Genomic DNA, 57,671 nt, shown 5'->3' on the forward strand with positions numbered 1-57,671 from the left:
AGCGCGTCAGCGACCCTTGCGCTCCTGCGCGCGCCGCTCCTGACGGTTCATCGGGCCGGCGTCGCCCTCCTGTCGCTGCCCGAAGGCACCGCGTGCAGCGGGCGCCTGCGGCTGCTGCGGCTCGCCGGACTGCTGCTGCGCCACTGCGCGCCGCGCACGCTGGGTCGCGGCCTGCTGCAGCTGACCGCGCTGGTTGCGCACCTCGACGCCGCCCGAATCGCTCGGGGCCGTGTAGCTGAGCTTCTCCTCGGGCGCGGTCGGCCGCTGGAGGCCCTTGGCCTCGATCCGCGGACCGGCGACGCCGGCCTGCGGCGCGACCTCGACCTCGAGGTTGAACAGGAAGCCGATGGTCTCCTCGCGGATGGAGCCCATCATCTGCTGGAACATCGCGTAGCCCTCGCGCTGGTACTCCACGAGCGGGTCGCGCTGCGCCATCGCTCGGAGGCCGATGCCGTCCTTCAGGTAGTCCATCTCGTACAGGTGGTCGCGCCAGCGACGGTCGATGACCGAGAGCACGACGCGGCGCTCGAGTTCGCGCATCGCGGGGCTGCCGAGCTGCTGCTCGCGACGCTCGTACGCGAGCCTGGCGTCGGAGAGGATCTCGCGCCGGACGAAGTCCCGGTTCACGCGCCCCTTCTCACCCGCCTCGGCGACGACCTCGTCGATCGTGATGCCGATCGGGTAGAGCGTCTTGAGCTCGGCCCAGAGGGCGTCGAAGTCCCACTCGTCGGGGGATCCGGCCGCGGTGTGCTCGTCGAGCACCTCGTCGATGACCTGCTCGAGGAAGCTCTGCACGCGGTCGTGCAGGTCGTCGCCCTCGAGGATGTGCCGCCGGTCGGAGTAGATCGCCTCGCGCTGGCGGTTCAGGACGTCGTCGTACTTCAGGACGTTCTTGCGGATCTCGGCATTGCGGGCCTCGACCTGCGACTGCGCCGAGCGGATGGCACGCGTGACGACCTTCGACTCGATCGCGACGTCGTCGGGGACGCCGCGCGACATGAGGCTCTCGGCCGCGCCCGCGTTGAAGAGGCGCATGAGGTCGTCGGTGAGCGAGAGGTAGAAGCGGCTCTCTCCCGGGTCGCCCTGGCGACCCGATCGACCGCGCAGCTGGTTGTCGATGCGGCGCGACTCGTGGCGCTCGGTGCCGAGCACGTACAGCCCGCCGGCGTCGAGGACCTTCTGCGCCTCGCCCGAGGTCTCGGACTTGATCCGCTCGAAGACCTCGTCCCAGGCCGCCTCGTACTCCTCCGGGGTGTCGACGGGGCTGAGGCCGCGCTCGTGCATCTTCTGCACCGCGATGAACTCGGCGTTCCCGCCGAGCATGATGTCGGTGCCGCGGCCGGCCATGTTGGTCGCGACGGTGACGGCGCCGTAGCGGCCCGCCTGGGCCACGATCGCGGCCTCCCGCGCGTGGTTCTTCGCGTTCAGCACCTCGTGCCGCACGCCCTTCTTGGCGAGGAGGCGCGAGAGGTACTCGCTCTTCTCGACGCTCGTCGTGCCGACGAGGACCGGCTGGCCCTTCTTGTGGCGGTCGACGATGTCCTCGACGACCTGGGCGAACTTCGCCTCCTCGTTCTTGTAGACGAGGTCGGGCTGGTCGAGGCGGACCATCGGCTTGTTCGTCGGGATCGGGACGACGCCGAGCTTGTACGTCGACATGAACTCCGCTGCCTCGGTCTCGGCGGTGCCGGTCATGCCGGAGAGCTTGTCGTACAGGCGGAAGTAGTTCTGCAGGGTGACGGTCGCGAGGGTCTGGTTCTCGGCCTTGACCTGCACGCCCTCCTTGGCCTCGATCGCCTGGTGGATGCCCTCGTTGTAGCGACGGCCGACGAGGATGCGGCCCGTGTGCTCGTCGACGATGAGCACCTCGCCGTTCATCACGACGTAGTCCTTGTCCTTCTTGAACAGGGCCTTCGCCTTGATCGAGTTGTTCAGGAAGGAGATGAGCGGCGTGTTCGCGGATTCGTAGAGGTTGTCGATGCCGAGGTAGTCCTCGACCTTCTCGATCCCGGGCTCGAGGACGCCGACGGTGCGCTTCTTCTCGTCGACCTCGTAGTCCTCGCCGGCGACGAGTCGCTTGGCGAGGTTCGCGAACTCGGTGAACCACCGGTTCGCCTCGCCCGAGGCCGGCCCGGAGATGATGAGCGGCGTGCGGGCCTCGTCGATGAGGATCGAGTCGACCTCGTCGACGATCGCGAAGTAGTGGCCGCGCTGGACCATGTCGGCGGCCTGCCACGCCATGTTGTCGCGGAGGTAGTCGAAGCCGAACTCGTTGTTCGTGCCGTACGTGATGTCGGCCGCGTACTGCTCCCGACGCACCGCGGGGGTCTGGCCCGCCACGATGCAGCCGGTCGTCATGCCGAGCGCCCGGAAGACCCGGCCCATGAGCTCGGACTGGTAGCTCGCGAGGAAGTCGTTCACCGTGACGATGTGCACGCCCCGGCTCGTGAGCGCGTTGAGGTAGGCCGCCGTCGTCGCCACGAGCGTCTTGCCCTCGCCGGTCTTCATCTCGGCGATGTTGCCGAGGTGGAGCGCGGCGCCGCCCATGAGCTGGACGTCGAAGTGTCGCAGGCCCAGGGTGCGGCGGCTCGCTTCGCGGACCGCGGCGAACGCCTCGGGCAGCAGGTCGTCGAGCGACTCGCCGTTGCCGTAGCGCTCGCGGAGCTCCACGGTCTCGTGCTTGAGCTCCTCGTCGCTCAGCGCCCGGAAGTCGTCTTCGAGGGCGTTGATCGCGGCGGCGTAGTTCTCGAGCCGCTTGAGCGTGCGACCCTCGCCGACGCGGAGGACCTTTTCCAGAATCGAAGCCACGAACTGCTCTCCCGTTGTCGTTCAGGCGTGCGACGTCGGGGTGGGGCACCCGCGCACGCCGGAGGATCCGCCTTGCCGACGGTCATCATAGCCATGCTACTGGGCAGCGGACTGGGCGACGGCCCCGGGCCGACGCGCGATGCGTCGTGCTCCCGGGGCCGTCGACCGGTCGGCGGATGCTCGTCAGGCGCTCGTGCGCGCGAGCCCGAGCGCCTCGGCAGCCTCGGCCTGGTCGGCCTGGGCGTGCTCGTCGAGGCCGATCACGCCGTAGTCCCAGCCCTTGCGGCGGTACACGACGCTCGGCCGGTGGTTCTCCGAGTCGATGAAGAGGTAGAAGTCGTGGCCGACGAGCTCCATGTGGTACAGGGCGTCGTCGACGGTCATCGGTGTCGCCGCGAAGACCTTGCGGCGGATCACCACGGGCGAGTAGTCCTCGTCCTCCTCGGCCGCGGGCTCCTCGCCCACGATCGGGATGTTGCCGGTGCGGACCTTCTCGAGGATCTCGACGTCCGCGGCCTGCACGCCCATGTCGGCGAAGCCGGCGTCGGTGGCCTCTCGGAGCGAGGTCGGGCGGCGGTTGCCGCCTCGGTGCACCTTGCGGCGGTCCTTGGCGCGGCGGATGCGCTCGAGGAGCCGCCCGAGCGCGACGTCGAGCGCCGCGTACTTGTCGGCCCCGTCGGCCTCGGCACGGACCACCGGGCCCTTGCCGACGAGGGTGAGCTCGACCCGGTCCAGTCCGGAGGTGTTCCCGTTCTTCTCGTTGTGACGGCTGACCTTGATGTCGAGCGAAATGGCTCGTTCGGACAAGCTGGAGACCTTCTCGGCCTTCTCGGCCGCGTAGGCGCGGAATCGATCGGTGACTTCCAGGTTTCGTCCGACGATGTTCAGTTCCATGTCAACCTCCATCCACCGGCGTGTCACCCGGTTCTGAAGGGGTGGTTCGACCACGCCTGTCCTGACACCGTAGCCCCCGAGGTGACGGATGTCACGGGTCGATGCTCACGCGTCCGCATCCACTCGGCCGATTCGCAGGCGGGTCCGGGCGAGCACGGAGATCGCGTCGACCGATCCCCCAGCCGCACGGATCGCGCGCGCCGCGTCTGCGAGGGTCGAGCCGGTCGTCACGATGTCGTCCACGAGTACGAAGCGGCGTCCGGCGAGCGGGCGCCGGGCCGTGAACGACCCCTCCGAGTTCGCGCGGCGCGCCTCGCGACCGAGCGCCGCCTGGTCGGCGCGTGCGCCGGCGCGCAGCACGTCGGCCGATGCGAAGCCGGCGTGGCGGACGAGCATCCGGACCGGGTCGTACCCGCGTGCGCGCCCGGCCGCGGCGGTCGACGGCACCGCCGCGACCTCCCGCGGCCTCGCATCGAGCGCGCCGACGGCCGCGGCGAGGGACTGGCGCAGCGCCGCGCCGAGCGGCCGCGCGGCATCCGTCCTCCCCTCGTCCTTGAAGGCGCGGATGACGCGAGCCGCCGTCCCCTCGTACTCGACGGCGGCCCACACCGCGGTGCCCGCGCCCCGCGATTCGGCACGGAACGGATGCGGGGCGAGCGCCGCGCGGCATCCGTCGCAGAGCCCGCGGTCGGGTTCGCCGCAGCCGGCGCACGCGACGGGGAGGAGGAGCGCGAGCGCGTCGAGCAGCGCTGCCGGAGTACGCCTCGGCGAGGTTCGCGGGACGGAGGGAGCCATCCCGCCAGCGTCCCGCCGGCGACGGGGATGCGGCAGGTCAGGGCCCCGGTCGCGCGGCGCGTGGCACGTCCGGCGGACGTGGAGGACGGGTGCGCGGGCGGTCAGCCGGTCTGCTGCGTGGCGAGGAAGCGGAGGTCCCGCGCCTGGACCTGCCAGCCGACGCCGGCGCCTGTGGCGAGGTCGCCGTCGGCCGTGAGGATCCGGAGGTCGCGGAGGCTGTTCGCGCCGTCGAGCTGGATGCCCGCGGGCGGCCCGTCCCGGGACTCGGCGGGAGTGCCGAGCTCCTGCAGGGTCAGCCGCGTCTCCGCGTCCGCCGTCTGCGTCAGCGTCCCGATCGTCCGCGGGTCGAGCCAGGCGACATCGAGCGGCGTGCCTCCGGACACGGCCAGCTCGAGGGTCACCGGAGCGAGTTCGGTCGGGGCGCCGTCCTCGCCGCGCACGACCGATGCGGCGACCAGGCGCGTGCGCGACCCGTCGACGAGGAGAGCGGCCATTCGCGTGCCGTCGCGGGCGAGCTGCAGCGAGACGATCCGGTCCGCGGTCCACGGCACGGCGATCTGGCCGCTCGATCCGTCGGCCGCGTACCAGGCGAGCTCATCCGGCGCGTCGCCCGGCACGGACCAGACGATCCCGTCCACGTCCAGGGCGGGCGTGACGAGTCCGCCGCGAGGGTCGAGCAGCACGGTGTCGGCGTTCGCGTCGACGAGGTACACGCCACCCTCGGCCAGTACCGCCGCGGCCGTCGCCCCGGGTCCGAGCGCTGCGGCGGTCGGGCCGAGCTCCACGACCCGGTCGGAGACGCCGTCGATCGGGCTCACCTGATCGCCCGCGGAGGACAGGTACCCGAAGCTCTCGCCGTCGTAGACCACCGGGCGCGGATCGACCCGGAGCGTTCGCTCCGGGAGGTCGGACGTATCCGGCGCGCTGAGCGGCACGCCGTTCAACGTGAGGGACACGTCGTCGACGTTACGGACGCCGAGGAGGCTCTGCTCGAGCTGGTACTGCATGAGCTGGATCGTGCGGATGCTGTCGGACGCTGCGCCGCGCAGGTCGACCGTGGCGGTGCCCCCGGTGACCGGCACGGTCGACTGGCCCAGCTCGACGTCCTCGGGGAACGCGGAGGCCACACCGGGGTCGAGCCACTCGACCGGCCCCTCGAGCAGGGCCCGGACGATGCTCGTCTGCAGCGAGTCGCGACCGGCGAACCATCGTACGTCGGGCACGACGTAGCGGAACTGCGGATCGAAGAACGCGAGGCTGTAGTCGCGGTAGACCAGCCCGAAACTCGTCTCGTCGATGAGCACACCGGGGGGCGCGAGCGAGATCCGCCACTGCTCGTCGACCTGCTCGAACCGGTACTCGAGCTGCACGGGCTCGGTCGAGCCGGCGGCGATGTACTGGCCGTTCTCGGCGAGGCTCGCCTGCGGAACGACCCGCATCCGGATGAGGTCGTCGCCCAACTGCGTGAACGACCGGTCGGAGAGGACGTCGATCGACACCGCGGCATCCGATTCCCACTCGTCGGCGAAGGTCGGCGTGAGGAACTGGCGGGCGATCTCGTAGTTGCCGCTCGGGCTCGCGGCGGCGTCGATGAAGCCGTCGAGGATCTGCTGCTGGGTGGCGTCCTCGCGCGGCCCGCGCGGGAGGATGTCGACGTCGACCGCCTGCTCGGTCGCCTCCGGGTCGCCCTGGTTCACGGCTCCGCTGGTCGGGATGGCGGCGCATCCGGCGAGCGTCGCGACAACCGTCGCCGCGGCGATCGCCAGGCGGACGAGGCGCGATCGGGATGCGCGGTCAGGCATCGGAGGCCTCCTGGATCGGGGCGTCCCCGGCGACGAGTGACTCGCCGGCACCCGGTCCGGACGCGTCGGGATCGGCGGGCTCGAGCGGGAGCGGCGGGACGACCGTGCCCTCCGGGTCGTGGACACGGGGAAGGACGAGCCGGAACACGGTCCCGCGACCCTCGCGGGACCAGACGTCGAGCGTGCCGCCGTGGACGACGGCGTCCTCGAGCGCGATCGCGAGGCCGAGGCCGGTGCCGCCGATCGTGCGCCGGCGACTCGGGTCCGCTCGCCAGAACCGGTCGAACACGCGCTGCACCGCCTCCTCCGACATGCCGAGGCCGTAGTCGCGGACCGAGAGCGCGACCGCGGTGGCGTTCGAGTCGACGGAGACGACGATCGGACGTCCCTCGCCGTGCTCGATCGCGTTGCCGATGAGGTTGCGCACGATGCGGCGGATGCGGCGGGGGTCGACCTCGGCGTCGAGGTGTCCGCCAGGGGCCTCGAGACGGAGCTCGCTGCCCCGTTCGAGGGCGAGCGAGTGCATCGACTCGATGGACTCGCCCGCGAGGGTGACGAGGTTCGTCGGCTCGGTCTCGAGCTCCACCGAGCCGGCGTCGTACCGGCTGATCTCCAGGAGGTCCGCGAGCAGGGTCTCGAATCGCTCGGTCTGCGTCCTCAGGAGTTCGGCGGTGCGGGCGGTCGCGGGCGGGAACTCGTCGCGCTGGCCGTAGAGCACCTCACCGGCGAGGCGGATGGTCGTGAGCGGCGTGCGCAGCTCGTGCGAGACGTCGCTCACGAACCGCTGCTGCATGACCGACAGCTCGGCGAGGTCGCGGATCCGGGCCTGGAGCGTGTCGGCCATGCCGTTGAACGACTCCGCGAGCGCGGCGAGCTCGTCCTCGCCCTTCGCCGGGAGCCGCACGCCGAGATCCCCCGCCGCCAGCCGCCGACTGGTCGCGGAGACCGCCTGGATCGGCTCGATCACCCAGCGGACCACCACGAGCGTGATGGCGCTGAGCAGCGCGATCAGTGCGATCGCCCCGATCGCGCCGGTGAGCTGCACGAACGCGAGCGTCTGCGCGACGTCGGCCAGGTCGTATCCGATGTACAACTCGTATCGGCCGGCGCCGCCCGGCATGACCAGGTCCGTCCCGACGACGATGCCGGGAACGGCCTCGTCGCCGCCGTCCAACTCCACCGACTGCCAGTACTGGGCCTCGGGGTTCTCCTGCACGAGCTCGCGGAGTTCGGGTGAGATCTTGCCGGCCAGGTCGGGGCTCAGGAAGTCGGATGGTGCGAGCGGGACGGGCGTCGTCCCGGGTGCTCGGAAGAGCGCGATGTCCGGGCTGCCGGAGACGCCGATGACCGTCTCCATCGCGTCGTACGTCACGGCCTGAACGGTGGCCCGGTCGGCGGCGTCGGAGGCGTCGAGGATGCCCTGCGCCGCCGCCGCCGCGGTCGACGAGGACGCGAGGACTCGTTCGACCTGCTGCTGGAACAGGTTCGAGGCGACCGTGAACGAGATCGTGAAGCCGATCACGAGGATCGCGAGGCTCGACAGCCCGAGCGTGATGAGCACGGTGCGGAACTGGAGCGACCGCCGCCACAGGGTGCCGAAGCGACGCATCCGGCCGCGGAACCATCCGACGGCGCGCTGCGTCGGGGTGGCCGCGGTGGACATGGCGCGCCCCGCCTCAGGTCGTGGCGCCGGCGCGGTAGCCCACGCCGCGCACGGTCATCACGATCCGCGGGTTGTCGGGGTCGTGCTCGACCTTGGCGCGGAGGCGCTGCACGTGCACGTTCACGAGGCGCGTGTCGGCCTTGTAGTGGTAGCCCCACACCTGCTCGAGCAGCATCTCGCGCGTGAAGACCTGCTGCGGCTTCGAGGCGAGCGTGAGCAGCAGGTCGAACTCGAGCGGCGTGAGGTTGATGCGCTCGTCGCCGCGCCGGACCTCGTGCCCGGCGGCGTCGATCTCGAGGTCGCCGACCGAGATCGTGTCGACGACCGACTCGGGCGCCGGGCGGAGCCGGGTCCGGATGCGGGCGACGAGCTCCTTCGGGTTGAAGGGCTTGACCATGTAGTCGTCGGCGCCGGACTCGAGGCCCTTGACGACGTCGGCGGTGTCGCTCTTCGCGGTCAGCATGATGATCGGCGTGCCGCTCTCGGCGCGGATGCGGCCGCACACCTCGATGCCGTCCATGCCGGGCAGCATGAGGTCGAGGAGCACGAGGTCGGGCCTGGCCTCCCGGAACGCCGCGAGCGCGCCTCCGCCGTCGGCGCAGAACACCGGGTCGAACCCCTCCGTGCGCAGCACGATCCCGATCATCTCGGCGAGGGCCGTGTCGTCGTCGACGACGAGTACGCGAGGCGTCATGCGTTCGTTCTCCGTGGGTTCCGGTGCGCGGGCCGGGCGGCGGTCCGGTGGCACCAGCGTAGCCGTTCAGGGGCGCGGAACCGCCGTGGGCGGCCTGTGGCAGCATTGTGGCATCCGCCGGAAGGAGCGCGACGCACGTGTCGGATCAGCAGTGGCATCCCCCAGCTCCCCCGGCGAGCCCCGGCGAGGGGCCCCCGCCGCTGCCGTCGGGCGCGGCTGAGCCGCCGCCGCCGGCTCCGGGCGCACCGACGCCACCCCTGTACGGTCAGCCGGCCGGCGGATGGACGCCCCCGCCGAAGCCCGGCCTGCTGCCGTTGCGCCCGATGGGCTTCGGAACGCTCCTCTGGGCGCCGTTCCGGACGCTCCGGCGCAATCCCGCACCCGTGTTCGGCACGGGCCTCGTGGTGCAGCTCGCCTCGGCGATCGCGACGGCGGCCGTGTTCGTGCCGTTCCTGGTGCTCGCGATCGGGCGCATCGAGTCCGCGAGCGCCGAGGACCTCGACGCGATCATGACCGGGACGATCGGATGGCTCATCCTGCTGACGCTCGTGCCGGTCGCCGTCGGCGTGGTGGCCGGGGCGTTCCTGCAGGGCGTCATGGTCGTCGAGGTCGCGAGCGGCACGCTCGGCGAGAAGCTCGGGTTCGGCGCGCTGTGGCGACGGGCGGCGAAGCGGATCGGTCCGCTCATCGGCTGGACGCTGCTCGTCAGCGTCGTCGTGCTCGGGGTCTTCGTCCTGCTCGCCGCGATCGTCGTGATGACCGCACTGATCGCGCCCGACCCCCTGGCGATCATCGGCGTCGTGCTGGTGGTCCTGCTGCTGCTCCTGGGCCTCGCCGTGCTCGCCGCATGGCTCGGGACGAAGCTCGCGCTGGTGCCGAGCGTCATCGTGCTCGAGCGGGCGGGCATCGCCCAGTCGGTCCGACGCTCCTGGCAGCTCACGACGGGGTACTTCTGGCGCACGTTCGGGCTCATCCTGCTCGTCGGCCTCATCGTGTCCACGGTCGCGCAGACCGTCGTGCAGGTGCCCATGCTGGGCGGGACGATCCTCGCGGTCATCCTCGATCCCACGGCCGGCGCGACCTACGAGGCGGTGACGATCGCCTCCACGGTCGTCGGCACCGTCCTCTCGATCCTCGTGGGCGCGATCGTGGCGGTCGTGCAGGCCGCCCTCATCGCGGTCATCTACATCGACCTCAGGATGCGCTCCGAGGGGCTCGACCTCGAACTCGAACGGCACGTGGAGGCCCGTGAGGCGGGCCTGCCCGTGACGGACCCGTTCGAGCCGGTCACGGCGGGCGAGCCGACCCCGACGTGGGCCTGACCGCACTCGCGCGGCTCGAGCCGCCACTCGATCCCGACGCACCGGAGGCGCGCCGCTGGCTCGTCGAGGAACTCGCGAAGCCGGAGTACCGGGCAGCCGAGCCGACGCTGTTCGACCTCGCCGCGCAAGCGGTGCGCGACTGGATCGCGAGCCTGTTCAGCGGCGCGTCGGGGCTTCCGATACCGACGCTCGCACTCGTCGCGGTGCTCGTCGTGGCCGGCCTGGTGGGGCTCGGCCTCCTCGTCTTCGGACTCCCGCGCCTGCGCCGGCGCGCCCCCGGTTCCGTCGCGCTCTTCGACGACGGCGACCTGCGAGACGCCGCGACGCTCCGACGTGCGGCCGAACGAGCCGCGGCATCCGGCGACTGGGCGCTCGCGATCGAGGAGCGCTTCCGCGCCCTCGTGCGCCGCCTCGTCGAGCGCGAACTCGTGCGCGTGCATCCCGGCACCACGGCCCACGGCATGGCGCGCGCGGCATCCGTCCCCTTCCCCGCGCACGGCGACGCACTCGAGCGTGCGGCCGACGCGTTCGACGGCGTGCGGTATCTCGGTCGCTCCGGCGACGCCCGGACCCACGCAGAGGTGGCCGCGCTCGACGCCGAACTCGAGACGGCACGGCCGGCCGCCGGGACGGGCGCGACCATCGGAGCCGACGCGTGAGCGCCGTGCGCGAGGACCATGCCCTCCCGTCGTCGCCCGAGTCCGGGTCCGAGCCGGCCCGCGCGGCTCGGGCGGTCTCACCCGGCGTGCGGGCGTCGCTCCGCCGCGGGCGCACGTGGATCGTCGTCGCCGTGGCGCTCCTCGCCGGCGCACTCGTCCTCGTGGCGCTGCAGGGAGCGATCCGCGCTCCCGGACCGCCGCTCGCCGCCGACGATCCGGCACCGGGCGGCGCGCAGGCCCTGGCCCGGGTGCTCGCCGACCGCGGGGTCGAGGTGCGGCAGGTGCGCAGCCTCGACGCCGCCCTGGCCGAGGCACGGCGCGGCGCGACCGTGTTCGTCCACGACGGGCTCGGCGTACTGGATCGGGCGCGCATCGGAGAGCTCGCCGCCGTCGCCGACGCCATCGTGGTCGCGCGACCCGACTTCGCGTCGCTCGAGGTGCTCGCTCCCGGCGTCCGGCTCGCCGGCGCGGTCGACGGTGCGCCCGGGGCGGCCGGCTGCGCCGTGCCCGCCGCCGATCGGGCCGGGACGCTCTCCGACGGGCAGCGGCTGCTGACGATCGACGACGACGCCGCGGCATCCGGCTTCACGGGCTGCTTCCCGTCCGGCGACGGGTTCGCCGTGGTGGCCGGAACCGCGCCCGACGGCGCCGAGGTGGTGCTGGTCGGCGCGACGACGCCGTTCGCCAACGAGTCGATCGACGAGGCCGGCAATGCCGCCCTCGCCGTCGGCCTGCTCGGCGCACGCGACGAGGTGGTCTGGTACCTCCCGGGCCCGGGCGATGCGGATGCCGCGGAGGCGCCGACGCTCGCAGAACTCACGCCGGGATGGGTGAGCCCCGTCCTCGTGCTGCTCGTCGTCGCCACGATCGCCGCCGGCATCTGGCGGGGCCGGCGGTTCGGTCCGCTCGTGGTGGAGGACCTCCCCGTGCACGTGCCGGCGTCCGAGACGGGCGAGGGCCGGGCGCGACTCTACGCGAGGAGCTCCGCGCGTCTCCGGGCGATCGACCAGATCCGGATCGGCACGATCCGGCGCCTGTCCGCCGTGCTGCGACTGCCGCGGTCGGCCGACGTGGACGCGGTCGTCGTCTCCGCGGCGCAGGCGACCGGGCAGCCCGCGGCATCCGTCCGCGCGCTGCTCGTCGACGCCGTGCCGCAGGACGACCGCGAGCTCGTCCGCCTCGCGCGCGACCTCGACGGGCTCGAACGCGCCGTGCACGCCGCGATCGCCCCCGATCCGTCCCTCGACGCCACCGACCCGACAGGAAGGCGAACATGACCGACCCGATCCCCGACGACGCGCAGCTGCGCGGCGCACTCGACCGCGTCCGCACCGAGGTGGGCAAGGCCGTCGTCGGCCAGGACGGCGCCGTGACCGGCCTCATCATCGCGCTCCTCGCCGACGGGCACGTGCTGCTCGAGGGCGTGCCCGGCGTCGCGAAGACGCTGCTCGTGCGCACGCTCAGCCGCACGCTCCGCCTCCAGACGCGGCGGGTGCAGTTCACCCCCGACCTCATGCCCGGCGACGTCACGGGCTCGCTCGCGTACGACCCGCGATCGGGCGAGTTCGCGTTCCGCGAGGGGCCGGTGTTCACGAACCTGCTGCTCGCCGACGAGATCAACCGGACGCCGCCGAAGACGCAGTCCGCACTGCTCGAGGCCATGGAGGAGCGCCAGGTCTCGGTCGACGGCGTGACGAGGCCGTTGCCCGCTCCGTTCCTCGTGGCCGCGACGCAGAACCCGATCGAGTACGAGGGCACCTATGCGCTGCCGGAGGCGCAGCTCGACCGGTTCCTGCTGAAGCTCGTGCTCGACGTCCCGGAGCGCGACGCCGAGGTGGCGATGCTCCGTCGGCACGCCGACGGCTTCGACCCGCACGACCTGGCCGCCGCGGGCGTCGAGCCCGTCCTCGGCGCGACGGACCTGCTCGCCGCGCGTGCCGCGGCCCGCCGCGTCGGCGTCGCCGACGACGTCCTCGCGTACGTCGTCGACCTCGCCCGTGCCACGCGCCGCAGCCCGTCGATGCGGCTCGGCGTCAGCCCCCGCGCCGTCGCGGGCCTCCTCGCCGCGGCGAAGGCGTGGGCGTGGCTCAACGGCGTCGAGCGGGTCACGCCCGATCACGTCCAGGCCATGCTGCTGCCGTCGTGGCGCCACCGCGTGCAGCTCCGGCCCGAGGCCGAGCTCGAGGGCGTGTCGGTCGACCAGGTGCTGCGGTCGATCGTGCAGCAGGTCCAGGTCCCGCTCTGACGATGGCCCTCACCGGACGCTTCAGCCTGCTCGTCGCCCTCGGCGTCGTGCCCGTGGTGCTGCTCGGCGCCGACGCGGCCGTCGCGTGGGCGACGCTGCTGGGCTGGCTGCTCCTGGCCCTGGCGCTCGGCGGCATCGATCTCGCGCTCGCGGCATCCCCCCGCCGTGTCGCCGTCGAGCGCGACCTGCCGTCGCGGCTGCGCCTGGGCGAGACGGTCGGGTCGGAGCTGGTGCTGCGCAACCTCGGGCGGCGGAGGCTCCGTGCCGAGGTGCGCGACGGATGGCCGCCGTCGGCGGGCGTGCACGGTCGGAACCGCTCACGGGTCGACGTGCCGGCCGGCGAGGGGCGACGCGTGAGGCTGGCCCTGACGCCGACGCGGCGCGGCGACCGCGTCACCGAGGCGATCACCGTCCGCTCGCACGGCCCGCTCGGCCTGTGGGCCCGGCAGGCGACGCTCGCCGCACCCGGCCGGCTCCGCGTGCTGCCGCCGTTCCACTCCCGCGCGCACTTGCCGTCGCGCCTGACCCGCCTGCGCGAGCTCGACGGTCGCACGCCGATCCTCGTCCGCGGGCAGGGCACCGAGTTCGACTCGCTCCGCGAGTACGTGCGCGGCGACGACGTCCGTTCGATCGACTGGCGCGCGACGGCCCGCCGCGCCGACCCGGAGTCACCGGGGGCGGCGAAGCTCATGGTCCGCACCTGGCGGCCCGAGCGGGACCGGCGCATCGTGATCGTCGTCGACACCTCGCGCACCGCGGCGGCGCGCATCGGCGACGAGCCGCGACTCGACACGGCCTACGAGGCGGCGCTCCTCCTCGCGGCGCTCGCCAGCCACGCCGGCGATCGGGTCGACCTGCTGCTCTGGGACCGCCGTCGGCGCGGGCGCGTCCACGGCGCGAGCGGCGCCGACCTGCTGGCCCGCATGGTCGACACGATGGCCGACGTCGACGCGGAGCTCATCGAGGCCGATTGGGCGGGGGTTCCCGCGCAGGTCCGCAGCGTCACGAGCCGGCGGGCGCTCGTCGTGCTGCTCACGGCCGCGGATTCCCCCGGAAGCGCTCGGGGCCTGCTATCCGTGCTGCCTCAGCTGACCGCGCGACACCGCGTGGTCGTGGCCTCCGTCACCGATCCGACGCTCGAGGCCGCGGTGTCGCGGCGCGACGAGCTGGCCGACGTCTACGCGGCCGCGGCCGCGGAGCGCACCCGCCTCGACGGCGACCGCGTGGCCGCGGCCGTGCGGCAGCTCGGAGCGACGACCGTGGCCGCCGGTCCGGCCGAGCTCCCACCGGCGCTCGCCGATCGGTACCTGGAGCTCAAGGCCGCCGGGCAACTCTGAGCGGATGCCGCGGCGCGCCGATCGCACGACGGCTCGACGCCGACGGGACCGGCCGGACCGCGCGACCGGGGTCGGTGCTCAGCCGGCGCTCACTCGCCGAGCGCCGGCGTCGAAGGCGTCGAGGTCGCCCGTCTCGCCCGCCCTCGCCGCCCGGCGACCGAGGACGAGCATCGTGAAGAGGAGGAGCACGAGGGCGAGCGCGCCGATGCCGATCTTGACCGGCCACGGCCATGGTGCCGGCGTCACGAAGCCCTCGATGACGCCGGCGAGGAACAGGAAGAAGACGAGCCCGACCGCGACGGAGAAGAGCGCCCGAGCGTCCTCCGCGACGGCGGCGCCCCGCGTGCGGGGACCCGGCGACACCCACGCCCAGAAGATGCGCAGGCCGGCCGCGGCGGCGACGAACACGCACGTGAGCTCGAGCAGCCCGTGCGGGGCGATGTAGAGGAAGAAGGTGTCGGCCTCGTCGTACGCGAACATGATCGAGGCGGTCAGGCCGAGGTTCTGCGCGTTCTGCAGGATAACCCAGGGCACCCAGACGCCGGTGATGCCGAACGCCACGCACTGCGCCGCGATCCAGGCGTTGTTGGTCCACACGGCCCCGGCGAACGACGCGGCCGGGCTCTCCGAGTAGTACGCGACGAAGCCCTCCTCGGCGATCTGCCGGAGCTCCTCGTCGCTGCCGAGGTTCGCGAGCACACGCGGATCGGCGAGCACCCACGTCGCGTACAGGGCCGCGACCACGAACGTCGCGAGCGCGACGGCGAGCGTCAGCCAGCGCACCCGGTAGAGCGCGGCGGGCAGGCCGACGAGGGCGAAGCGCGACAACTGCCGCAGCGGGTTCTCGGCGACGCCGGTGAACCGCAGTCGCGCGCGCGCGAGCGAGAGCGAGAGCCGCTCCCCCAGCGCCGTCGAACCCGCCGTGGCCTGGACGAGGGACAGGTCGGCGGCGGCGGACTGGTACCGCTCGATGAGTTCGTCGGCCTCGACGCCGCTCGGGCGCGAGCGCCGCGAGAGCGCGTCGAGGCGCTCCCAGTCGTCGTGTCGGGCAGTCGCGAGCGCGTCGAGGTCCATCTGCTTGAATACTAGCCATGCCCGCCGACGCCGCCCCCACGCGGACCGCGATCGTGCTCGACGACGAGGCCGTGCTCACCGGTGAGGCGGTCGCCCTCGACCTCCGCCCAGCGAGCGCCGTGATGCGGGCCGGCGGCGCCGCGATCGACGTGATCCTGACGATCCTCGTCGGCATGCTCGCACTCCTCGCGATCTCGGGGCTCGAACTCGACGAGGCCGCGTTCCGCGCGGTCGGCATCGCGCTGCTCGTCTCGTGCATCGTCGTGCTGCCGACGGCCGTCGAGACGGCATCGCGCGGCCGATCGCTCGGCAAGCTGGCGATGGGCATCCGCGTGGTCCGCGACGACGGCGGATCGATCGGGTTCCGTCACGCCCTGATCCGCGCGCTCACGGGCGTGCTCGAGATCTGGCTGACCTTCGGCGGCCTCGCCGTGCTCGTCGGCTTCCTCAACCCCGACTCGAAGCGCCTCGGCGACATCCTCGCCGGTACGCACGGCCAGGTCGAGCGGGTGAAGGCCTACGTGCCCGCCGCGTTCGGCGTGCCCGAGGCGCTCTCGGCGTGGGCGGCGGTCGCCGACGTCGGCCGGATGCCGGATCCGCTCGCCCGACGCGTCGCCGCGTTCCTCCGCAACGCGCCGCATCTCGCGCCGGCCAGCCGCACGCGCGTGGCGTCCTCGCTCGCGGCCGAGGTCGCGCCGTTCGTCGCCCCCGTCCCGCAGGTCGAGCCCGAGCTGCTCCTCGCCGGCGTCGCCGCGCTCCGTCGCGAACGCGACCTCGCTGCGCTCGCCCTCGTCGATGCGCGCATGCGCACGCTCGCTCCGGTCCTCGAGTCGCGGCCGAACGGCTTCCCCGAGCGCTGAGGCGGCCGCGCGGGCGCACGGACCGAGACGACGGATGCCGCGGCGCACCCGGCGCTGCGCGGCATCCGTCGCGCGATCAGTACCGGTAGTGGTCGACCTTGTACGGACCCTCGACGGGCACGCCGATGTAGGCCGCCTGCGCGGGCGTGAGGACCGTGAGCTCGACGCCGAGCGCGTCGAGGTGGAGGCGCGCGACCTTCTCGTCGAGGTGCTTGGGCAGCACGTACACGCCGATCGGGTAGGCGTCGGGCCGCGTCCAGAGCTCGATCTGGGCGAGCACCTGGTTGGCGAACGAGTTCGACATGACGAACGACGGGTGGCCGGTCGCGTTGCCGAGGTTCATGAGCCGTCCCTCCGAGAGCACGAGGATGCTGCGGCCGGTCGGCAGGCGCCACTCGTGGACCTGCGGCTTGATCTCGACCTTCTCGGCGCCCTCGAGCGACTCGAGCGCGGCCATGTCGATCTCGTTGTCGAAGTGGCCCACGTTCGCGACGACGGCGAGGTGCTTCAGCGCGAGCAGGTGCTCGAGGCGCACGACGTCCTTGTTGCCGGTGCCCGTGACGAGGATGTCGACCTCGTCGATCACCGACTCGAGCCGGGCGACCCGGTAGCCGTCCATCGCGGCCTGCAGCGCGTTGATGGGGTCGATCTCGGAGACGATCACGCGCGCGCCCTGCCCCCGGAGCGCCTCGGCGGCACCCTTGCCGACGTCGCCGTAGCCGGCCACGAACGCGACCTTGCCGCCCATGAGCACGTCGGTGGCGCGGTTCAGACCGTCGGGCAGCGAGTGGCGGATGCCGTACTTGTTGTCGAACTTCGACTTCGTGACCGAGTCGTTGACGTTGATCGCGGGGAAGAGGAGCTCGCCGTCGGCGTGCAGCTCGTACAGGCGGTGCACGCCCGTCGTCGTCTCCTCCGTCACGCCCTTCAGCTCGGCGGCGATGCGCGTCCAGCGGTCGGGGCGCTGCTCGATCGAGCGGCGGAGCGTGTCGAGCACGACCCGGTACTCCGCGTTCGCGTCATCCGTCGCCGCCGGTACCGAGCCCGCCGCCTCGAACTCGCGCCCGCGGTGCACGAGCAGCGTGGCGTCGCCGCCGTCGTCGAGGATCATGTTCGGGCCGATCCAGTCCGCGCCCGCGGCGTCGGCCTCGGCCGACCAGTCGAAGATGCGATCGGTGCACCACCAGTACTCCTCGAGCGTCTCGCCCTTCCACGCGAAGACCGGCACGCCGGCGGGCTCGTCGACCGTGCCGTCTGGGCCGACGACGACCGCGGCGGCCGCTTCGTCCTGCGTGGAGAAGATGTTGCAGCTCGCCCAGCGCACCTCGGCGCCGAGCGCGACGAGCGTCTCGATGAGCACGGCGGTCTGCACGGTCATGTGGAGGCTCCCCGCGATGCGGGCCCCGGCGAGCGGCTTCGACTCGCCGTACTCCGCACGCAGCGCCATGAGGCCCGGCATCTCGTTCTCCGCGAGGCGGAGCTGATGCCGGCCCGACTCGGCGAGCGAGAGGTCGGCGACCTTGAAGGGCAGGGCGGATGTCGCGGAGGGCGTGACGAGTGACATGCGCCCCATTCTCGCAGCCGCGTGCGCTCGCGGCATCCGCTCGCTCGCCTGCGACTCCCGCCCGCAGATTCTGCGCGGCGGCGGGCTCAGGCGCGGATGAGCGCCAGCACCTCGTCGCGGATCGCGCTCATGGTCGCGAGGTCCTCGCCCTCGACGTTGAGCCGCAGCAGCGGTTCGGTGTTGGAGGGGCGCACGTTGAACCACCAGAACGACTCGTCCTCGGCGGTGATGCCCGTCGCCGTGAGCCCGTCGAGCTCATCGAACTCGACGCGGCCGGTGAAGGCCTCCACGATCCGCGTGTACGCCGCGGGCACGTCGTCGACGGTCGAGTTGATCTCGCCCGACAACGCGTACGGCGTGAACCGCGCGGACATCTCGGACAGCGGCGCCGCCTGCGAGCCGAACTCGGCGAGCAGGTGCATGGCCGCGAGCATGCCGTTGTCGGCGCCCCAGAAGTCGCGGAAGTAGTAGTGGGCGGAGTGCTCGCCGCCGAAGACCGCGCGCGTCTCGCTCATGCGGTCCTTGATGAGCGAGTGGCCGACGCGCGTGCGGACCGCGACCGCGCCGACGGCCTCGATCGTCTCGGGCACGAAGCGCGAGGTGATCAGGTTGTGGATCACGGTGGGCTCGGCCTCGCCGAGCGCGCGCACGCGCGCGATCTCGCGCAGGGCCACGATCGCCGCCACGGCCGAGGGGTCGACGGCCTCGCCGCGCTCGTCGACCACGAAGCACCGGTCGGCGTCGCCGTCGAACGCGAGGCCGAGGTCGGCGCCGTGCTCGCGCACCGCGCGCTGCAGGTCGACGAGGTTGGCGGGGTCGAGCGGGTTCGCCTCGTGGTTCGGGAACGTGCCGTCGAGCTCGAAGTACAGCGGCACGATCTCGAGCGGGAGCGCCGGCAGTCCGGCCGCCTCGCCGAGCACGGCCGGGACCGTCAGCCCGCCCATGCCGTTGCCGGCATCGACGACGACCTTCAGCGGGCGGATGCCGCCGAGGTCGACGAGCGTCCGGAGGTGCCGCGCGTAGTCGGCGAGCACGTCCACGTGCTCGACCCGGCCCGGCTCGGGCACGACCGGGATGCCGGCGTCGAGGTAGTCGGCCGCCCGGTCGCGGATGGCCGCGAGTCCCGTGTCGAGCGAGATGCCCTGGGCGCCCGCGCGGGAGAACTTGATGCCGTTGTACGCGGCCGGGTTGTGGCTCGCGGTGAACATCGCCGCCGGCGCGTGCAGCGAGCCCGAGGCGAAGTAGCTCTCGTCGGTCGAGCAGAGCCCGATCGCGACGACGTCGGCGCCGCGCGCGACCGCGCCGCGGGCGAACGCCTCGGCGAACCCCGGCGAGGAGTCGCGCATGTCGTGCCCCACCACGACGCGGCCGCCCGCCGCCCCGACCTCGTCGACGAACCCCGCCCCGAGCGCCTCGACGACCTCGGCCGTGAGCGCGTCGCCCACGATGCCGCGGACGTCGTAGGCCTTCACGATCGTTTCGAGGCGCGCGCGAGCGCCCGTGTTCGCGGGGGGATTCATGCCGTGAACCCTACCTCACCGAGCGTGACGTGCCGGATGATCTGCCAGCCGCGCGGGGCGGAGGTGCTCGTCGCGTGGCGCGCGCAGAGGTCGTACGAGTGCGGCTCGCGCGTGAACGACAGCGGGCCGAGCACGGCGAGCGAATCGGCGTAGTCGTACGTCAGGGTCGCGACCGCCTCTGCGGTGCATGCGGTGCGCGAACAACGTCTCATGGCGACCCCCAGCGTAGCGATCCGAGCGGCCACTACGATGGAGGTCATGCCCCGTTCCCGTCGTGTCGCCGCGACGTCGGCCTCGCGCAGGCGTCTCGCACGCGACCGTCACGGCCGCGGCATGCGCTCTCCCGTGACCGGCCCGCACCTGCCGCCGCTCCGCACGCGCATCGACGAGTTCGATGTCACGCTCGCGTCGACGGCGGCCTACCTGCGCGGGCTCTGGCCCGAGCTCGAGGGCGTCTCGTTCCAGGTCGCCGACGCGCCGGCCGAGGCGATCCACGACGACCACGTCGATCGGTGGCGGGTGCACCACGACGAGCGGCGCATCGTGTTCTTCCGGCTGCCGATCGTGCGCTTCCTGCGCACCCAGGAGGGCGAGGAGAAGGACGAGAAGCTCCTCGTCGAGAGCTGCGTGTTCCGTGCCGTCGGCGAGTTCCTCGGCCGCGACCCGTGGGAGCTCGCGCCGGGTCGGTACCGCCACCTCTGACGGGTTCGCCGGGCGGCGGACGGGAGCGCGCGGGCGCGCAGGTCTGGCGCGCGGGCGCGCAGGTCTCGCGCGCGGGCGCGCGGGACTACTGGGGGAACACCCGCACCGGGCTGTCGAGCGGACCGGGTGGGGCGATCGGGATCGAGGCGATCCCGCCGTCCCCCTCGAAGGCGACCGCGGCGTGCAGTCCCTCGACGCCGTCGAGGATCAGGCGGTCGCCGCCCTGCACGGCGACGGATGCCGCGCCGCCGGCCGGAACCGTCACCGTGCGCTCGCCGCCCCCGATCGTGACCGTCGCGGCGACCGCCTCACCGTCGGGGTTCGCCAGCACGATGCTCGCGCCCGGCCCGTCGGGGACCGCGACGGCGGCCCGGTCGAGGAGGGCGCCGGTCGCGACGGACCAGGCGAGGTCGGCGAGGATCGGATCCTCGCCCTCCCCGAGGAGCGTGGATCGGGCCGCGGCGACGACCGGCGCATCGGCGTCGACCACGACGGTGTAGGAGCCGGGGTCGAGCGTGCCGAGCGGGAGGTCCGTGACCTGGCCCGGCGCGAGCGTGACGTCGATCTCCGAGACGGCGCTGCCGGCATCGTCGCGGATCTCGACGACGGCGGACGCCTCGGCGTCGTCGGGCGCGAACAGGCGGAGTGCGGGGAAGTCGTCGCCGTCGGCGTGGTCCTCGTCGGGGGCCACGCCCCGATCGTCGGTCACGACGACGCCCGGCACGACCTGTCGCGTCGCGGGCGGCGCCACCGGCGTCGACAGTTCGACGCCGGCGGGCTCGAGCCCGAGCACGACCGAGTGCTGCAGGGCCGCGGCGATCGGCGCGCCGGTGCTCGTGACGTGGACGACGGGCGTGCGCACGCTCGGCGCGAGCCCGGCGAGCGAGACGACGCGTTGGCTCCCCGGCGGGACGACGATGCCGAGGCCCGACGGCGCGTCGACCGGCCCGGTCTCCCCGACCACGCGCAGGTCGACCGTCGAGGCGACCTCTCCGGGGTTGGCGAGCAGCACGAGGCCCGATCGCCCGACGTCGGTGGCACCCGCCAGGAGCCACGAGTCGGATGCCGGCTCCACGCACGATGCTGCGGCGAATCCGCGCAGCGACTCCGTGGCGGCCGTCTGCGACTGGGCGCCGGCGAGCATCCCGGCGAGCACGGCTCCCGGCTCGGCCGAGACGGCGACCGGGCCGCCGTCCGCGGCCGCACCCGCGTTCTCGGGCGCGTCGAGCGGGACCTGCTCGATCGTGGCGGTCTCGGGGTCGGCCGCGACGGAGAGGTCGGGCGCGCCGACCGAGCGCGCGGTCGCGGCCGACGCGGCGTCGTCCGCGAGCGACAGCAGCGGCCCCGGGCACACCCGCAGCTGCCGGCTCTCGGCGGGCTGGACGACCGCCGACGGCGGTTCGGCCGCCACCTCGGGCAGGGGGGCGACGGATGCCGCGAGCAGCGCGCCGGCGGCGAGCCCTCCGGCGACCACCACCGCGAGGCCTCGAGCGACCCACCGGATCACGTCACGCCTCGTCGGCACGGCGACCACCCCCCTCATCGCCGCGTCGCTCGGGTGCGCCGGCGTCGACGGTCGCGCGCTGCTCGGACGACGCCTCGCGCGGGTCCGCGGGCCCGTCGACGGCCGGCGACTCGACCGGCACGCCCCCGGCCGCGGTGTCGTCCGGCGCGGCGGCATCCGTCCCGGTCTCGCCGGACTCGGCCGCGACCACCGCCGGTCGGCGACGGCGACGTCGCACCGACGGGGGCCGCCGGTCGGGCTCCCGGCCGCCGCCCGTCGGGATCGACAGCAGGAGCGCGGCGCCGACGACCATGAGTTGGCCAGCCACGACCCATCCGGCGACCGGGCCCGGGTCCGGGATGCGTGCGCCGGGCGCATCCGGTTCGGCGTCGACGAATCGCCAGATCGGCCCGAAGTCGGTCTCGCCGGTCGCGACGACCTGCGGATTCCCGTCGAGTGCCGCACGAGCGCGCTCGTGGACCGCGGTCGCGGCCGGGTCGGCGGGGTCGGCGTCGCCGAGCAGGACGAACGAGAGACCGAACTCCTCGACCGCGGCCGTCGCGTCGTAGCCGCTGCGCGAGGCGAGGTTGCCGGCGAGCGTCGCGATCGACTCGGTCGTCCCGGTGAGGTCGCGCCGGGTCGACGCGAGGGTCGACTGCTCGTCGAGCGTGGCTCCGGTGCCGCGTTCGATCGTGGCGCGGATCCCCCCATCGGCGGTCGGCTGCATGCGCAGGGTCCCGACCCGTGGATCGGAACCCGCCTCGGCTTCGACGAACGCCGGCAGGGTCCGTTCCGGCGCCGGCCCGACGGCCGTCCGCCCGAGCGCGATGGCCACGACCGTGGGCGCCACGGCGACGATGCCGAACACGGCGACGAGCGTGGCGGCCGCTGCCGCCCCGCGGCGCAGGGTGCTGAGGGCCAGGATGGCGGCGGCGAGGAGCCCGAGCCACATCACGCTGATCCCGGCTCCCGTCCAGACCGGGACGGTCCGCTCGCCCGAGAATGCCACGTGCAGGAGCGTCGCGCCGACCGCGGTGGCGAAGCCGGCCGCAGCGAGGGCGAGTGCGAGCAGTCCGCCGCGCAGGCGGCGCGAGGCGACGACGGCGAGCGCGGCGAGCGCCAGCGGAGCGAGCAGCACCGCGAGGAGGATCGGCGGTGGGACGACCTCCGCGACGAGCCCGCCGAGCGCGTCCTCCCATCGTCCCCATGTGCCGTTCGCCTGCCCGAGTGCGACCTGCGCGACCGTCGGCTCGCCGGCGCCGTGCGGCAGGCCCGGGTCGGCCAGGAGCGAGAGCGGCGCGCCGCGCCCCACCTGCTGGACGATCAGGGGGAGGGCGAGTGCGAGCGCCGGCAGCGGGATTCCGACGAGCCGCACGGCGGCGCGCCCGCTGAGCGGCAGCGCGACGAGCCACGCGAGCACGAGGGCGGGCGCGAGGACCGGGGCGCACGCGACGATCGCGGCGAAGACCAGGGACGCGGCCGCAGCGGCCGCCCACGAGGTCCCCGCCGCGAACATGAGCACCGCGAGCCACGGCAGCAGGACGTGCACGAGCACCGCGGCCGGACGGCCCGCGGCGAGCGCGTCGAGCAGCGGCGGCGCCACCGCCCAGGCGAGACCGCCCAGCACGCGCAGCGACGCGCGCTCGGTGAGGCGGGACGCGGCGAACCATCCCCCGAGACCCGACAGCGGGATGGCGGCGAGCCAGAGCCCGAGCAGGGCCGCCGACGGGTTCCAGAAGGCCGCGCTCCCGAGGACCGCGAGCACGCCCGCGAACGGGTCGGCCGCGCCGACGAACCCGCCGCCGATGTCCCGCCATCCGGCCGCCGCGTTCCGCCACAGGGCGGAGACCTCGTTCGAGAGCGGCAGGAGACCGCCGCCGGAGATCCCTCCCGACGCGAGCAGCGGCGCGAAGAGGACGATCGAGAGTGCGAGGGTGGCGAGCAGGACCCAACCGCCACCGGTCTGGAGGAACTGCAGGTCGTCCGCGCGACCACGTGCCCGCTGGCGCCGCGCCTCGGCCGCCTGCTGCCGTCGCGCCCGGACCTCGTCGGGTCGGATGCGGAGCGGAGCGAGCGCCGACCACTTCGCGGTCCGGACCCGGGCGATGGCGCGTCGCGACCGGACGACGCGCTGCGGCGTGACCATGACCTCGACCGCGGCGGCGAACTCGCCCGGGATGGATCCGGGGGTCTTCACGAGCAGGTGACGGAGCGAGCGCAGCACCGCGATGGGCAGGATCGCGAGCCAGTGCAGCGGCACGAGCACCGCAGGCGCCGAGACGAGCCGCCGGTGCAGCCACGCCGTCCGCGCGATGCGGGCGCGGTGGCGAGCGGCGCGCCCTCCGGGCTCGGAACCGGGGCCGGCGACGCCCGCGTCGCCGAAGCGCAGAACGGCCCCGGGAACGGCGACCACGCGGTGCCCGGCGAGTCGGGCGCGCGTGCCCAGGTCGAGGCCGTCGTCGACCACGGGCAGCGCCGGGTCGAGCCCGCCGAGGTCGCGCCACACCGCGTGGCGCACGAGCATGCCGACCGGGTCGGCTCCGAGGACGTCGGAGAGGTCGTCGTGCTGCCCCTGGTCGAGCTCGCCCTCGACGATCGCCATGCTCCGGCCGCCCCGCGTGACCGACCGGCCGAACCGCACGATGCGACGGGGATCGTCCCAGTCGACGAGCTTCGGTGCGGCGATCGCGGCCGTGCGGGCGTTCTCGAGCGATGCCACGAGCGACTCGAGCGCGGCGGGCTCCGGAGCGGCGTCCTCCGTCAGGAGCCAGAGCGAGGAACGCTCGTCACCGGGTTCGGGCAGCGTCTGCTCGACCGCGGCGATCGCGGCGCCGAACGGCTGCGATGCGCCGAGCGAGACCACGTGCGACGGCCGCTGCGCCTCGACCAGGCGACGGGTGGCGTCGTCGGCGTCCATGAGGACGACGGCGAGATCGTCGGGCGGGCGCGTCTGCGAGCGCAGCGCGTCGAGCGTGGTGCGGAGCCGGTCGCCGCCGTGCTGCACGACGAGGACGGCGGTGACTCTGGGGAACATCGGGGACAGCCTAGGCGGCTGCCCCCGCGGCATCCGTCATCGCCGTGGGCGTGCCGTGAGCACGCCGCGACGCACCGCCTCTGCGCTCAGCCGGCCTGGCGGCGGAGCTTGCGGCGCTCGCGCTCGGAGAGGCCGCCCCAGATGCCGAACCGCTCGTCGTTGGCGAGGGCGTACTCGAGGCACTCCGACCGGACCTCGCAGCCCGTGCAGATGCGCTTGGCGTCGCGCGTGGAACCGCCCTTCTCGGGGAAGAACGCCTCCGGATCGGTCTGCGCGCACAGCGCATCGGTCTGCCACGCCAGTTGGTTGTCGTCGTCTGCGACCCCGCGAACCCCCGGAACGCCGAGCCGCACGGGGTCGACGAACCAATCCTCAGGTACCCCAGAACGATATTCAGGCTTGCCCATATCGTCTCCCACCCAGTTGTACCGACATCCCCGAGGGGTGTGTCTCACCAATTACATCGGTGTAATTCGGTGGAGTCAAGTCGCAGACGGAGAACCCTCAATACCTCCTCGAGGCTTGACAACCGCCGCGACACGCTGGATGCGTTCCCGAGTCGTGACCGGGCTCAGTCGACGGATGCCGCGCGGCGGGCCGACCAGGCGCTCGAGACCATCTCGCGCAGCGAGTGGCGCATGCGCCAATCGAGGTCGCGAGCGGCGAGTTCGCCCGACGCGACGATGCGCGCGGGGTCGCCGGCTCGGCGGGGCGCGATCTCGGGCGTGAAGTCGATGCCCGTCACGGCGGCGACCTCGCGCATGATCTCGCCGACCGAGACGCCGTCACCGGATCCGAGGTTGTAGACGGGCTCGATCGGCTCTCCGGCGTCGAGGCGGCGCGCCGCCGCCACGTGCGCGTCGGCGAGGTCGGCGACGTGGATGTAGTCCCGCACGCACGTGCCGTCCGGCGTCGGGTAGTCGTCGCCGTTGATGCGGGGCGTGCGCCTGTCGAGGAGCGCGTCGAAGACGAGCGGGAAGAGGTTGTGCGGGCTCGGGTCGAACACCTCGTCGGTGCCCGAGCCGACCACGTTGAAGTAGCGGAGCGAGGTGTGCCGCAGCGTCGTCGCGCGCGCCTGGTCGGCGAGCAGCCACTCGCCGATGAGCTTCGACTCGCCGTACGGCGACTCCGGGCGCTTGGGCGTCTCCTCGGTCACGAGGTCGACGTCGGGCGTGCCGTAGACCGCCGCGCTCGAGGAGAACACGATGCGATCGACCCCGCTCGCGGCCATCGCGCCGAGCAGCCGCGCGGTGCCGGTGACGTTCTGCTCGTAGGTGTGCAGCGGTCGCTGCACGGAGACCCCGGCGTACTTGAAGCCCGCGAGGTGGACGACGCCCTCGACGTCGTGCGCCTGCATCGTGTCCTCGAGGAGTGCCCCGTCGAGGATCGATCCGTGGACGAAGGGCGAACCCTCGGGCACGAACGTCCTCCGCCCGGAGGAGAGGTCGTCGACGACGACCGTGTCGATGCCCTGGGCGCGGAACGCCCGCACGACGTGCGCCCCGATGTAGCCCGCTCCCCCGGTGACCAGCCAGCTCATGTCCCGCCTTCCGCCGCCGGCTCCTCCGGCGTCGTGACGATGCTAGCGGCCGGGAGTCAGGCGCGGCGCAGCGGGGCCCGGTCCACGTGGCGCACTCGGTCGCGGATCTCGGGGCGGCCGTAGCCGTCCGAGTCGAGGCGGAGCAGCGTCGCGACGACGCCCCACACCGCGAGGCCGGCGAAGATCAGCAGCACGATGATGTCCATGGCAGAAATTCTGCGCCTTGCAAGATCCTGCCGACAGTGGCAGACTCGCCACTGATCGACACATTCCTGCCAGCCTGCCGATGTCCGGCCGGCACCGGCGACGAGGAGGATCCGTGCTCCAGACCATCGCGTGCATCGCCGTCCCCCAGATGGCGCCGTTCGAGTTCGGCGTGATCTGCGAGGTGTTCGGCATCGACCGGTCCGAGCAGGGCGGCCCGAGCTTCGACTTCCACGTCGTCGCCGCCGAACCCGGCCCGATCTCCACGAAGCTCGGCTTCGACGTCGTCGTGCACGAGGGCCTCGCGGCGGCCGAGACCGCCGACCTCGTCGCGGTCCCCGCCTCCCTCATCGACGAGCCCGCCCACCCCGAGGTGCTCAGGGTCATCCGCGAGGCCGTCGACCGCGGCGCCTGGGTGCTGAGCGTCTGCTCGGGCGCCTTCACGCTCGGTCGCGCCGGCGTCCTCGACGGTCGCCGCGCGACCACGCACTGGATGTACACCGACCAGCTGGCGGAGATGTTCCCCGACACCGAGGTCGATCCCGACGTGCTCTTCGTCCAGGACGGCAGGGTCGTCACGGGCGCGGGCACCGCCGCGGGCATCGACGCGGCACTGCACATCGTGCGCACCGAGCTCGGGGCGAGCGCCGCGAACATCATCGCCCGCCGCATGGTCGTGCCGCCCCAGCGCGACGGCGGCCAGTCGCAGTTCATCCAGACCCCCGTCGTCGAAGCCCGGAGCGACTCGCTCTCGCTCGTCACGGACTGGATGCTCGAGCACCTCGACGAGGACCTCACGGTCGACCGCCTCGCCCGGAAGGCGCTGATGTCGCCGCGGACCTTCGCGCGCAAGTTCCGCGCCGAGACCGGCACCACGCCGAACGCCTGGCTCAACCGTCAGCGGCTCCTCCGCGCGCAGCAGCTGCTCGAGGAGACCGACTTCACGCTCGAGGAGATCGCGCGCGAGACCGGCTTCGGCGCGGCGGCCGTCATGCGCCACCACTTCGTGAAGACACTGCAGACCACGCCCACGCAGTACCGACGGGTGTTCGGCCCGCGTCAGGCCGGTTGAGGGCGAGCGGATGCCGCGGCATCCGCCGCACGAACCCCGGCGCGATCAGCGCTCTGCCGGAGGCACCGTCGCCACCCACGCCACGCCCGCTCCGCCGAACCCGAGCGATCCCTCGTCGGGCGAGACGAACGCGGCCTCGCCGCGCGCGATCGTGACCGCCCCGTGCGCACCGGACACCTCGACCTCGCCCGCCTCGGCGAGCACGATCGCCGGGCCCGCGAGCGCGATGCGGGACGCGGCATCCGCCCCCTCGACCCGGAAGAGCGTGAAGTCCGGCACGGCCGGACGGTACTCGCGGATGCCCGGAGCCGCCTCGATCGGCGCCAGCAGCGGCGGCTCGATCGGCGTGAAGTCGAGCACCTCGAGCAGCTCGGGCACGTCGATGTGCTTCGGCGTCAGGCCGCCGCGCAGCACGTTGTCGCTCGCCGCCATGAGCTCGATGCCGAGCCCCGAGAGGTACGCGTGGATGTTGCCCGCGTCGAGGAACAGGGCCTCGCCGCGCCGGAGCGCCACGCGGTTGAGCAGCAGCGAGATCACGATGCCGGGGTCGCCCGGGTACTCCTCGGCGAGGTCGAGCACAGTCCGGAACGAGGCCGCGAACGACGAGGCGAGCGCCTCGTCGCTCGCAGCGAGTATGACCACGCGCTCGACGAGCCAGGCCGCCTCACCGCTGTCGCCGCCCCGGCCGTCGAGGAGGAGCCAGGCGACCGTCTCGCGCAGCGCATCGGGCCCGCCGAGCCGTGAGGCCAGCAGGTCGATGGCGCCGGGCTGCGGCTCGGGGGACGCGGCATCCGCTGCCCTGAGCGTCTCGACGACGCCGGCGACCTCGTCGACCGGTCGGAATCCCGAGAGCGCCTCGAAGCGCTCGCTCACCGCGACGATGAGCTCGGGCTTGGCGAAGGGGTCCTTGTAGTTGCGGTCGAACGCGTCGATGGGCACGCCCTCGGCCTCCTCGCGCCCGAAGCCGATCCGCGCCTGGTCGGGCGTCGGGTGGGCCTGCAGCGAGAGCGGCCGAGCGGCGGCCAGCACCTTGAGCAGGAACGGCAACCGGGCGCCCTCGCGTGCGTGCTCGGGCCCGAGGGCGAGGGCGGGGTTCGCGGCGATGAGCTCGGCGAGGTCGGCCGCGCCCGCGGCATCCGGACCCACCAGCTCCGCCGGCGAGCCGGCGTGCGCGCCGAGCCAGAGCTCGGCCTCGGGGGATCCGCTCGGCTCCACCCCTCGGAACTCGGCGATCGCGGTGTGGGAACCCCACGCGTAGTCCCTGGGCGCGTTGCGGATCGCGACAAACATGCGGAGAGGGGTCCTTTCACCGTTTGGCCCCAAACTACCAAGCGCTGCGTGCTCGTCCCGCCGCTGCCTAGGCTCGGCGCATCCCCCCGATGAATGAGGAGCAGTCATGTCCTTCGAGCCGCTCGCGAGCGATTTCTACTCGTACGCCTCCCTGCTGACCGACCGCGAGCAGGAGGCGCTCGTGTCCCTCCGCGTCTGGCTCGAGCGCGACGTCCGGCCGATCGTGAACGACCACTGGGAGCGCGCCGAGTTCCCGATGGAGGTCGTGACGCCGCTCGCCGAGCTCGGCGCACTCTCGTTCGCGTGGGACGAGACTCGCCCGTTCGAGAACTCGGCCGTGTTCCGCGGCTTCGTCGCACTCGAGCTCGCACGGGTGGATCCGTCGGTCGGCACGTTCGTGGGGGTGCAGAACGGCCTCGCGACCGGATCGATCGCGGTCGCGGGCTCCGACGAGCAGCGCCGAGAGTGGATCCCGAAGCTCGCCTCGGGCGAGGTCGTCGGCGCGTTCGGCCTCACCGAGCCGCTGTCCGGCTCGGACTCCGCCCGCGGCCTGCAGACCACGGCCCGCCGCGAGGGCGACGAGTGGGTGCTGAACGGCGCCAAGCGCTGGATCGGCAACGCCACCTTCTCGGACATCACGATCATCTGGGCGAAGGACGAGGCCGACGGCCAGGTCAAGGGCTTCATCGTCCCCACGTCGACGCCCGGCTACGTGGCGACGAAGATCGAGGGCAAGATCAGCCTGCGGATCGTGCAGAACGCCGACATCACCCTCACCGACGTCCGCGTGCCCGAGTCGCTGCGACTGCAGAACGCGAACTCCTTCCGCGACACCGCGGCCGTGCTGCGCCAGACCCGCGCCGAGGTCGCCTGGGCAGCGGTCGGCACCGCGATCGGCGCCTACGAGGCCGCCGTCCGCTACGCGACGGAGCGCGTGCAGTTCGGCAAGCCGATCGCCGCCCACCAGCTCGTCCAGGACCTCCTCGTGAAGTGCCTCGGCAACATCACCGCCTCGCTCGCCATGGTCGTGCGCGTCTCCGAGATGCAGGACGCGGGCGAGCAGCGCGACGAGCACTCCTCGCTCGCGAAGACCTACGCCACCGAGCGCATGCGCGAGACGGTCGGCTGGGCGCGCGAGGTGTGCGGCGGCAACGGCATCGTGCTCGACTACGACGTCGCGCGGTTCTTCGCCGACGCCGAGGCGCTCTACTCGTACGAGGGCACGCGCGAGATGAACACGCTGATCGTCGGCCGCGCCATCACCGGGCACGCCGCGTTCGTCTGAACCGATCGCGGCGGCCGGGCGGATCCGGCCGCCGCGATACCCTTGTGCCCATGATCCACGGACGACGGCCGGTGCTCGAGAGCGCGTTCGCCACGTTCGTGTTCTTCACGGCCTTCGCCGGCCAGTTCTGGCGGAACCTGCTCGGCTGGTGGGGCTTCGGCGCGATGGTCGCCGTGGTGCTCATCGGCTCCGTGTGGCTCTGGGTCGCGCGGCGGCCTCGCCCGAGTTGGCGGCGGACCCCGAAGTCGTCCCTGTTCTTCCTCGGGATCGCGACGCTCTCGCTCGCATGGTCGCACTACCCGGGGGGCACGGCCCTCGGGCTCGCGATCCTGTTCGTCACGACGATCGCGGCGCTCTCGCTCACGCTCTCGCTCGGCTGGCACGGCGTGCTCCGCGCCGTGGGCGGCGCACTGAAGTGGGTGCTGGCCCTCTCGCTGATCTTCGAGCTCTGGGTCGCCGTGTTCGTGCGCGAGCCGCTGCTGCCGAACTTCCCCGACTTCGACGCGTCGGCGGGCGAGTTGCCCATGGCGTTCTACTGGTCGCGCGCGATGCTCTTCGACGGCGGCCCGATCGAGGGCATCGTGGGCAACCGCAACCTGCTCGGCATGGCCGCGCTGATCGCCGCGATCCTGTTCGCCGCGCTGCTCGCCAGCGGCGGCATGCGCCGCGCGCAGGGCATCGGCTGGCTGGTCGTGAGCGGCGTCGTCCTCCTGCTCACGCGGTCCGCCACCGTCGCGCTCGTCGGAGTGCTCGTGCTGGCCGCCTACGGCTTCGCGATGTGGGCCCGCCGGGTCGGCCCGGACGGCCGTCGCGTGGTCTACGTCTCCGCGGCCGCGGCGCTCGCGGCATCCGTCGCCCTGCTCGCCCTGCTCTGGAACGCACTGCTCGGCCTGTTCGGCAAGAGCGAGGACCTGACGGGCCGCCTCGACATCTGGGAGTCGGTGATCGGGCTCGCCGCCGAGCGCCCGGTCGTGGGCTGGGGCTACATCGGGTACTGGCAGCCGTGGGTCGAGCCGTTCGACGGACTCGCGGTCCGGAACGGCGTCGAGTACCTCCAGGCGCACAACGCGTGGCTCGACGTGTGGATGCAGCTCGGCGTCGTCGGGCTCGTCGCGTTCGCCTCGATGGTCGCCGGCGCGCTCTGGCGCTCGTGGTTCCTGGCCGTCGACCGGCCAAGGGACGAGCGGGGCGGCCCCGTCGCCTTCTCCGCCATCGCACTCGTCCCGTTGCTGGTGCTGGTCGCCCTGATCGGGCAGTCGCTCGCCGAGAGCCGGCTGCTCATCGAATCCGGATGGATGCTGCTCCTCGCGATCGCCTGGGGCACGAAGCAGCGCCAGTGGTCCCCCGAACCCCTGCCGGCCATGCCGCCGACCCGCTCGCCGAGACGCTGGTCGCGCCCGGAGGTGCACCGGTGAGGTCGGCCCTGCGCGAGTTCGCCGGCTCGGCGCGCTTCGCGCAGGCGGTCACGCTCATGTCCGTCGGGCTCGCGTTCTCGACGCACGCCGTTCGGGCGCTGGTCGGCTGGCCCGGCCTCATCGCCGCACTGGCGACGCTGATCGTGCTCGCGGGCGTCTCGCTCGTCGCGCGGTGGCGAGCGGTGGAGTGGTACGGCATCCTGCCGCTCACGATCCTCGTCTTCGTCGGCTGGTGCGGGGCGTCGGTGATCTGGAGCGACACGCCGGGCCTCACGCTCCTCGGCGTCGGCTACCTGATCACATTCGGCGTGCTCGGCGTCTACGTGGCGCTCATGCGCGACACCATCCAGATCGTGCGCGCCTTCGGCGACGTGCTGCGGGTCCTCCTCGGCGTCTCGCTCGCGCTCGAGGTGCTCTCGGGCATCCTGCTCGACCTGCCGATCGCGTTCCTCGGGATCCAGGGGAACATCGCCACGCTCGGCCCGATCCAGGGCGTGTTCGGCTCCCGGAACATGCTGGGCTTCGTCGCGCTCATCGCCCTCATCACCTTCATCGTCGAGTGGCGCACGCGCAGCGTGCGACCCGCCCGGGCGATCGCGTCCGTCGTGCTCGCGAGCCTGATGCTGCTGCTCTCCGGCTCACCGACGACGTTCGTCGCACTCGGCATCACGCTGCTCGCGCTCGCCGCGCTCTACGGACTGCGTCGCGTGTCCGCCGAGACGAGGTGGCGCTGGCAACTCGCACTGCTGACCTCGGCCGTCGCCCTGATCGTCGTCGGCTGGATCACGCGCATCCGGATCATCGAGCTGCTCGACGCGCGCGGCGAGTTCGACGTGCGGCTCGACGTCTGGCGCGAGGTCTCCCGCTACCTCGCCGTCAATCCGCTGCAGGGCTGGGGCTGGGTCGGGCGATGGCCGGATGCCGCACCCTACGTCTGGGTCGAGCGCGGCGTCGGACGCGACCACTCGTCGGCCCTCAGCGCCTACATCGACGCCTACTTCCAGGTCGGCGTCATCGGCGCGCTGCTCTTCGCCGGGCTCGTGGGCGTCGCCCTCGTACGCGCGTGGCTCCTGGCGTCCGCCCGCCGCAGCGTGGTCTACGCGTGGCCGGCCCTCGCCCTCGTCGCCCTCGGCGTCACGAGCTTCGCCGAGAGCTTCGCCCTCATCGAGGGCGGATGGATGCTGCTCGTCGTCTGCGCGGTGAAGGCCGCCCGCGACATGAGCTGGCGGGACGCGCTCGTGAGCGCGACGCCCGCGCGCCCGACCTGAGTCGGGCGCAGGTCAGACGGGCTGGACGAGGTCGCGGAGCACGTCCTGTCCGCCCAGGCCGTAGCGCGTGTACCGGCCGGTGCGCCACTCCCGGAGCACCGGCCCGAGCCGGTGGACCCGCGACTCGGGCAGGTCGGCCCTCGCTCGCTCGTGGGCGAGCTTGTCCCCGGTCACGGTCGCGACGAACTCCGGTGCCACGCGTCCGGCGAGGTCCGCGATACCCGGCAGTCGCCTCGCGAGCGCGTCGGCACGCGAGAACAGTCGGCCGTTGCGTTCGGTCCGGGGCGCACGCAGGCGATCCACCCGGTCGCGCCAGCCGAGGGAGGTCACGCCGATCTGGTTCGCACCGTGCTGTCGGTACCCGATGAGCCGCTCGGGGAGCACGGCGATGCCCCCGGACACGGCGGCGACGACCGCGAGCCACTCGTCGTGCACCCAGCTCGACGGGAACGGCGCCGCGAGCTCGACCAGTTCACGGCGGACGACCATGGTCGCGCCGGTCAGGAGGTTGCGCCGGAGCAGTTCGTCGAAGGCCGCCGGCCCGTCGAGCGACGCCCGCAACGACTCGTCGATCCCGAGCGTCTCGAACAGGGACGCGTCCATCGGCGCCCCGTCGGCGTCGACGAGGTCCGCATCGCTCGCCACGAGGCGCACCTGCGGTCGACCCTCGAGCACGGCGACCGCCATCGCGATGCGGTCCGGATGCCAGAGGTCATCTTGGTCGCAGAGGGCGACGAGGTCGCCCGTGGCGGCGCGCAGCGCCTGCTCGAAGTTGGCGGTGACCCCGAGCGGCGCCGGGTTCCGGAGCACGACGAGGTCGACGGAACCGCCGGTCGCGCGATGCTCGTCCACGGCTCGCTCGACGACGCCGACCGTGTCGTCGGTGGAGGCGTCATCGCTCACGACGAGTTCGTCGACGGGTCTCCTCTGCGCGAGGATCGTGCGAACCTGCTCGCCCACGTAGCGCCCGCCGTTGTGCGTGCCGATCGCCACCGAGACCCGGACCGGTCGCGGCGCCGGGGACGCGGCATCCGCCCTGCTGCTCATTCCTTGCGGAGCCCGACCTTGAGGACGCCGAGGAACATGCCCGCCATGATGGTCTGCGAACCGAGCATCATGAAGAGCGCGGCGAGCACCGCGGTGCGGGCCGTGGCGCCCGGATCGAGCGGACCGAAGTCAGCGGCGGCCCAGATGGCGAACTGCCAGATCGCGATCACGAGCCCGACGAGGAACAGCGCGAGTCCGACCAGGGCGCCGCTCTCGAGGCTGATCCGGCGTTCCAGCCGGTCGAAGTTGCGCGAGCGCGGGATCCGGAATCCCTCGTGCTGGGCGTAGATCTTCGTCAGGATCGCGAAGAGCACCGACTGGTACCCGACCACCGTGAGCGCCGCGAGGTACACCTGGCTCAGCAGATCGAAGCCGACGTCGCCGAAAACCACCGGGCCGAACGTGAGCGCGAGCGTGCCGAGGAGTCCGAGGAAGAACGCGATCGCACCGGGGATCAGGAAGAGCCAGCGCGGGCTGAAGATGAGCAGGAACCGCAGGTGCCGCCATCCGTCGCGCCAGCTGCGCAGGTGCGGCGGCCTGCTGCGGCCGTCCTTGTCGAGCGTCGTGGGCACCTCGGTCACCCGGAGTCCGCCGAGCGTCGACTTCACGACGACCTCGCTCGCGAACTCCATGCCGGTCGTCTGCAGGTGCAGGTCGAGCATCGATTGCCGGTGGAAGCCCCGCAGGCCGCAGTGGAAGTCGCCGATCGGCGAGCGGAACAGCACGCGGCCGACCCACGACAGCACGGGGTTGCCGAGGTACTTGTGCAGCGGCGGCATGGCCCCCTCGGCGATGCCGCCGCGGAACCGGTTGCCCATGACCAGCTGGTCGCCGGCGCGGAGCCGCTCGACGAACGCGTCGAGGTTCGAGAAGTCGTAGCTGTCGTCGGCGTCGCCCATGATGACGTAGGTGCCGCGCGCGGCCTCGATGCCGCCCAGGAGTGCGCTGCCGTACCCCTTGGCGGGCACGTCGACGACACGGGCGCCGTGAGCGCGCGCGATCTCCTGCGACCCGTCGGTCGACCCGTTGTCGGCCACGACGACCTCGCCGACGACGCCGCTGCGTTCGAGGTACCCGTTCGCCTTGTCGATGCAGGTGGCGAGGGTCTCGGCCTCGTTCAAGCACGGCATCACGATCGAGAGCTCGATCGTTTCGGTCGCAGCGGGCATGTCGCAGTGGGGTCCTGTCGGTGTGGGAGGGCGAGTTCATCGTACAGAATGAGTCATCGTGGAACTCGGACTGGTGGTCTCGACGCTCGGTCGCGTCGAGCCGCTGCAGCGCCTCCTCGACTCGCTCGCCGGTCGGCTCGGCCGGGGCGACCAGCTCGTGATCGTGGCGCAGCGCAACCTCGCCGAGGTCGAGGCCATGATCGAGCGATTCGATGCGGGCGCCGGGAGCGCGGTCGTCACCTCGAGCGAGCCGGGCGCCGCCCGCGGCCGCAACCACGGCGTCGCCGCGCTCACCGCGGCCGACCCCCTGCTGGTGTTCCCCAACGACACCACCTGGTTCCCGGAGGGGACGCTCGAGGCCCTGCGGGCACTCCCCGACGACACGCGGCTCGCCGCGATGACCGTCGTCGACGAGCACGGACCGAAGTTCGCGCTCCCCTCGCCCGGCACGCCCTTCGACCGCTGGAACGCGTGGAGCGTCATCGAGATGGGACTGCTCGTGCGGCGCACCCTCTTCGACGCCGTCGGCGGCTTCGACGCCGACCTCGGCACGGGGGCGCCGACGCCCTGGCAGGCGGGCGAGGCGACCGACCTCCTGTTGCGCATCCAGTCCCGCGAGCCCCGTGCGAGTGCGGGGATCACGTGGCTGCCGCCGTCGGTCGCGGTCGGCGGGATCGCCGACGCCCACGGGCTGGAGCGCGCGGAACGCCGACGGAAGCTCCGCGCGTACGGTCGCGGGCTCGGCCTCGTCGTCACGCGCTGGCGCTATCCGTGGCCGTGGCGGATCGCGTTCGTCGGCGGCGGCCTCGCGTTCGGCCTGCGCCACGGCGGCGACTACGGCGCGCTCGACGGCTGGTGGGTCTTCCTCGGCCGGCTCGAGGGCGCGCTCGGCCGCACGCTCGGCGGCGCGCTCGGCGGAGCCGCCGGGGTCGAGGCGGTGCGTCGATGAGCCTCGAGTCCCCCGCCCCGATGCGCCTGCGCCGGGCCACCATGAGCGCCATCACGCTGCTCGGCGGCGTCTCGCTCGCGGTGATCCCGGCGGCGACCGTGTCGATCGCCTCGCGCCTGTTCACCACGGCCGAGCAGGGCGTCATCGCCGTCACGGTCACGGTCGCGACCTTCGCGGGACAGCTCGCCTTCGCCGTCATCGTGGAGTCGCGCCTCAGCTCGGCGGGCACCGAACGACGCGTGGTGTTCCCCCTGTGGCTCGCCGCGGCATCCGTCGTCGCCGGCGTCGCCGTCATCGCGACCGGGCCGAACGTGGTCTCGCTCTGCATCGGGCTGCCGGTGCTCGTCGCCGCGCTCGAGGTCGGTCGCGGGGTCTCGGTGGCCGAGCGCCTGGACCGCCGCGAGATCTGGGCGTCGATCCTCGTCGGCGCGGGTGCGCTCGTGGGCGTGCTCGCCGGCTTCGCGGGCCAGGACTGGGCCCTCGCGCCGCTCGTCGTGGGCATCGTCGCGGCGACCGTCGTGCGCTGCCTCCCCGTCGAGCATCGCGCGAGCCGACCCGAGCGGCGCGTCATGGGCTGGGTGGTCGCCGACACGGCGATCACGGGCGCCGTGTACCCGCTGCTCAACTCGATGATCCTCGCGTTCCTCGGCCCGAACGAGGCGGTGCTGTTCGCCGCGATCTCGACGGTGTCGGGCCTGCTGGCGATCCCGCTGAACTTCATGCGGCTGCGCCTGCTCAAGGAGCACTCGGGGCTCGACATCGTCGTGTCGGCCGGCGCCGTGGTCGCCGCGATCGCCGCCCTCCTCGTCGCCGAGCAGCTCGGCCTCTTCGGCTTCCTGTTCGGCGAGGCCTGGACGACCTCGGCGACGCTCCTGCCGCTCCTCGTCGCCTGCGCGTGGCGCGCGGCCTCGCTCGCGACCACGATCCCGTTCGCCGCGCTCCGACGCCGCGGCGAGGTGCGGCTCGTCACCGGGCTGCGCGCGCTCGTGTCGGCCATCACGTTCGCCCTGGCCGGACTCGCCCTCGCCACCGGGTCGCTCGCGGCGGTCTTCGCCGGGCTGCTCGTCGCCGAACTCATCTCGGCGGTCGTCTACGAGGCGGCGCGGCGTCGCCGGGTCGCCGCCGAGCGCGTCGCCGCCGAGCAGGTCGCCGCCGAGCAGAGCGGTGCCGAGCAGAGCGCTGCCGAGCAGAGCGCTGCGAAGGCCGGGGCGGATGCCGCGGCACCGGCCGGCACGGAGGCGGCCGGGTCGGCGCGCCACGCGCGCGACGAGCGACCGGATGGCGGGACGCCGTGACCCGGATCCTCGTCGACCTCCTCTTCCACACCGGCCGCAAGGGCGGGATGGAGTCGTACGTCCGCGAGCTCTATCCGCGACTCGGCGAGCTGCGCCCTGACCTCGAGCTCGTCGGGCTGGCCTCGACGGAGCTCGTCGAGGCGGGCGCGCCGTGGTTCCCCGGCGAGCTCGTGGCATCCGGTCGCTCCGGCGAGGACCGCGTCGCGTGGGCCCGCGGCGAGCTGCTCGACGTCGCGCGGCGTGCCGCGCGGCTCGACGCCGACCTCGTGCACGCGCCGGCCAACCTCGGTCCGATCCGGACCCGCACGCCGATGGTCCTCACCGTGCACGACCTGCTCCCCTTCCGGCACCCGGAGTACGTCCCCGGTCCGTACGCTCCGGTGCTCCGCTGGATGATCCGCGGCGCGGCGCGCGCCGCGCGGCGGGTGCTGACCGTGAGCGATGCGACCGCCGGCGACCTCACCGCCCTGTTCGGCGTCGACCGGACGCGGATCGACGTCGTGCCGCTCGCGAGCGGGGCGCCGGTCGGAGAGGGCGGCCGGGCCGCCGACACGGCTCGGTCGGACGACCTCGTGCTCGCGATCGGCAACCGCATGCCGCACAAGAACTTCGTCGCGCTGCTCGAGGCGGTGGCACTCCTCCCGGTCGAGCGTCGTCCGCGCGTCGTCGTGACCGGCAGCCACGACGACGACCCGCTCGCGCCCGAGGTGCGTCGCCTGGGGCTCGAGGACCGTGTGCGACTCGAGCGCTGGGTCTCCGCCGACGAGCTCGAGCGGCTCTATGCGGAGGCGGCGCTGTTCGCGTTCCCGACCCGGTTCGAGGGCTTCGGCCTGCCGCTCATCGAGTCGATGGCGCGCGGCGTCCCCGTTGTGGCATCCGACCTGCCGGTGCTCCGCGAGGTCGGCGGCGAGGCGGCGCGCTGGGTCGACCCCGACGACCGGGCCGGGCTCGCCCGCGCGATCGACGCGCTCCTCGGTGATCGCGCCGAGCGCGAGCGGATGTCGCGGGCCGGCCTCGCGCGTGCGGCGGGCTTCTCGTGGGAACGCACCGCCCGCGGCACGCTCGACTCGTTCGAACGCGCCCTCGCGGGCTGAGCGTCAGCGACGCAGCCGTGCCGCCCGTCGGAGCAGCTCATCCACCGATCCGCCGAGGTTCCGGTGCGCGCGCTCCCTGGCGAACCATTCCGCGGTCGAGCGGCGCAGGTCGTCGCCGCCGTCGAGCACGGCTCGGATGGCGCCGCCGAGCGCCTCGGCCGAGGCATCCGTCGCCACCGCGCCGTTGACGCCGGGTTCGACGAGCTCGGCGGCGGCGTTGTCCTCGCCGGCGACGACGATCGACGGGACGCCGACGGCGGCGGCCTCGGCGACCACGAGCCCGAACCCCTCGCGGGCGGAGGGATTCACGAGTGCCGCGGCACCGGCGACGACCGCGTCGAGGTCGTCGTCGCCGAGGCGGCCGAGGAAGTGCACGGCATCGGCGACGCCCGCATCGGCGGCCGCAGCCCTGGCGCGCTCGGTCTCCGGGCCTGCGCCGACGACGCGCGCCTCCAGCCCGGGGAACGCGCGCCGCGCCACCGCGAGGGCGGGAGGCAGGGCCTCCAGTCGCTTGTCGGCGATGTGACGGCCGATGAACACGACGTAGGCGCCGTGCGCAGCGGGGCCGACCCCGGCCACCTCCCGGTCGACGGACCCGCGCGGTGGACCCGCGAGGTCGAGCAGGCCGAGCACGATGGGGTCGGCGCCCGCCAGCGCCGCGCGCAGCCGCGCGCGAGTGAAGTCGCTGTTCACGAGGCGGATGTCGCCGATCCGGACCGCGAGCCACTGCAGCACCGCGGCGATCGTCCCGGTCGCCGCGCCCGCATACGCGCGCCACTTGCGCGCGGGCCACACCTCGAGCCAGTCGACGGCGATCACCACGGGCCGCCCGAGCAGCGCCGCACGGACGGCGAAGACGTTGAGCACGGGAAGCGCGGCCACGACCACGAGGTCGACCTCGCGGCGGTGCCGGAGGAAGTGTCGGAACAGGCCGAACGCGAAGGCCACGGCGCTGCGCGTCGTGCGGACGCCCGCGTCGTCGTAGATCTCGCCGCGCCACACCGACACGAGGTCGAACGGCGCACGCGGCGGCGCCGAGGCCGGCCACTGGGCGCGGGTGACGTAGCTCACCCGCGATCCGCGCGCGACGAGCTCCTCCGCCATCCGCCGGTAGACGCGTTCGCCGCCCCCCGTGTTCACCGGGAAGAGGCAGTCGTAGCAGATCGCGACGCGTGGTGCGCTCATGCGGAGGCGTCCGCGGGTCGGGCGGCGATCGCACCGAGCCGGCCCACGAAGACCGCGAATGCGGCCGATGCGAGCGAGTACAGCCCCACCAGCAGCATCCAGCCGCCCGGGGGCTGCCACTCCGGTGCGAGGACCATCTCGGTGATGCGGTCGTCGAGCCCCACCACGTAGCGGTACATCACGAAGAGGAACGCGTAGGCGCCGAACGCCGACAACATGACGGCGCCGAGCCACGTGTACCTGACCGACATCCACGCGACCCGCTCGGCGTACGGCGAGGAGAGCAGCCAGCCGACCAGGATGAGCGCGCCGAGGTAGAGGAACAGGCCGTACCGCCCCTGCCAGATGATCCCGGTCTGCGCGACCGAACGGGACTGCACGAGCACCGGCACGAGGACGCAGGCCGCCACCGCCACGGCGATCACGACCGCTGCGCGCCGGTCGGCCGAGCCGACGGCGAGGAACACGATGGCGGCGACGACCGCGGCCACCGCCCACAGCGACCAGCCCGGGAGGACCGCGTCGAGCCAACCGAACTCGCCGATCGACTGCTGCAGCAACTCGTCGGTGAGGCGCAGCATGTAGACCGCGCCCTCGAGGAAGCCGGCGCCGACCAGCGGCGCATCGCCCTCGTTCGCCTGGCTCGAGAGGCTGCCGCCGAGGAGCGTCCAGCCGAGCGAGAACAGCCCGAACACGGCGATCACGGCGATCCAGATGTAGCTGCGCGCGGTGGTGAACAGGCGGCGGACCGGCCTCCAACCGACCGTCAGCGCCGCGAGCGCGACGATGACCACGAGCCAGAGCGGGCCGAGCGCGCGGGCCGTGACGAGCGCGGCGGCCGCGGCGGTCGTGACCACCCACAGCCAGGTCGTCGAGAACACCACGTCGGAGCCGTCGTCGTCGTGCGCCTCGAGGAGCCGGAGCAGCGCCATCCAGAGCGCGACCGAGGCCGCGATCTCGAACCCGTTCGGGTTCACCGAGCCCATGAGGTACACGCACAACGGCAGGGCGGCGAACGCGAGCACCAGCGGCATCCAGCGCTGTCGCGGACTCGCGAGCGCCGACTGGAAGGCGGCGCCGACGAACAGCGCCCCGATCAGCGCGCTGACGACGCGCATGGCGATGAGTCCCGCATCGCCGCCGAGGAGCAGCGAGGGCCATCCGACCAGTGCGTAGTACACGGGGTTGTAGGCGCCGGTCCACGTGTTGAACCAGTCCTGGCCCCGCTCGCCGCCGAGCTCGGCGCCGCAGTCGGCCGACCGGTTCTCATCGCCCGCGTAGCAGAGCAGCGCTGGGTCGTACCGGAACTCGTCGGGCAGCCGCACGACGAGGTGCATCACGCCCTCGACCTCCTCGCCGACGAGCTGACCGTGCGCCTGCGCGATCGCCTTCATGGCATGGGCGTTCTCGTCGGGCGCGGAGAGGATCGGACTCGCGAACGCCCACAGGATGCCGAGGATCGCGGTCAGGGCGAACCCGACCAGGCCGGCCCGATTCGCCGCCGTGCGTCGTGCGGCCCTCGTCGATGCGTTCACCCCTGCTCCCGCTCGATCGATGGCATGACCGCCCGAGTCTAGCAACGGGCGTCCCGGCTGGCGGGCACCGCGGTCACTGGACGGTGATCGTGCGGCACCCGGCGGAGACCGTCGAGCCGGGGCTCACCTGGTCGATGGCGTACGTGCAGACCGAGTGCGCGCCCGGCGAGAGGCCCGTGAGGTCGGCGCGGAACCCGTGCAGGTCGCCCATGCCCGGGTACACGGTGCCCAACCCCTCCTTGACGAGGCTCGCCTCGACGGATGCCGCGCCGACGCCGTCCACGTAGACGTGGACGCGGATCGGGTCGACCGTGTCGGGGTCGAATGCCCACCCGCGGACGACCGCGGTGCCGGGCGTCGCCCCCGCCGCCGCCTCGTCGATGAAGATCTTCGGCGAACCCTGCGGCATCGTCACGTCGAGGCAGCCGAGCTTCGTCGTCCCGCCGCCCGCGACGTTGATCGCGTACGCGCAGACCGAATGCCTGCCCGGCGCGACGCCGGAGAGCTGCGTGGCGAACCCGTGCGCCGAGCCGTAGCCGGGCCAGGTCGGCGAGGTGCGCTCGACGTCAGCGGGGACGGACGCCCACCCCGTGCCGTCGACGTAGAGGTGCACCCGGATCGGATCCACGACGTCCGGGTCGTAGGCCCAGCCCGAGACGTCGATCCGGCCGATCGTCGGTGCGGCCGCCGACTCGAACTCGCCCACCGGCGATCCGCTCGGCATCGCGACCTGGGGGCACCCGATCCGCTTGGTGGCGCCGCCCTGCACGTTGATCGCGTAGAGGCAGACGGTGTGCGTGCCGGGTCCGATGTCGGGGATCGTCGCCTCGAAGCCGTGCCGGTCGCCGAAGCCCGGCTTGGCCCGGTCGAGGCCCTCCTTCACAGTGTCGGCGGCGATCGACGCGCGGCCGACGCCGTCGACGTAGACGTGGACGCGGATCGGATCGACGGTGTCGGGATCGAGCGCCCAGCCGCGCAGTTCGATCGCCCCCGGCGCTCCGGCGATCTCGTCGATCACGCCGAACGGCGTCCCCGACGGGATGGCGACCCGGACGCAGCGCAGCAGGGTGTTCGATCCGGCGCCCACGTTGATGGCGAAGGCGCAGACCGACCGGATTCCCGGCGAGAGGTTCGCGATGCGTGCCGTGAACCCGTTCGTCCCCGACCCGCCGGACCCGTCGGCGGAGACGGAGGCCGCTCCGACGCCGTCGACGTACACGTGGACCCGGACCGGCGAGGTGCTGTTCGGATCGGTCGCGGTGCCGGAGACCTCGATGGCCTTGAAGCCGCCGACCGCGCGCGTCACGTCGCCGACCGGGGAGTCGTTGCCCTTCGTCGAGCCGAACCAGTCGGTGAAGAGGCGCCAGAAGTTGCGGTTGCCGTACGACGAGCACGAGTCGCCCGTGCCGTAGAGGTTGGCCATGGCCGCGGAGTTCGGCGTGTACGGCGTGTAGAGGTACAGGCCCGCCGTCGCCTGGTTCTTGATGTAGACGGTCTTGGTGCCGCAGCCGGTGTTCGGGTGGTACAGGATGCTGTTGTTACGACCGGCCTCGTAGGCGCGACCCGTCGGCGCCGCGGCGTAGCGCTTGAACTGCAGCGCAGCCGCGTAGACCTGGTTGAAGAAGCCGTAGTACTGGCTGTCGCAGTCGGCCGTGTCGGGGCAGCCGTACCCCGTCGCGCTCCGGTACTGCCGGTCCGACGGCGTCGCGTCGGTGACGAGGCTCTGCTCCTTCTCGAGCAGGACGATCATCGCTCGCGGGTTGATGCCGCACACCTGCGAGACGTCGTAGATGATCTGCGCGGCGGACTGGTTCGACCTGCCGGTGTACGCACCGCAGCGTCCGGACTCGCCGGCCTTGCTCACGGTGTTGGTGACGTAGCCCTTGAGGCACGTCGGTCCGGTCGTCGCCTGGCAGGTGGGCACGCGGGCGTTGAGGAAGGACTGGATGGCGGAGACGCTCATCGTCGACCGGTCGTAGAAGACCTGGTCGCTGATGATCATGCCGGGATCGAAGTCCCGCGCGTCGGCCGCCGACGCGGCCTGCCGCGGCGTCGCGGCATCGACCAGGGTCACGCCCGCGACGGCGAGCAGCAGCATGACGAGTGCGAGCGCGCGTCGTCTCATCCGGGCACCTCGACCTTCTCCTCGTTCGAGTACGTCCCGCCGTAGCCGAGCCGCACGGACCACGTACCCGGTCCGAGTTCGTCGACCTGGACGTACGCCGATCCGCAGTCCAGGCTGCTCGGCCCGGGTTCCGGAACGGTCTCCCTGGTCACGGTGCGGCCGTCGAGCCCGAACTCGAAGACGCAGTCCGCCGACGCGTCGAGCGTCCCGTCGACGAGACCCGAGGCGATCACCTCGTTCGAGGGCTCGTTCCAGACCGCCTGCGTCAGGACGGGTGACGCCGGAGCGGGCGGTTCCGTCTCCGTCGCCTCGGGAGCGGTGGGCGACGACGGCGATGACGAGGGGGCCACCGCTCCGAGATCGCACGCGGAGAGGAGCAGCGCCATGGCGAGGCACCCGGGACCCGCGATCCACGACACCGGCGAGCGACGCACGGAGTCCCCCTCTCCCCTCGGCTGCGTCGTCAGGGTAGCGGCCGGTCGTGGCGCCGGGCGGACGCCACGCGGAGGGGCTCCGGGCTCAGTCGGCGTCGCCTGCGCCGCGGCGGCGCGCCAGGAGCGCGCCGATCGCCGCCCATGCCACCAGCAGGGTCACGGTGATCACGGACACCCAGACACCGGCCGTGAGACCGGGAGTGGAGTAGGTCAGGACCACCTCGTGCTCGCCTTCCTCCAACGCCACGGCGCCGGCGGCGTGGTCGGCCGGAAGCAGTTCCACGGTCGAGCCGTCGACGGTGACGTTCCACCCCGGGCGCCGGAAGGAGTCCTCGATCACGAGCAGTCCGCTGCCGCCGTCGACCTCGACGGTGAACGCCTGGCGATCGGGGTCGGGACCGTCGACCTCGTCGATGACGGCGGTCGACCCCGAGTCGGCCGGCGGTGCCTGCGTCGCATCGATCACGACCGCGTCCCGGCCGACCGTTCCGTCCGCCATGGCGGCGAGCCGCTCGTCGGGGTCGGCGATCGCGACGGCCTCGTCCGCCCAGCGCACCCGTTCGAGGGCGTCGGTGCGCTCGAGCACGGTGGCGTCGCCCGTGTGGACGACGCGCAGCCCGTCATCCGCCGGCCGCGTCACGTCGATCGCGAGCGTGCCGTCGGCTTCCGCCGCGACGTCGACGGGACCGTCGGCGCCGTCGAGCACGACACGCGCGATCCACTGCTGCTCGTCGGGCAGTGCTTCGGCGTCGAGCGCCACCCAGCGCTGACCGGAGAACGCGGGGACCCAGGTCGACGTCGCGGCGAGCGACTCGCCCGACGCCGGGTCGACGAGCTCGACCCGGATGTCCACGCCCGTCTCCGATGCGGCGATAGTGTTCTGGACGGTGAAGGCGACCCCGCGGACGGGTCCGGTCCGCACCGAGCTCTCGAGCTCCGCGCCCGCCGCGGCGACGACCCCGGCCGGCGCCGCGCCCTCGACGTCGCCCGGGAGCGCGAGCCCGGGGTCGGCGACGAGGTAGTGCACGGCGAGCCGATCGAGGATGGGCGACCGCCCGTACTCCGCGATGCCTTCGGGTCGCAGGGTCGAGTACGTGGCGCTCTGGAGCGCCCCTTCGTCGACCTCGAGGAGCAGGTCCTTCCACTCCGGCGTCATGAACGCGTGGCCGCCGACCGCGCGCATCCGGTAGGACGAGCTGGAGCCGGGGAGCATCGTCTGCCCGACCGTGGCGAAGCGCGAATCGCCGAGCTCCTCCGCGAGGAACTCGTGCGCGGGCGACGACGGGTAGAACGTGTCGAGCTCGGACTTCGGCCACCACGCGGCGGCCGTGAGCGTGGCCGGGATGACGAGCGCGACGGGGATGACGATCCCCGCGAGCACGCGGAGCAGCCGGGCGCGGAAGAAGTACGCCAGCACCACGATGACCGTCGCGGCGATCGCCGTGAGGCCGATCGCGGCGACCTGCCGTGCGATCAGGGGGAACTGCGCGGGCGGGACCTCACGGAGCACGTCGAGTACGAGGACGACCGCGCCGACCCCGAGCACGATCGGCAGGAGCAGGCGAAGCACGAGCACGACGCGACTGCCCGTGCCCGATCTCCAGGACTTGCGGATGCGGGCGCCCGGCGCCTCCGGGCCGACGACTCGATCGAGGCCGAACGCCGCCAGCACCGCCGCGCTGAACCCGACGATGACGCGCAGTCGGCCGATCGGGTTGTTCGAGAAGATCGGCAGCTCCTGGGCGAGCGCGAGCGTGGGGCCGCCGACGTAGATGAGGACCACCGCGACGAGCAGCATGCCGGCGAAGAAGATCGGCACGCCGCGCTGGACCGCGACGCGGCGTCGGAAGAGCGCCATCGTCCCGAGGAGGACCAGCGCGACCGCGCTGAAGTACGACAGGTGCTCGACGGGATGCCCCGCCCAGGTCCCGATCGTCGGCCCGCCGTTGATGTCGGGGACGAGCCCGGAGGCGAGGTCCTCGAACGGCAGGTGGGAATCCGCCGACTGCTCGCGGATCGAGAGGTCGATCACGCTCAGCGCGTTGAGCGCGAACGGCACGAGCTGCCACGCCGCGAGGATCAGGCCCAGCAGGACGCCGCCGGCGGCGACCGCGCCCGAGACGAGGATCTCGCGGATGCCGCGCCGGAGGACGAACGCGCGCACGATGACGTATGCCGCGCCCGCGTAGAGCGCGTACCCCGCGATGGCGGGGAAGCCGCCCAGCATGAGCCCCGCGACGGCGATGCCGACCGGCACGATGTCGCGCGCGCGGGCCTCGGCCACCGCACGCTCCAGGGCCCAGAACAGCAGCGGGATGAACGCGGCCACGCGGGTCTGCGGCCAGTTCGTCCAGGCGATCATGAACCCGGACGAGACGAACACGATGCTCGCGAGCGGCCAGGCGACCTGGCGGACCCGGAGTCGGCGCAGGAAGAGCGACATGCCGAGCGTGACGAGCGCGATCTCGAGCAGCTTGACGACCGCCGCCGCATACGACGCCGGCAGCAGCCACCACGGGAGCGACAGCGGCGAGTAGGCCCCGGAGTTCGGGAGACCCGCCAGTTCCGCCCCGCCGGCCACGTAGGGGTTCCACTCGGGGAAGACGCCCGAGCGCACCGAGTCGACGAGGAGCATCGTCTGCGGGGCCATCGAGTCGATGGTGTCGCCGATCAGGCGGTTGGTCAGCGGGGTCGGGTCCGCGAGGTCGGACTGCCACGGCGGGAGCCAGGCGAGCAGTTGCGTGCCGAGGAAGGTGCCGACCCCGATGAGCGGAAGTCCGATGGAGAGCACCGTGAAGGCGACGAGCGACCCCCAGGAGGCGATCAGGTCCCATCGGACGGCGGCCAGCCGGTTCAGCAGGGCGCGCCGGCCGGTCGCGGGTCGGCGGTTCGAGGGCGTGGCCGTCGACACATATACTCCTCGGGTACGGGGGGACCGACACAGTCTACGCACGCCGCCACGCACGGCGATGCCGGTCCGCCCTCCGCGGCCTGCGATAATGGCGTGCCCCCGCGCTCCTCCCCCGAGAACAGAAAGCCCCATGAAGGTATTCGTCCAGATCCCGTGCCTCAACGAGGAAGAGACCCTTCCCTCGGTCATCAACTCGATCCCCCGTGAGATCCCCGGAGTGGACGAGGTCGAGATCCTCGTCATCGATGACGGCTCGACGGACCGGACCGTGGAGATCGCACGCGAGCTCGGGGTCACCCACTTCGTGCGCCACGCGCGGAACATGGGCCTCGCGCGCTCGTTCGCGGACGGCGTCGACTACGCACTGCGCAACGGCGCCGACATCGTCGTGAACACCGACGGCGACAACCAGTACCCCCAGGCGCGCATCCCGGAGCTCGTGCAGCCCATCATCCACGGCCGGGCCGAGATCGTCGTCGCCGACCGCCAGACGGGCAAGATCGAGCACTTCTCGCGGTTCAAGAAGATCATGCAGCGCTTCGGCAGCTGGGTGGTCAACAAGGCCGCGGGAACGGACCTCCCCGACGCCGCCAGCGGATTCCGGGCGTACTCGAAGGAATCGCTCATCCGCCTGAACGTCGTGACGCGGTTCAGCTACACGATGGAGACCATCATCCAGGCCGGCTACAAGCGCCTGGCGATCACGAGCGTCCCGGTCGAGACGAACCCGAAGACCCGCGAGTCGCGGCTGTTCAAGAACATCTGGCAGCACATGCTGCTCTCCGGCTCCGCGATCACCCGCGCGTACCTCATGTACCGCCCCTACATCGTGTTCGCCTCCCTCGGCGTCATCCTCGCGGTCGCGGCCCTCATCCCGTTCGTGCGGTACCTCGTGCTGGTGGCACTCGACGTGCAGGGCGATCACCTGCAGTCGCTGCTCATCGGCGCCATCCTCGCGACGGGCTCGCTGCTCTCGTTCGCGCTCGGGGTGATCGCCGACCTCACGAGGATCAATCGATCCCTGAGCGAGGACGCACTCGAGTACCTCAAGATCCAGCGGTATGGCGACTGACCTCGTCGAGCGCCTCCGGGCCGCCGGCCGCGCGGTCGCAGGGTCGGCCCCGGTCAGGTGGGCGCGTCGTCACAAGCGCGCGCTCGCGATCGCCGTCATGGTCGCGTTCTTCGCGTTCATCATCGGCTACATCGCGCTGAACCCGTCGATCATCGACGACGTGCTCTCGGTCGGCTGGGGCACGCTCGCCCTGCTCCTCGGCCTGTACACCGTCATCCTGGTGACCCACTTCGGGATCCTCGAATCCACCATCCGACTGAGCGGGCATCGCCTGCCGTTCGGCGAGGGCCTCCTGCTCACGGTGTACTCGACCGTGTCGAACTTCTTCGGGCCGCTGCAGAGCGGTCCCGGCATCCGCGCCGCCTACCTCAAGACGCGGCTCGGCATGCGGCTGCGCGACTACACCTACGCGACGCTCTACTACTTCTTCGTCTTCGCCGTGCTGAACGGCGCCCTGCTGTTCTGCACGACGCTGCCGTGGCTCTCCGCCCTCGGGCTCGTCGTCGGCGCCGTCCTGATCGTGATCGTCGTCCGCCGCGTCGGGCTGTCCCACCGCTGGCCGCAGCTCGCGGCGATCGGCGCCGTGACCGTCGCCCAGGTCTTCATCATGGCGACGATCTACTTCGTCGAGATCAACGCCGTCGGGACGGGCGCCTACACGTTCGCCCAGGCGATCGTCTACTCGGCGAGCGCCAACCTCTCCCTCTTCGTCTCGATCACGCCCGGCGCCATCGGGTTCCGCGAGGGATTCCTCATCTTCGCCGAGGGCCTCCACGGGGTCCCGGTCGACACCATCGTCGCCGCGGGCATCGTGGACCGCGCCTTCTACGCGCTCTTCCTCGGCCTACTGTTCGTGATCTCGAGCATCTTCCACGTCGGCCGCATGCTGCGCGCCAAGAGCGGCACGGAGCTCGATCGCGATGCGGTGGACGGAGAATAGGCGCTCGTACAGCTCGCGACCCCGCGACCCGATGCGGGAGAGCTCATCGGTGTGGTCGGCGGCCCAGCCGACGGCGTCGGCGAGGGCGGCCGAGTCGCCCAGCGGGACCACGAGCGCGTCGGAGCGGTCGGTGAACACGTCGCTCTCGAGGTTCTCTCCGACGACGGTCGGCAGCGCGCACGCGAGGAACTGGTAGGTCTTCCCCGTCACGACGAACTGCGCCTGCGTCGTCGCGCCGAACGGCCCGCCCAGCATCAGGTCGTGCTCGGCGAACAGGGCGGGCAGCTCCGCATACGGCACCCAGGACACGTGGCGGACGCGAGCGCCGCGCGAACCGGCCTCGGCGATCCGCTCCGCGTCGTCCTCGCCGCCGCCGACGAACGTGAACGAGACGCGCGCGTCGGCGGCGAGCGACTCCGCGGCGGCGAGGACGACCTCGAGCCCGTGCAACGGGAGCATCGACCCGTAGTAGAGCACGCGCAGGCGGTCCGGACTCCAGGTCCGTTCCATCGGGCGGAAGGTCTCCTCGTCGGTTCCGACCGCCACGGGGCTGAAGTGGGACCTCGGCACGTCCATCAGGGCGGCGGAGTGGTCCGCATGCGAGGCGGTGTCGGTGAGCACGCGCGCACTGCGCAGCATGAGCCGGCGGAAGATCGCGCGCAGCAGCCGCGCCCGGAGCGACCCCTCGGGGAACTTGCCGTGCTCCTGGACGAACCACTCCACCGGGTTGATGAACTCGTCGTAGTACACCGGACGGCCGCCCGCGAGCAGCAGCACGACGGGCAGGATCTCGTACCCGCGGAACGTCACGAGGTACGCGTCGGGTCGGTTCGACAGCATGCGCAGGAGGCTTCCGGTGACCTCGGCGTAGCGCAGCACCCCGGTGCGACGGTTCTTGACCACGCGCACCGTTCCGTACATCCCGGATTCGCGCAGTGCCGCCCGCAGGCTCGCGGCCCTGACGTAGTCGGGGTGCCGATAGCAGGTCACGACCGCGATCGACGGGCGGGCGGGGGTGCGGCTCATGGTTCTCCTGGCTCGTTGCGGGGCCGGCCGGAACGGCCGATGGCGAGCGTGCGTGGCGGTGGATCGCGTCGGCCGGCGGACCCGGCGACGCTGGAAGAGTCTACGGTGCACCGCTCCGCCGACCCCACGCGTGGCACCGATCGGTCAGGCCCGGTCGGCTAAGATCGAGTGTTCCCGACCCTCAGGATGTGACCCAATGGAATCTGCCTCGTCGAGTGGTGCGCCCCGCATTCGCACGATCGACGAACCGCTGGTCAAGGTCGGCCGGGCCTCGGGCGGACGGCGTTCGACGCGCGAGTCCCTCGCCGAGATCCTCGCGTACCGACACCTGCTCAGGCTGCTCGTCAACCGCGAGCTCCGCGCGAAGTACAAGAACAGCAGTCTCGGCATCGTGTGGTCCCTCGTGCGACCGCTCGCGCAGCTGCTCATCTACTACATCGCGATCGGGCAGTTCCTCGGCGCCGCGCGCGCGATCCCCGACTTCGCGATCTTCGTCTTCACCGGCCTCACCGTGTGGGGCCTGTACTCCGAGATCGTCTCCGCCGGTACCACGTCGGTCGTCGGGAACTCCGGCCTGGTGAAGAAGGTCTACCTCCCTCGCGAGATCTTCCCGCTCGCCGCGGTCGGCGGGGCCCTCTTCAACTTCATGGTGCAGTTCCTGATCCTCGTGGTCGCCACGATCGTGCTGGCCCGCCCGCCGCTGCACCCCGAGCTGCTCTACGTCCCGCTCTCCATCCTGGTGACGGTCGTCTTCGGGACCGCGCTCGCCCTCGTGCTCTCGGCGGTCAACGTCTACCTCCGCGACGTCGAGCACCTCGTCGAGATCTACGTCCTGATCTTCTTCTGGCTCTCGCCCATCGTGTACTCGATGGCGCTCGTCAACGACGTCCTGCACGGGTCGTGGGTGGAAGAGCTGTACCTGGCGAACCCGATCACGCTGGCGATCATCGGCATGCAGCGGGCGATGTGGACGGCCGGGTCCGCCGATCCCGCGCAGTACTGGCCGGCCGGGCTGGAGTGGCGCATGCTCGTCGCCCTCGTCGTCGGCATCATCTTCCTCTGGATCGCGCAGCGCGTCTTCTCGCGCCTGCAGAGCAATTTCGCACAGGAGCTCTGATCAGCATCTCGACCCCCGCCCCCTCCGCCGTCGAAGCGCCGGTCGTCCGGCTGCACGACGTCTCCAAGCGCTTCATCCTGCACACCGACAAGTCGATCAAGGAGCGCGTCCTCTACTTCCGCCACCGCGAGACGGGCAAGCGGACCTTCTGGGCGCTCGACGGCATCGACCTCACGATCGAGCTCGGCGAGACGGTCGGCCTGATCGGCCACAACGGTTCGGGCAAGAGCACGCTGCTCAAGGTGATCGGCGGGATCATCGATGCGAGCTCCGGCGTGGTCGAGCGACGCGGTCGCGTGGCCGCGCTCCTCGAACTCGGCGCCGGATTCCATCCCGACCTCACCGGGCGCGAGAACGTCTACCTCAACGCCGCGATCCTCGGCATGAGCCGGGCCGAGACCGACGTCGTCTTCGACGACATCGTCGACTTCTCGGGGATCGGGGAGTTCATCGACTCCCAGGTGAAGTTCTACTCGTCGGGCATGTACGTCCGTCTGGCCTTCGCCGTCGCGGTCCACTCCGACCCCGACCTCCTCCTCGTCGACGAGGTCCTGGCGGTCGGCGACGAGCCGTTCCAGAACAAGTGCATGGCGAAGATCCGCCAGTTCCAGCGCGAGGGCCGCACGATCGTGCTCGTCAGCCACTCGGCCGACCAAGTCGCCGACGTCTGCACGCGCGCGGTCGTGCTCGACTCGGGCTCCGTCGTCTACGACGGCGACGTGGCCGAGGGCATCCGGGTGCTCCGCGAGGGCTACGAGCGCGACCGCATCGAGCGTTCGCAGGCGACCGCGCTGCGCGACCACGCCCCGGCCGAGCCGGCGATCGACGTCATCGAGGCGACGATCACGAGCATTGACGGCACGCCGATCACCGAGCCGGTGACGCCCGGCACCGATCTCGCGATCACCATCCGGGCGCTCGTCCGGCGTCCGACCGAGTGGATCACCGGGTTCACGCTCTCCACCCCGCTGGGGCAGGCCGTCTACCGCCTGAATTCGGAGGGACTCGGCATGGAGCTCCCGAGCGAACCGGGCGAGTACCTCGTGCGGTTCGACGTGGCGGGAACGAACTTCGCCGTCGCACAGCTCGTGCTGAGCGCGGGCGCCACGACGCTCGACGGAGAGATCCTCGCGCAGCTCGACCCGGCCGGGCGCGTCGACTTCACCGCCGACCCGCACGCGGCCGGCTTCGTCCAGTTCGCGACGCGCGGCGAGGTCGCCCCCGCGTCCGCGCTTCGATGACGGGGACGCGCAGGTCGTGAGCACGCCGCAGGTCGCCATCGTCACCGTGTCGTACGGCTCCGACGAGGCGCTCGAGCCGTTCCTCGCCAGCGTCCCGTCCGCGGGGGCGGAGGACGCCGTCGTCGTCGTGGCGGACAATCGCCCGGGCTTCGGCGAGGCCGAGCGGATCGCGACGACGCACGGCGCGGAGTACCTGCCCATGCCGGCCAACCTCGGCTACGGCGGCGCCGTCAACCGGGCGGTCCGAGGCCTCCCCGACTCCGTCGAGTGGGTGCTGGTCAGCAACCCCGACATCGTCCTCGGACCGGGGTCGCTCGACGTCCTGGTCGCGACGGGGTCCGCCGATCCGCGCATCGGCAGCCTCGGTCCGCGTGTGCTGAACGCCGACGGCAGCCTGTACCCGTCGGCCCGGGACGTCCCATCGCTCCGCACGGGGATCGGCCACGCGCTGCTCTACCGCGTCTGGCCCGGCAACCCGTGGACGACGAGGTACCACCGCAGCGAGTCGGAGCCCACGGGCCGCGACGCCGGCTGGCTGTCCGGGTCGTGCCTGCTCGTCCGTCGTCGGGCGTTCGACGAGCTCGGAGGCTTCGACGACAGCTACTTCATGTACTTCGAGGACGTCGACCTCGGCTACCGCCTCGGCAAGGCGGGATGGCTGAACCGCTACGAGCCCGCCGCCTCCGTCGTCCACACGGGCGCGCATTCGACGTCCGAGTCGTCATCGGCGATGATCCGCGTCCACCACGACAGCGCGGCGCGATTCGTCGCGCGAAAGTACCCGTCGCCGCTGCTCTGGCCGGTGCGCGCGATCATCCTGGCGGGCCTCCGCGTCCGCGCCGAGGTCGAGACCCGGCGCGGACGCGGAGGGAAGGTCTGACGCCGCGCCTCAGGAGGAGGCGAGTCGCATGAGGTAGCGACCGTAGCCGCTCTTCACGAGCGGAGCCGCGAGTGCGGCGAGCTGTTCGGAGTCGATCCATCCCGCACGCCAGGCGATCTCCTCGATGCAGCCGATCTTGAAGCCCTGCCGGTCCTCGATGACCCGCACGTACTCGGAGGCCTGCATCATCGACTCGAACGTCCCGGTGTCGAGCCATGCCGTGCCGCGGTCGAGGACCTGAACCTGGAGCGTGCCGCGCTCGAGGTAGCGCTCGTTCACGGTCGAGATCTCGAGCTCGCCGCGCGCGCTCGGCTCGATCGACTTCGCGATCTCGATCACGTCGTTGTCGTAGAAGTAGAGGCCGGGAACCGCGTAGTCGCTCTTCGGCTGCGCGGGCTTCTCCTCGATCGACACGGCCGTGAAGTTCTCGTCGAACTCCACGACGCCGTAGGCGGTCGGGTCGCTCACCTGGTAGGCGAAGATGACCGCTCCGTCGATCGCGTTGTGCTGGCGCAGCGACGAGCCGAGCCCTGTGCCGTGGAAGATGTTGTCGCCGAGGACGAGCGCGACGGACTCGTCGCCGATGAACTCCTCGCCGATGATGAAGGCCTGGGCCAGCCCGTCGGGCGAGGGCTGGACGGCGTACTCGAGTCGGATGCCGAGGTCGGAACCGTCGCCGAGCAGCGCCTTGAACTGCGCGTTGTACTCCGGCGTCGTGATGATGAGGATCTCGTTGATCCCCGCCATCATCAGCGTCGACAGCGGGTAGTAGATCATCGGCTTGTCGTAGATGGGCATGAGCTGCTTCGAGATGCCCTTGGTGATCGGCCAGAGCCGCGTGCCGGATCCACCGGCGAGGATGATGCCGCGCATCGGTCAGTTCCCCTTGGAGTTCAGCGAGTCGTAGAAGGCCCGGGCGGCCTCCCAGGTGGGCAGCAGTCCGGATGCCGCGGCCTCGGCGAGGCTCGGGGCGTCGGTGTCCTTCGGCGAGAGCAGCAGGTCGGCCGAGTCGAGCGTGAAGTCGAGCCCGATCTCGGGGTCGAGGGGGTTCACGCCGTGCTCGCGCGGCGCGTTGAACGGCGCGGTCACGAGGTAGCTCACGGTCGCGTCGTCGCTCAGCGCGACGAAGCAGTGGCCGAGTCCCTCGGCGATGTAGATCGCCCGGCGGTCCTGCTCGTCGAGCAGCACCGAGTCCCACTGGCCGAACGTCGGCGAACCCACGCGGATGTCGATCACGAAGTCGAGGACCGCGCCACGGGTCGCCGTGACGTACTTGGCCTGGCTCGGCGGGATGTCGGCGAAGTGGATGCCGCGCACGACACCTCGCTTGGACACGGACGTGTTCGCCTGGGCCAGCGACAGCGGATGCCCGATCGCCTCCTCGAGGCGATCGAACCGGTACCACTCGAGGAAGACGCCGCGGTCGTCGCCGAACTGCTTCGGGGTGATCTCGTAGCTGTCGGGGATCTTCAGTTCGCGGATCTGCACCCCGGAAGTCTACCCAACGCCCGGACGACGCAGTCGTCGCGCGAGCGCACCCGCGGCACGGGCCGGTGCGGTGATCCGCCAGCTCGTGCTCGCCAGGATGTGCCGGCGCTCCTCCGCGGCCGCGTCGAGGCGGGCGCGCAGGGTCGCGTTCTCCGCGGTGAGGGCGGCGATCTCGGCCGCCCGGCGCGCATCCTCCGCCGCGCGCGCCGCGGCGGCGGCGTGCGCACGGGCGACGGCCTCGCCGCGTTCGGCGAACCATGCCTCGACGGCGTCGGGCTCGGCCCGCGCGACGTCGATGAACTCGAGGACCTCCGACGGGACGTCGTCCCCGACGGCGAGGACCCCGAGCCCGTGGCCGTGGACGAACGCGAACGAGGGGTGCCGTTCGGCGACCTCGGCCCAGAACCGCCAGACGCCGAAGCCCTCCGTCCGCTCGCTCGTGTCGTGGAAGACGACCACGGCGCGCTCGGTCAGCTTCGGCGACCAGGTCTCGAAGTCGTGCGCGACGTCGTCGTATCCGTGGCGACCGTCGATGTGCAGGAGGTCGATGCTGCCCGCGGGGACGCCGACGGCGGCCTCGTCGAACGTCGACCGCTCGAGCCGGGCGATCCCCGGATAGCGCTCGCGGGCGATCGCCTCCACCGATCGGTGGACCTCGGGTCCGTAGTAGCCGGCCTGGTCGTCGCCGAGCCACGTGTCCACGGCGGTCGCAGAGGCATCCGGCACCTCGAAGCGCTGCAGCGCCTCGCAGACGGTGAAGAAGGAGAAGCCGTTGTGCGTACCGAGCTCGACGAACCGACGCGGGCGCAGCGCTCCGACGAGCCAGAAGGCGAAGGGCGCGTGCCGGTGCCACGCCGAATCGACGAGGACCTGCGGTTCCCAGAAGGCCTCGGCGATGCGCCACGGCTCGAACGCGGACGTGGATCGGAGTTGGGTCACCGTGGGTCACCTCGCGGCCGGGTGGGACGAGCCGTCGGACGCTCCGATGGCCTCCACGCCGATCCTCGCACACCCGCCGCCGCGTGCGCACGCCGCCCGAGGCGGACGCCGCGGAGCGCGCGGCGCGGGTCGGTAGGATGAAACGCGTGTCAAGACTCCTCGTGACCGGCGGTGCCGGCTTCATCGGCTCGAACTTCGTCCACTACGTGCTCGCGAACACCGACCACTCGGTGACCGTGCTCGACAAGCTCACCTACGCCGGCAACCTCGCCTCGCTCGACGGACTCCCCGAGGACCGCTTCCGGTTCGTCAGGGGCGACATCTGCGACGCGGCGCTCGTCGACGAGCTCTTCGCCGAGCACGACGCCGTCGTGCACTACGCCGCCGAGAGCCACAACGACAACTCCCTGGCGAACCCGCGGCCGTTCCTCGACACGAACATCATCGGCACGTACACGCTGCTCGAGGCGGCGCGGAAGCACGACATCCGCTTCCACCACATCTCGACCGACGAGGTCTACGGCGACCTCGAACTCGACGACCCGGCCAAGTTCACCGAGCAGACCCCGTACAACCCGTCGAGCCCGTACTCGTCGACGAAGGCCGGCAGCGACCTGCTCGTGCGCGCCTGGGTGCGCTCGTTCGGCGTGAAGGCGACCATCTCCAACTGCTCGAACAACTACGGTCCGTACCAGCACGTGGAGAAGTTCATCCCGCGCCAGATCACCAACGTCCTCCGCGGCGAGCGACCGAAGCTCTACGGCAAGGGCGAGAACGTCCGCGACTGGATCCACGCCAACGACCACTCGTCGGCCGTCCTGACGATCCTCGAGAAGGGCGTCATCGGCGAGACCTACCTCATCGGCGCCGACGGCGAGCGCAACAACAAGGACGTGGTGGAGCTCATCCTCACCACCCTCGGGCAGCCCGCCGACGCCTACGACCACGTCGTCGACCGCCCCGGCCACGACCTCCGCTACGCGATCGACTCGACGCGACTGCGCACCGAGCTCGGCTGGGAGCCGCAGTTCTCCGACTTCGAGTCGGGCCTCGCCGACACGATCGAGTGGTACCGCGACAACGAGGCCTGGTGGGCGCCGCAGAAGGACGAGACCGAGGCGAAGTACAAGGCGCAGGGGCAGTAGCATGCGCGTGCTCATCACCGGCGCGAACGGCATGCTCGGCCGCGACCTGCAGGCGGCGCTCGCGGGCCGCGAGGTGACCGCGCTCGCCCGTGCCGACCTCGACGTGACGGATGCCGCCGCGGTCGCCGCGGCCGTGGCGGGTCATGACGTGGTCGTCAACTGCGCCGCCTACACGAAGGTCGACGACGCCGAATCGCACGAGGAGCAGGCCTACGCGGTGAACGCCACGGGCACGGCGAACCTCGCCGCCGCCTGTGCGACGCTCGGGGCGCGCCTCGTGACCGTCTCCACCGACTACGTGTTCGACGGGAATGCGACCGAACCGTACGCGGAGGACCTCCCCCGCGACCCGATCAACGCCTACGGCCGCACCAAGGCCGCCGGCGAGGAACTCGCGCTCGCCGCGCATCCGGACGGCACCTACGTCGTCCGCACGGCATGGCTGTACGGCGAGCACGGCCCGAACTTCGCGCAGACCATGCTGAACCTCGCGAAGTCGAAGGACACCTGGTCGGTCGTCGACGACCAGCTCGGCCAGCCCACGTGGACGGCCGACCTCGCGGCGCAGATCGTCGCGCTGCTCGACTCCGACGCCCCCGCGGGCGTGTACCACGGCACCAACTCGGGCCAGGCGACCTGGTACGAGTTCGCGCGCGCCGTGCTCGAGGAGGCGGGCCTCGACCCCGAGCGGATCACGCCGACCGACAGCTCGTCGTTCGTGCGTCCGGCTCCTCGTCCGTCGTACTCGGTGCTCGGGCACGGGGCCTGGGCCTCCGCCGGCATCGCCGAGATGCGTCCGTGGCGCGACGCGCTCACCGACGCCGTGCGCACCGGCGCCGTCAGCGCCTGAGCGCGCGACGGATCGCCTGACGCGTACGCGGCGCGACGCGGCATCCGCTCGTCTTCGGGGCGGATGCCGCGCGCGCGTCAGAGCATGCGCGAATAGAGCTCGACCTGCATCCGGCGCGCCCAGCGCGACTGCAGCGTCGAGATGTCGGTGTCGAGGATCCTCGGGTCGCGCGTCTTCGACTCGAAGTGGTACAGCCGCGCCCACGGCGAGAAGACCGCGGACCGCCCGGTCGCCCGGATCTTCATGTTGAGGTCGACGTCGTTGTAGTTGCCCGGGAAGGCGAGGCTGAAGCCGCCCACCTCGAGGAACAGGTCGCGGCGCATCAGCGCGCAGGCCGCGGTGACGCCCGACACCTCGTGATCGACGTTGAGCGACTTGATCGAGTCGTCCCGGCCGCCCTCCCAGCCGAAGGCGGCATGACCGGCGACCCCGCCGGTGTACACCTGGCCGGAGTGCTGGAGCGTGCTGTCCTCGAAGTAGAGCTGCGCGCCGACGATACCGACGCCGGGCTGCTGCGCGATGCCGAGCATCGTCTCGATCCAGTCCGGAGTGACGATCTCGACGTCGTCGTTCAGCAGCAGCAGGTACTCGCCGCGCGCGGCCGCGGCACCGCGGTTCATCTTGCCGCTGAAGTTGAACGGCGCGTCCCAGAGCACCAGGCGCAGGCGGTCGCCGGCG

Annotated in this window: 49 protein-coding genes (1 of these 49 only partly in view); 21 read left to right on the forward strand and 28 right to left on the reverse strand. The window is 72.3% G+C overall.

All coding sequences use genetic code 11. The features are described from left to right. Positions 1-6 precede the first annotated feature (6 nt). The 6 genes from secA to mtrA all read right to left on the reverse strand — a co-directional run bounded on the left by secA (position 7) and on the right by mtrA (position 8,656). Positions 7-2,808, reverse strand: a complete 2,802-nt coding sequence (secA, locus tag GJ743_RS10815; protein ID WP_328289067.1) for a preprotein translocase subunit SecA — start codon at positions 2,806-2,808, stop codon at positions 7-9. A 183-nt stretch (positions 2,809-2,991) separates the two neighbouring features. Then, positions 2,992-3,702 carry a ribosome hibernation-promoting factor, HPF/YfiA family gene (gene hpf / locus GJ743_RS10820; protein WP_155051917.1) on the reverse strand — a complete coding sequence of 237 codons (711 nt, stop codon included), beginning with the start codon at positions 3,700-3,702 and terminating at the stop codon, positions 2,992-2,994. Positions 3,703-3,807: 105 nt separating this feature from the next. Further along, positions 3,808-4,497 carry a ComF family protein gene (locus GJ743_RS10825; RefSeq protein WP_155051918.1) on the reverse strand — a complete coding sequence of 230 codons (690 nt, stop codon included), beginning with the start codon at positions 4,495-4,497 and terminating at the stop codon, positions 3,808-3,810. Positions 4,498-4,598: 101 nt separating this feature from the next. Continuing rightward, positions 4,599-6,299, reverse strand: a complete 1,701-nt coding sequence (locus tag GJ743_RS10830; protein WP_155051919.1) for a GerMN domain-containing protein — start codon at positions 6,297-6,299, stop codon at positions 4,599-4,601. Continuing rightward, a complete protein-coding gene (gene mtrB / locus GJ743_RS10835) occupies positions 6,292-7,962 on the reverse strand; it encodes an MtrAB system histidine kinase MtrB (protein WP_230386707.1) in 1,671 nt (556 codons plus the stop codon). Before mtrB ends, GJ743_RS10830 begins: the two co-directional genes overlap by 8 nt. 13 nt (positions 7,963-7,975) lie before the next feature. Further along, the gene (gene mtrA / locus GJ743_RS10840) at positions 7,976-8,656 is read right to left on the reverse strand and encodes an MtrAB system response regulator MtrA (protein ID WP_155051920.1); all 681 of its coding nucleotides are present in this window, start codon (positions 8,654-8,656) and stop codon (positions 7,976-7,978) included. A gap of 137 nt (positions 8,657-8,793) precedes the next feature. On the opposite strand from mtrA, the gene GJ743_RS10845 reads away from it, so the two are divergent. From GJ743_RS10845 to GJ743_RS10865, 5 genes are read left to right on the forward strand one after another with little or no spacing between them, the layout of a single operon-like run. Beyond that, positions 8,794-9,978: a hypothetical protein gene (locus GJ743_RS10845; protein WP_155051921.1), complete on the forward strand. Its 1,185-nt coding sequence runs from the start codon at positions 8,794-8,796 to the stop codon at positions 9,976-9,978. Then, the gene (locus tag GJ743_RS10850) at positions 9,969-10,637 is read left to right on the forward strand and encodes a DUF4129 domain-containing protein (RefSeq protein WP_328289068.1); all 669 of its coding nucleotides are present in this window, start codon (positions 9,969-9,971) and stop codon (positions 10,635-10,637) included. Before GJ743_RS10845 ends, GJ743_RS10850 begins: the two co-directional genes overlap by 10 nt. Beyond that, positions 10,634-11,914, forward strand: a complete 1,281-nt coding sequence (locus tag GJ743_RS10855; protein WP_328289069.1) for a DUF4350 domain-containing protein — start codon at positions 10,634-10,636, stop codon at positions 11,912-11,914. The genes GJ743_RS10850 and GJ743_RS10855 overlap by 4 nt, the downstream gene beginning before the upstream one ends. After that, the gene (locus GJ743_RS10860) at positions 11,911-12,882 is read left to right on the forward strand and encodes an AAA family ATPase (protein ID WP_155051922.1); all 972 of its coding nucleotides are present in this window, start codon (positions 11,911-11,913) and stop codon (positions 12,880-12,882) included. Before GJ743_RS10855 ends, GJ743_RS10860 begins: the two co-directional genes overlap by 4 nt. A gap of 2 nt (positions 12,883-12,884) precedes the next feature. Next, on the forward strand, positions 12,885-14,219 hold the full coding sequence (locus GJ743_RS10865; RefSeq protein WP_155051923.1) for a DUF58 domain-containing protein: 1,335 nt from the start codon (positions 12,885-12,887) through the stop codon (positions 14,217-14,219). A gap of 78 nt (positions 14,220-14,297) precedes the next feature. On the opposite strand, the gene GJ743_RS10870 is transcribed toward GJ743_RS10865, so the two are convergent. Then, positions 14,298-15,293 (reverse strand): stage II sporulation protein M, encoded by a 996-nt coding sequence (locus tag GJ743_RS10870; protein ID WP_155051924.1) that lies wholly within the window; start codon positions 15,291-15,293, stop codon positions 14,298-14,300. 17 nt (positions 15,294-15,310) lie between these two features. On the opposite strand from GJ743_RS10870, the gene GJ743_RS10875 reads away from it, so the two are divergent. Then, positions 15,311-16,153, forward strand: coding sequence for an RDD family protein (locus tag GJ743_RS10875; protein ID WP_155051925.1), 843 nt, complete (start codon positions 15,311-15,313; stop codon positions 16,151-16,153). Positions 16,154-16,229: 76 nt separating this feature from the next. On the opposite strand, the gene ahcY is transcribed toward GJ743_RS10875, so the two are convergent. From ahcY to GJ743_RS10890, 3 genes are all read right to left on the reverse strand, one after another. Continuing rightward, on the reverse strand, positions 16,230-17,717 hold the full coding sequence (gene ahcY, locus GJ743_RS10880; RefSeq protein WP_155051926.1) for an adenosylhomocysteinase: 1,488 nt from the start codon (positions 17,715-17,717) through the stop codon (positions 16,230-16,232). 86 nt (positions 17,718-17,803) lie between these two features. Then, positions 17,804-19,237: a phosphomannomutase/phosphoglucomutase gene (locus GJ743_RS10885; RefSeq protein WP_155051927.1), complete on the reverse strand. Its 1,434-nt coding sequence runs from the start codon at positions 19,235-19,237 to the stop codon at positions 17,804-17,806. Further along, positions 19,234-19,449: a DUF3499 family protein gene (locus GJ743_RS10890; protein WP_155051928.1), complete on the reverse strand. Its 216-nt coding sequence runs from the start codon at positions 19,447-19,449 to the stop codon at positions 19,234-19,236. Before GJ743_RS10890 ends, GJ743_RS10885 begins: the two co-directional genes overlap by 4 nt. 46 nt (positions 19,450-19,495) lie before the next feature. Between GJ743_RS10890 and GJ743_RS10895 the strand changes: the two genes are divergently transcribed. Then, positions 19,496-19,939 (forward strand): hypothetical protein, encoded by a 444-nt coding sequence (locus GJ743_RS10895; protein ID WP_155051929.1) that lies wholly within the window; start codon positions 19,496-19,498, stop codon positions 19,937-19,939. Between the two features lie 85 nt (positions 19,940-20,024). Here GJ743_RS10895 and GJ743_RS10900 read toward each other — a convergent pair whose 3' ends face one another. The 5 genes from GJ743_RS10900 to GJ743_RS10920 all read right to left on the reverse strand — a co-directional run bounded on the left by GJ743_RS10900 (position 20,025) and on the right by GJ743_RS10920 (position 26,223). After that, positions 20,025-21,446: a DUF5719 family protein gene (locus tag GJ743_RS10900; RefSeq protein ID WP_155051930.1), complete on the reverse strand. Its 1,422-nt coding sequence runs from the start codon at positions 21,444-21,446 to the stop codon at positions 20,025-20,027. Position 21,447: 1 nt separating this feature from the next. After that, positions 21,448-24,477 (reverse strand): glycosyltransferase family 2 protein, encoded by a 3,030-nt coding sequence (locus tag GJ743_RS10905; protein WP_196216981.1) that lies wholly within the window; start codon positions 24,475-24,477, stop codon positions 21,448-21,450. A gap of 86 nt (positions 24,478-24,563) precedes the next feature. Further along, positions 24,564-24,884, reverse strand: coding sequence for a WhiB family transcriptional regulator (locus GJ743_RS10910; protein WP_129234301.1), 321 nt, complete (start codon positions 24,882-24,884; stop codon positions 24,564-24,566). Between the two features lie 164 nt (positions 24,885-25,048). Then, positions 25,049-26,017 carry a UDP-glucose 4-epimerase GalE gene (gene galE / locus GJ743_RS10915; RefSeq protein ID WP_155051932.1) on the reverse strand — a complete coding sequence of 323 codons (969 nt, stop codon included), beginning with the start codon at positions 26,015-26,017 and terminating at the stop codon, positions 25,049-25,051. A gap of 56 nt (positions 26,018-26,073) precedes the next feature. After that, positions 26,074-26,223 carry a hypothetical protein gene (locus GJ743_RS10920; protein WP_155051933.1) on the reverse strand — a complete coding sequence of 50 codons (150 nt, stop codon included), beginning with the start codon at positions 26,221-26,223 and terminating at the stop codon, positions 26,074-26,076. Between the two features lie 113 nt (positions 26,224-26,336). Between GJ743_RS10920 and GJ743_RS10925 the strand changes: the two genes are divergently transcribed. Beyond that, positions 26,337-27,293, forward strand: a complete 957-nt coding sequence (locus GJ743_RS10925) for a GlxA family transcriptional regulator (protein WP_328289070.1) — start codon at positions 26,337-26,339, stop codon at positions 27,291-27,293. Between the two features lie 45 nt (positions 27,294-27,338). On the opposite strand, the gene manA is transcribed toward GJ743_RS10925, so the two are convergent. Next, positions 27,339-28,583, reverse strand: coding sequence for a mannose-6-phosphate isomerase, class I (gene manA, locus GJ743_RS10930; RefSeq protein ID WP_155051935.1), 1,245 nt, complete (start codon positions 28,581-28,583; stop codon positions 27,339-27,341). Between the two features lie 106 nt (positions 28,584-28,689). Between manA and GJ743_RS10935 the strand changes: the two genes are divergently transcribed. Genes GJ743_RS10935 through GJ743_RS10945 form a run of 3 tightly spaced genes read left to right on the forward strand, consistent with a single transcriptional unit; the run spans position 28,690 to position 32,551 of the window. Continuing rightward, on the forward strand, positions 28,690-29,868 hold the full coding sequence (locus tag GJ743_RS10935; RefSeq protein ID WP_155051936.1) for an acyl-CoA dehydrogenase family protein: 1,179 nt from the start codon (positions 28,690-28,692) through the stop codon (positions 29,866-29,868). Positions 29,869-29,918: 50 nt separating this feature from the next. Then, the gene (locus GJ743_RS19615; RefSeq protein ID WP_155051937.1) at positions 29,919-31,283 is read left to right on the forward strand and encodes an O-antigen ligase family protein; all 1,365 of its coding nucleotides are present in this window, start codon (positions 29,919-29,921) and stop codon (positions 31,281-31,283) included. Beyond that, a complete protein-coding gene (locus tag GJ743_RS10945; protein ID WP_328289071.1) occupies positions 31,280-32,551 on the forward strand; it encodes an O-antigen ligase family protein in 1,272 nt (423 codons plus the stop codon). Before GJ743_RS19615 ends, GJ743_RS10945 begins: the two co-directional genes overlap by 4 nt. Positions 32,552-32,563: 12 nt before the next feature. Here the strand turns inward: GJ743_RS10945 and GJ743_RS10950 are convergent, their stop codons facing one another. Both GJ743_RS10950 and GJ743_RS10955 read right to left on the reverse strand, forming a co-directional pair. Continuing rightward, positions 32,564-33,598: a glycosyltransferase family 2 protein gene (locus GJ743_RS10950; RefSeq protein WP_155051939.1), complete on the reverse strand. Its 1,035-nt coding sequence runs from the start codon at positions 33,596-33,598 to the stop codon at positions 32,564-32,566. Next, positions 33,595-34,767 (reverse strand): glycosyltransferase family 2 protein, encoded by a 1,173-nt coding sequence (locus tag GJ743_RS10955; protein WP_155051940.1) that lies wholly within the window; start codon positions 34,765-34,767, stop codon positions 33,595-33,597. The genes GJ743_RS10950 and GJ743_RS10955 overlap by 4 nt, the downstream gene beginning before the upstream one ends. Positions 34,768-34,825: 58 nt before the next feature. On the opposite strand from GJ743_RS10955, the gene GJ743_RS10960 reads away from it, so the two are divergent. From GJ743_RS10960 to GJ743_RS10970, 3 genes are read left to right on the forward strand one after another with little or no spacing between them, the layout of a single operon-like run. Continuing rightward, entirely contained in the window at positions 34,826-35,716 is an 891-nt protein-coding gene (locus tag GJ743_RS10960) for a glycosyltransferase family 2 protein (protein ID WP_155051941.1), read from the forward strand. Next, positions 35,713-37,011: a hypothetical protein gene (locus tag GJ743_RS10965; protein WP_155051942.1), complete on the forward strand. Its 1,299-nt coding sequence runs from the start codon at positions 35,713-35,715 to the stop codon at positions 37,009-37,011. Before GJ743_RS10960 ends, GJ743_RS10965 begins: the two co-directional genes overlap by 4 nt. After that, positions 37,008-38,105, forward strand: coding sequence for a glycosyltransferase family 4 protein (locus GJ743_RS10970; protein ID WP_155051943.1), 1,098 nt, complete (start codon positions 37,008-37,010; stop codon positions 38,103-38,105). The genes GJ743_RS10965 and GJ743_RS10970 overlap by 4 nt, the downstream gene beginning before the upstream one ends. 3 nt (positions 38,106-38,108) lie before the next feature. Here the strand turns inward: GJ743_RS10970 and GJ743_RS10975 are convergent, their stop codons facing one another. The 5 genes from GJ743_RS10975 to GJ743_RS20190 form a co-directional block, all read right to left on the reverse strand. Beyond that, complete coding sequence (locus GJ743_RS10975) at positions 38,109-39,290, reverse strand: glycosyltransferase (RefSeq protein ID WP_155051944.1); 1,182 nt, start codon at positions 39,288-39,290, stop codon at positions 38,109-38,111. Beyond that, the gene (locus GJ743_RS10980; protein ID WP_196216982.1) at positions 39,287-40,825 is read right to left on the reverse strand and encodes a DUF2142 domain-containing protein; all 1,539 of its coding nucleotides are present in this window, start codon (positions 40,823-40,825) and stop codon (positions 39,287-39,289) included. The genes GJ743_RS10975 and GJ743_RS10980 overlap by 4 nt, the downstream gene beginning before the upstream one ends. A 73-nt stretch (positions 40,826-40,898) precedes the next feature. Next, positions 40,899-42,950: a hypothetical protein gene (locus GJ743_RS10985; RefSeq protein ID WP_155051946.1), complete on the reverse strand. Its 2,052-nt coding sequence runs from the start codon at positions 42,948-42,950 to the stop codon at positions 40,899-40,901. Next, a complete protein-coding gene (locus GJ743_RS10990) occupies positions 42,947-43,384 on the reverse strand; it encodes a hypothetical protein (RefSeq protein WP_155051947.1) in 438 nt (145 codons plus the stop codon). Before GJ743_RS10990 ends, GJ743_RS10985 begins: the two co-directional genes overlap by 4 nt. Before the next feature lie 85 nt (positions 43,385-43,469). Then, positions 43,470-46,295 carry a YfhO family protein gene (locus GJ743_RS20190; protein WP_155051948.1) on the reverse strand — a complete coding sequence of 942 codons (2,826 nt, stop codon included), beginning with the start codon at positions 46,293-46,295 and terminating at the stop codon, positions 43,470-43,472. Between the two features lie 130 nt (positions 46,296-46,425). Between GJ743_RS20190 and GJ743_RS11000 the strand changes: the two genes are divergently transcribed. Continuing rightward, on the forward strand, positions 46,426-47,367 hold the full coding sequence (locus GJ743_RS11000) for a glycosyltransferase family 2 protein (protein WP_155051949.1): 942 nt from the start codon (positions 46,426-46,428) through the stop codon (positions 47,365-47,367). After that, the gene (locus GJ743_RS11005) at positions 47,357-48,307 is read left to right on the forward strand and encodes a hypothetical protein (RefSeq protein ID WP_155051950.1); all 951 of its coding nucleotides are present in this window, start codon (positions 47,357-47,359) and stop codon (positions 48,305-48,307) included. Before GJ743_RS11000 ends, GJ743_RS11005 begins: the two co-directional genes overlap by 11 nt. Here GJ743_RS11005 and GJ743_RS11010 read toward each other — a convergent pair. Next, on the reverse strand, positions 48,212-49,333 hold the full coding sequence (locus GJ743_RS11010; protein WP_155051951.1) for a glycosyltransferase: 1,122 nt from the start codon (positions 49,331-49,333) through the stop codon (positions 48,212-48,214). The two genes, GJ743_RS11005 and GJ743_RS11010, sit on opposite strands and share 96 nt — an antisense overlap. Positions 49,334-49,529: 196 nt before the next feature. Between GJ743_RS11010 and GJ743_RS11015 the strand changes: the two genes are divergently transcribed. From GJ743_RS11015 to GJ743_RS11025, 3 genes are read left to right on the forward strand one after another with little or no spacing between them, the layout of a single operon-like run. Next, entirely contained in the window at positions 49,530-50,450 is a 921-nt protein-coding gene (locus GJ743_RS11015) for an ABC transporter permease (protein WP_155051952.1), read from the forward strand. Further along, on the forward strand, positions 50,351-51,691 hold the full coding sequence (locus tag GJ743_RS11020) for an ABC transporter ATP-binding protein (RefSeq protein ID WP_376861881.1): 1,341 nt from the start codon (positions 50,351-50,353) through the stop codon (positions 51,689-51,691). The genes GJ743_RS11015 and GJ743_RS11020 overlap by 100 nt, the downstream gene beginning before the upstream one ends. 16 nt (positions 51,692-51,707) lie before the next feature. Further along, positions 51,708-52,571, forward strand: a complete 864-nt coding sequence (locus GJ743_RS11025; RefSeq protein ID WP_328289072.1) for a glycosyltransferase family 2 protein — start codon at positions 51,708-51,710, stop codon at positions 52,569-52,571. A gap of 9 nt (positions 52,572-52,580) precedes the next feature. On the opposite strand, the gene rfbA is transcribed toward GJ743_RS11025, so the two are convergent. Genes rfbA through GJ743_RS11040 form a run of 3 tightly spaced genes read right to left on the reverse strand, consistent with a single transcriptional unit; the run spans position 52,581 to position 54,998 of the window. Beyond that, positions 52,581-53,444 carry a glucose-1-phosphate thymidylyltransferase RfbA gene (gene rfbA, locus GJ743_RS11030; RefSeq protein ID WP_155051953.1) on the reverse strand — a complete coding sequence of 288 codons (864 nt, stop codon included), beginning with the start codon at positions 53,442-53,444 and terminating at the stop codon, positions 52,581-52,583. Between the two features lie 3 nt (positions 53,445-53,447). Continuing rightward, positions 53,448-54,059 (reverse strand): dTDP-4-dehydrorhamnose 3,5-epimerase family protein, encoded by a 612-nt coding sequence (locus GJ743_RS11035; RefSeq protein WP_328289073.1) that lies wholly within the window; start codon positions 54,057-54,059, stop codon positions 53,448-53,450. A gap of 9 nt (positions 54,060-54,068) precedes the next feature. Next, positions 54,069-54,998, reverse strand: coding sequence for a class I SAM-dependent methyltransferase (locus GJ743_RS11040; RefSeq protein ID WP_155051954.1), 930 nt, complete (start codon positions 54,996-54,998; stop codon positions 54,069-54,071). Positions 54,999-55,144: 146 nt separating this feature from the next. Here GJ743_RS11040 and rfbB point away from each other — a divergent pair, with 146 nt between their 5' ends. Both rfbB and rfbD read left to right on the forward strand, forming a co-directional pair. Next, entirely contained in the window at positions 55,145-56,143 is a 999-nt protein-coding gene (gene rfbB, locus GJ743_RS11045; protein WP_328289074.1) for a dTDP-glucose 4,6-dehydratase, read from the forward strand. A gap of 1 nt (position 56,144) precedes the next feature. After that, a complete protein-coding gene (rfbD, locus tag GJ743_RS11050; RefSeq protein ID WP_155051956.1) occupies positions 56,145-56,993 on the forward strand; it encodes a dTDP-4-dehydrorhamnose reductase in 849 nt (282 codons plus the stop codon). 77 nt (positions 56,994-57,070) lie between these two features. Here the strand turns inward: rfbD and GJ743_RS11055 are convergent, their stop codons facing one another. Further along, positions 57,071-57,671: the end of a glycosyltransferase gene (locus GJ743_RS11055; RefSeq protein WP_155051957.1), read on the reverse strand. It continues 914 nt past the right edge of the window; the window shows 601 of its 1,515 coding nt (coding positions 915-1,515); its start codon lies off the right edge, out of view; the stop codon is at positions 57,071-57,073.

It is taken from the genome of Agromyces bracchium (assembly GCF_009709675.1).
In the GTDB taxonomy this organism is placed as follows: domain Bacteria; phylum Actinomycetota; class Actinomycetes; order Actinomycetales; family Microbacteriaceae; genus Agromyces; species Agromyces bracchium.

Bases quoted from the DNA above. Each gene is read 5' to 3' on its own strand.
- hpf (WP_155051917.1), bottom strand. From the start codon at position 3,702: ATGGAACTGAACATCGTCGGACGAAACCTGGAAGTCACCGATCGATTC.
- GJ743_RS10825 (WP_155051918.1), bottom strand. From the start codon at position 4,497: ATGGCTCCCTCCGTCCCGCGAACCTCGCCGAGGCGTACTCCGGCAGCG.
- GJ743_RS10830 (WP_155051919.1), bottom strand. From the start codon at position 6,299: ATGCCTGACCGCGCATCCCGATCGCGCCTCGTCCGCCTGGCGATCGCC.
- mtrB (WP_230386707.1), bottom strand. From the start codon at position 7,962: ATGTCCACCGCGGCCACCCCGACGCAGCGCGCCGTCGGATGGTTCCGC.
- mtrA (WP_155051920.1), bottom strand. From the start codon at position 8,656: ATGACGCCTCGCGTACTCGTCGTCGACGACGACACGGCCCTCGCCGAG.
- GJ743_RS10860 (WP_155051922.1), top strand. From the start codon at position 11,911: ATGACCGACCCGATCCCCGACGACGCGCAGCTGCGCGGCGCACTCGAC.
- GJ743_RS10865 (WP_155051923.1), top strand. From the start codon at position 12,885: ATGGCCCTCACCGGACGCTTCAGCCTGCTCGTCGCCCTCGGCGTCGTG.
- GJ743_RS10870 (WP_155051924.1), bottom strand. From the start codon at position 15,293: ATGGACCTCGACGCGCTCGCGACTGCCCGACACGACGACTGGGAGCGC.
- GJ743_RS10875 (WP_155051925.1), top strand. From the start codon at position 15,311: ATGCCCGCCGACGCCGCCCCCACGCGGACCGCGATCGTGCTCGACGAC.
- ahcY (WP_155051926.1), bottom strand. From the start codon at position 17,717: ATGTCACTCGTCACGCCCTCCGCGACATCCGCCCTGCCCTTCAAGGTC.
- GJ743_RS10885 (WP_155051927.1), bottom strand. From the start codon at position 19,237: ATGAATCCCCCCGCGAACACGGGCGCTCGCGCGCGCCTCGAAACGATC.
- GJ743_RS10890 (WP_155051928.1), bottom strand. From the start codon at position 19,449: ATGAGACGTTGTTCGCGCACCGCATGCACCGCAGAGGCGGTCGCGACC.
- GJ743_RS10895 (WP_155051929.1), top strand. From the start codon at position 19,496: ATGCCCCGTTCCCGTCGTGTCGCCGCGACGTCGGCCTCGCGCAGGCGT.
- GJ743_RS10905 (WP_196216981.1), bottom strand. From the start codon at position 24,477: ATGTTCCCCAGAGTCACCGCCGTCCTCGTCGTGCAGCACGGCGGCGAC.
- GJ743_RS10910 (WP_129234301.1), bottom strand. From the start codon at position 24,884: ATGGGCAAGCCTGAATATCGTTCTGGGGTACCTGAGGATTGGTTCGTC.
- galE (WP_155051932.1), bottom strand. From the start codon at position 26,017: ATGAGCTGGCTGGTCACCGGGGGAGCGGGCTACATCGGGGCGCACGTC.
- GJ743_RS10920 (WP_155051933.1), bottom strand. From the start codon at position 26,223: ATGGACATCATCGTGCTGCTGATCTTCGCCGGCCTCGCGGTGTGGGGC.
- manA (WP_155051935.1), bottom strand. From the start codon at position 28,583: ATGTTTGTCGCGATCCGCAACGCGCCCAGGGACTACGCGTGGGGTTCC.
- GJ743_RS10935 (WP_155051936.1), top strand. From the start codon at position 28,690: ATGTCCTTCGAGCCGCTCGCGAGCGATTTCTACTCGTACGCCTCCCTG.
- GJ743_RS19615 (WP_155051937.1), top strand. From the start codon at position 29,919: ATGATCCACGGACGACGGCCGGTGCTCGAGAGCGCGTTCGCCACGTTC.
- GJ743_RS10950 (WP_155051939.1), bottom strand. From the start codon at position 33,598: ATGAGCAGCAGGGCGGATGCCGCGTCCCCGGCGCCGCGACCGGTCCGG.
- GJ743_RS10955 (WP_155051940.1), bottom strand. From the start codon at position 34,767: ATGCCCGCTGCGACCGAAACGATCGAGCTCTCGATCGTGATGCCGTGC.
- GJ743_RS10965 (WP_155051942.1), top strand. From the start codon at position 35,713: ATGAGCCTCGAGTCCCCCGCCCCGATGCGCCTGCGCCGGGCCACCATG.
- GJ743_RS10975 (WP_155051944.1), bottom strand. From the start codon at position 39,290: ATGAGCGCACCACGCGTCGCGATCTGCTACGACTGCCTCTTCCCGGTG.
- GJ743_RS10985 (WP_155051946.1), bottom strand. From the start codon at position 42,950: ATGAGACGACGCGCGCTCGCACTCGTCATGCTGCTGCTCGCCGTCGCG.
- GJ743_RS11000 (WP_155051949.1), top strand. From the start codon at position 46,426: ATGAAGGTATTCGTCCAGATCCCGTGCCTCAACGAGGAAGAGACCCTT.
- GJ743_RS11005 (WP_155051950.1), top strand. From the start codon at position 47,357: ATGGCGACTGACCTCGTCGAGCGCCTCCGGGCCGCCGGCCGCGCGGTC.
- GJ743_RS11010 (WP_155051951.1), bottom strand. From the start codon at position 49,333: ATGAGCCGCACCCCCGCCCGCCCGTCGATCGCGGTCGTGACCTGCTAT.
- GJ743_RS11015 (WP_155051952.1), top strand. From the start codon at position 49,530: ATGGAATCTGCCTCGTCGAGTGGTGCGCCCCGCATTCGCACGATCGAC.
- rfbA (WP_155051953.1), bottom strand. From the start codon at position 53,444: ATGCGCGGCATCATCCTCGCCGGTGGATCCGGCACGCGGCTCTGGCCG.
- rfbD (WP_155051956.1), top strand. From the start codon at position 56,145: ATGCGCGTGCTCATCACCGGCGCGAACGGCATGCTCGGCCGCGACCTG.